This is a genomic window from Flavobacterium sp. TMP13 (assembly GCF_050847115.1).
Classification (GTDB): Bacteria; Bacteroidota; Bacteroidia; order Flavobacteriales; family Flavobacteriaceae; genus Flavobacterium.
On sequence record NZ_CP193656.1, the window covers coordinates 173014 to 230684 of the forward strand.

General features: G+C 33.3%; 46 protein-coding genes (2 of these 46 only partly in view). 26 read left to right on the forward strand and 20 right to left on the reverse strand.

From position 1 onward, the window contains the following. The 4 genes from ACRASX_RS00775 to ACRASX_RS00790 form a co-directional block, all read left to right on the forward strand. On the forward strand, nucleotides 1-772 hold the end of the coding sequence (locus ACRASX_RS00775) for a DNA topoisomerase 3 (RefSeq protein ID WP_432222093.1). The gene continues 1520 nt to the left of window position 1, outside the view; the window shows 772 of its 2292 coding nt (coding positions 1521-2292); its start codon lies beyond the left edge, outside the window; its stop codon occupies nucleotides 770-772. Between the two features lie 206 nt (nucleotides 773-978). Next, nucleotides 979-1458 (forward strand): DUF6265 family protein, encoded by a 480-nt coding sequence (locus ACRASX_RS00780; RefSeq protein ID WP_432222094.1) that lies wholly within the window; start codon nucleotides 979-981, stop codon nucleotides 1456-1458. A 293-nt stretch (nucleotides 1459-1751) separates the two neighbouring features. Continuing rightward, a complete protein-coding gene (locus tag ACRASX_RS00785; RefSeq protein ID WP_432222095.1) occupies nucleotides 1752-1979 on the forward strand; it encodes a hypothetical protein in 228 nt (75 codons plus the stop codon). Nucleotides 1980-2092: 113 nt separating this feature from the next. Beyond that, nucleotides 2093-3415: an APC family permease gene (locus tag ACRASX_RS00790; protein ID WP_432222096.1), complete on the forward strand. Its 1323-nt coding sequence runs from the start codon at nucleotides 2093-2095 to the stop codon at nucleotides 3413-3415. Between the two features lie 64 nt (nucleotides 3416-3479). Here ACRASX_RS00790 and ACRASX_RS00795 read toward each other — a convergent pair whose 3' ends face one another. Further along, on the reverse strand, nucleotides 3480-6113 hold the full coding sequence (locus ACRASX_RS00795; protein WP_432222097.1) for a valine--tRNA ligase: 2634 nt from the start codon (nucleotides 6111-6113) through the stop codon (nucleotides 3480-3482). Nucleotides 6114-6276: 163 nt separating this feature from the next. Here ACRASX_RS00795 and ACRASX_RS00800 point away from each other — a divergent pair, with 163 nt between their 5' ends. After that, a complete protein-coding gene (locus ACRASX_RS00800) occupies nucleotides 6277-6663 on the forward strand; it encodes a DUF1573 domain-containing protein (protein WP_066309849.1) in 387 nt (128 codons plus the stop codon). Between the two features lie 42 nt (nucleotides 6664-6705). On the opposite strand, the gene ACRASX_RS00805 is transcribed toward ACRASX_RS00800, so the two are convergent. Next, nucleotides 6706-8034 carry a PDZ domain-containing protein gene (locus ACRASX_RS00805; RefSeq protein WP_432222098.1) on the reverse strand — a complete coding sequence of 443 codons (1329 nt, stop codon included), beginning with the start codon at nucleotides 8032-8034 and terminating at the stop codon, nucleotides 6706-6708. 111 nt (nucleotides 8035-8145) lie between these two features. On the opposite strand from ACRASX_RS00805, the gene ACRASX_RS00810 reads away from it, so the two are divergent. From ACRASX_RS00810 to lgt, 5 genes are all read left to right on the forward strand, one after another. Next, entirely contained in the window at nucleotides 8146-9339 is a 1194-nt protein-coding gene (locus ACRASX_RS00810; RefSeq protein ID WP_432222099.1) for a pyridoxal phosphate-dependent aminotransferase, read from the forward strand. A 191-nt stretch (nucleotides 9340-9530) separates the two neighbouring features. After that, complete coding sequence (gene folE, locus ACRASX_RS00815) at nucleotides 9531-10202, forward strand: GTP cyclohydrolase I FolE (RefSeq protein ID WP_432222100.1); 672 nt, start codon at nucleotides 9531-9533, stop codon at nucleotides 10200-10202. 77 nt (nucleotides 10203-10279) lie between these two features. Next, a complete protein-coding gene (gene cysS / locus ACRASX_RS00820; protein WP_432222101.1) occupies nucleotides 10280-11761 on the forward strand; it encodes a cysteine--tRNA ligase in 1482 nt (493 codons plus the stop codon). Nucleotides 11762-11839: 78 nt separating this feature from the next. Beyond that, nucleotides 11840-12088: a membrane protein insertion efficiency factor YidD gene (gene yidD, locus ACRASX_RS00825; protein WP_432223103.1), complete on the forward strand. Its 249-nt coding sequence runs from the start codon at nucleotides 11840-11842 to the stop codon at nucleotides 12086-12088. A gap of 65 nt (nucleotides 12089-12153) precedes the next feature. Further along, on the forward strand, nucleotides 12154-13083 hold the full coding sequence (lgt, locus tag ACRASX_RS00830) for a prolipoprotein diacylglyceryl transferase (protein ID WP_432222102.1): 930 nt from the start codon (nucleotides 12154-12156) through the stop codon (nucleotides 13081-13083). Nucleotides 13084-13725: 642 nt separating this feature from the next. On the opposite strand, the gene secDF is transcribed toward lgt, so the two are convergent. The 4 genes from secDF to asnB all read right to left on the reverse strand — a co-directional run bounded on the left by secDF (nucleotide 13726) and on the right by asnB (nucleotide 21759). After that, nucleotides 13726-16701 carry a protein translocase subunit SecDF gene (gene secDF, locus ACRASX_RS00835; RefSeq protein WP_432222103.1) on the reverse strand — a complete coding sequence of 992 codons (2976 nt, stop codon included), beginning with the start codon at nucleotides 16699-16701 and terminating at the stop codon, nucleotides 13726-13728. 226 nt (nucleotides 16702-16927) lie between these two features. Further along, nucleotides 16928-17863, reverse strand: a complete 936-nt coding sequence (gene mdh / locus ACRASX_RS00840; protein WP_432222104.1) for a malate dehydrogenase — start codon at nucleotides 17861-17863, stop codon at nucleotides 16928-16930. Nucleotides 17864-17911: 48 nt separating this feature from the next. Continuing rightward, nucleotides 17912-19855, reverse strand: a complete 1944-nt coding sequence (gyrB, locus tag ACRASX_RS00845; RefSeq protein WP_066309867.1) for a DNA topoisomerase (ATP-hydrolyzing) subunit B — start codon at nucleotides 19853-19855, stop codon at nucleotides 17912-17914. 290 nt (nucleotides 19856-20145) lie between these two features. Further along, nucleotides 20146-21759, reverse strand: a complete 1614-nt coding sequence (gene asnB / locus ACRASX_RS00850) for an asparagine synthase B (protein WP_432222105.1) — start codon at nucleotides 21757-21759, stop codon at nucleotides 20146-20148. 473 nt (nucleotides 21760-22232) lie between these two features. Here asnB and ACRASX_RS00855 point away from each other — a divergent pair, with 473 nt between their 5' ends. Further along, a complete protein-coding gene (locus tag ACRASX_RS00855) occupies nucleotides 22233-22691 on the forward strand; it encodes an RNA methyltransferase (protein WP_432222106.1) in 459 nt (152 codons plus the stop codon). Between the two features lie 157 nt (nucleotides 22692-22848). Here the strand turns inward: ACRASX_RS00855 and gatB/aspS are convergent, their stop codons facing one another. The 4 genes from gatB/aspS to ACRASX_RS00875 form a co-directional block, all read right to left on the reverse strand. Further along, entirely contained in the window at nucleotides 22849-26178 is a 3330-nt protein-coding gene (gene gatB/aspS, locus ACRASX_RS00860) for a bifunctional amidotransferase subunit GatB/aspartate--tRNA ligase AspS (protein ID WP_432222107.1), read from the reverse strand. Continuing rightward, a complete protein-coding gene (locus ACRASX_RS00865; RefSeq protein WP_432222108.1) occupies nucleotides 26178-27575 on the reverse strand; it encodes an amidase in 1398 nt (465 codons plus the stop codon). Before ACRASX_RS00865 ends, gatB/aspS begins: the two co-directional genes overlap by 1 nt. A 4-nt stretch (nucleotides 27576-27579) precedes the next feature. Next, nucleotides 27580-27849, reverse strand: a complete 270-nt coding sequence (locus ACRASX_RS00870) for a hypothetical protein (RefSeq protein WP_066309891.1) — start codon at nucleotides 27847-27849, stop codon at nucleotides 27580-27582. A gap of 180 nt (nucleotides 27850-28029) precedes the next feature. Beyond that, nucleotides 28030-28479, reverse strand: a complete 450-nt coding sequence (locus tag ACRASX_RS00875; protein WP_432222109.1) for a hypothetical protein — start codon at nucleotides 28477-28479, stop codon at nucleotides 28030-28032. A 189-nt stretch (nucleotides 28480-28668) separates the two neighbouring features. On the opposite strand from ACRASX_RS00875, the gene ACRASX_RS00880 reads away from it, so the two are divergent. Beyond that, nucleotides 28669-29217: a DUF2911 domain-containing protein gene (locus ACRASX_RS00880; RefSeq protein WP_432222110.1), complete on the forward strand. Its 549-nt coding sequence runs from the start codon at nucleotides 28669-28671 to the stop codon at nucleotides 29215-29217. A 69-nt stretch (nucleotides 29218-29286) separates the two neighbouring features. Here ACRASX_RS00880 and ACRASX_RS00885 read toward each other — a convergent pair whose 3' ends face one another. From ACRASX_RS00885 to ACRASX_RS00895, 3 genes are all read right to left on the reverse strand, one after another. Next, complete coding sequence (locus ACRASX_RS00885) at nucleotides 29287-31038, reverse strand: TonB-dependent receptor (RefSeq protein WP_432222111.1); 1752 nt, start codon at nucleotides 31036-31038, stop codon at nucleotides 29287-29289. Nucleotides 31039-31103: 65 nt separating this feature from the next. Continuing rightward, nucleotides 31104-31967: a PhzF family phenazine biosynthesis protein gene (locus ACRASX_RS00890; RefSeq protein WP_432222112.1), complete on the reverse strand. Its 864-nt coding sequence runs from the start codon at nucleotides 31965-31967 to the stop codon at nucleotides 31104-31106. 32 nt (nucleotides 31968-31999) lie between these two features. Continuing rightward, entirely contained in the window at nucleotides 32000-35014 is a 3015-nt protein-coding gene (locus tag ACRASX_RS00895; protein ID WP_432222113.1) for a tetratricopeptide repeat protein, read from the reverse strand. Nucleotides 35015-35259: 245 nt separating this feature from the next. Between ACRASX_RS00895 and ACRASX_RS00900 the strand changes: the two genes are divergently transcribed. Genes ACRASX_RS00900 through ACRASX_RS00910 form a run of 3 tightly spaced genes read left to right on the forward strand, consistent with a single transcriptional unit; the run spans nucleotide 35260 to nucleotide 37770 of the window. Next, nucleotides 35260-35943, forward strand: a complete 684-nt coding sequence (locus tag ACRASX_RS00900; RefSeq protein ID WP_066309903.1) for a cell division ATP-binding protein FtsE — start codon at nucleotides 35260-35262, stop codon at nucleotides 35941-35943. Further along, nucleotides 35943-36824, forward strand: a complete 882-nt coding sequence (locus ACRASX_RS00905; RefSeq protein ID WP_066309905.1) for a glycosyltransferase family 2 protein — start codon at nucleotides 35943-35945, stop codon at nucleotides 36822-36824. Before ACRASX_RS00900 ends, ACRASX_RS00905 begins: the two co-directional genes overlap by 1 nt. Before the next feature lie 10 nt (nucleotides 36825-36834). Continuing rightward, nucleotides 36835-37770, forward strand: a complete 936-nt coding sequence (locus ACRASX_RS00910) for a glycosyltransferase family 2 protein (RefSeq protein WP_432222114.1) — start codon at nucleotides 36835-36837, stop codon at nucleotides 37768-37770. Here ACRASX_RS00910 and ACRASX_RS00915 read toward each other — a convergent pair. Together ACRASX_RS00915 and ACRASX_RS00920 are read right to left on the reverse strand one after the other, a co-directional pair. Further along, nucleotides 37757-38155, reverse strand: coding sequence for a sugar 3,4-ketoisomerase (locus tag ACRASX_RS00915; RefSeq protein ID WP_432222115.1), 399 nt, complete (start codon nucleotides 38153-38155; stop codon nucleotides 37757-37759). The genes ACRASX_RS00910 and ACRASX_RS00915 overlap by 14 nt on opposite strands. After that, nucleotides 38152-39105, reverse strand: a complete 954-nt coding sequence (locus ACRASX_RS00920) for a glycosyltransferase family 2 protein (protein ID WP_432222116.1) — start codon at nucleotides 39103-39105, stop codon at nucleotides 38152-38154. The genes ACRASX_RS00915 and ACRASX_RS00920 overlap by 4 nt, the downstream gene beginning before the upstream one ends. A gap of 63 nt (nucleotides 39106-39168) precedes the next feature. Between ACRASX_RS00920 and ACRASX_RS00925 the strand changes: the two genes are divergently transcribed. After that, complete coding sequence (locus ACRASX_RS00925) at nucleotides 39169-40056, forward strand: glycosyltransferase family 2 protein (RefSeq protein WP_066309916.1); 888 nt, start codon at nucleotides 39169-39171, stop codon at nucleotides 40054-40056. A gap of 140 nt (nucleotides 40057-40196) precedes the next feature. Here the strand turns inward: ACRASX_RS00925 and ACRASX_RS00930 are convergent, their stop codons facing one another. The 5 genes from ACRASX_RS00930 to ACRASX_RS00950 all read right to left on the reverse strand — a co-directional run bounded on the left by ACRASX_RS00930 (nucleotide 40197) and on the right by ACRASX_RS00950 (nucleotide 44966). Next, nucleotides 40197-41471, reverse strand: coding sequence for an O-antigen translocase (locus tag ACRASX_RS00930; protein ID WP_157492682.1), 1275 nt, complete (start codon nucleotides 41469-41471; stop codon nucleotides 40197-40199). Nucleotide 41472: 1 nt separating this feature from the next. Continuing rightward, complete coding sequence (locus ACRASX_RS00935) at nucleotides 41473-42570, reverse strand: DegT/DnrJ/EryC1/StrS family aminotransferase (RefSeq protein ID WP_432222117.1); 1098 nt, start codon at nucleotides 42568-42570, stop codon at nucleotides 41473-41475. Beyond that, complete coding sequence (locus ACRASX_RS00940) at nucleotides 42570-43544, reverse strand: GNAT family N-acetyltransferase (protein ID WP_432222118.1); 975 nt, start codon at nucleotides 43542-43544, stop codon at nucleotides 42570-42572. Before ACRASX_RS00940 ends, ACRASX_RS00935 begins: the two co-directional genes overlap by 1 nt. Continuing rightward, entirely contained in the window at nucleotides 43541-44149 is a 609-nt protein-coding gene (locus ACRASX_RS00945; protein ID WP_066309924.1) for a trimeric intracellular cation channel family protein, read from the reverse strand. Before ACRASX_RS00945 ends, ACRASX_RS00940 begins: the two co-directional genes overlap by 4 nt. A 73-nt stretch (nucleotides 44150-44222) precedes the next feature. Next, entirely contained in the window at nucleotides 44223-44966 is a 744-nt protein-coding gene (locus ACRASX_RS00950) for an RDD family protein (protein ID WP_432222119.1), read from the reverse strand. A 20-nt stretch (nucleotides 44967-44986) separates the two neighbouring features. Here ACRASX_RS00950 and ACRASX_RS00955 point away from each other — a divergent pair, with 20 nt between their 5' ends. From ACRASX_RS00955 to ACRASX_RS01000, 10 genes are all read left to right on the forward strand, one after another. Then, nucleotides 44987-45967 (forward strand): stage II sporulation protein M, encoded by a 981-nt coding sequence (locus tag ACRASX_RS00955; protein WP_432222120.1) that lies wholly within the window; start codon nucleotides 44987-44989, stop codon nucleotides 45965-45967. A 250-nt stretch (nucleotides 45968-46217) separates the two neighbouring features. Continuing rightward, a complete protein-coding gene (locus tag ACRASX_RS00960; RefSeq protein WP_432222121.1) occupies nucleotides 46218-46898 on the forward strand; it encodes a hypothetical protein in 681 nt (226 codons plus the stop codon). Beyond that, on the forward strand, nucleotides 46891-47664 hold the full coding sequence (locus ACRASX_RS00965) for a DUF4129 domain-containing protein (RefSeq protein ID WP_432222122.1): 774 nt from the start codon (nucleotides 46891-46893) through the stop codon (nucleotides 47662-47664). Before ACRASX_RS00960 ends, ACRASX_RS00965 begins: the two co-directional genes overlap by 8 nt. Then, the gene (locus ACRASX_RS00970) at nucleotides 47657-48856 is read left to right on the forward strand and encodes a DUF4350 domain-containing protein (protein ID WP_432222123.1); all 1200 of its coding nucleotides are present in this window, start codon (nucleotides 47657-47659) and stop codon (nucleotides 48854-48856) included. The genes ACRASX_RS00965 and ACRASX_RS00970 overlap by 8 nt, the downstream gene beginning before the upstream one ends. Nucleotides 48857-48876: 20 nt before the next feature. Then, entirely contained in the window at nucleotides 48877-49884 is a 1008-nt protein-coding gene (locus ACRASX_RS00975) for an AAA family ATPase (RefSeq protein ID WP_432222124.1), read from the forward strand. A gap of 132 nt (nucleotides 49885-50016) precedes the next feature. Beyond that, on the forward strand, nucleotides 50017-51348 hold the full coding sequence (locus ACRASX_RS00980) for a DUF58 domain-containing protein (protein WP_432222125.1): 1332 nt from the start codon (nucleotides 50017-50019) through the stop codon (nucleotides 51346-51348). Nucleotides 51349-51466: 118 nt separating this feature from the next. After that, entirely contained in the window at nucleotides 51467-52252 is a 786-nt protein-coding gene (locus ACRASX_RS00985; protein ID WP_432222126.1) for a TrmH family RNA methyltransferase, read from the forward strand. 1405 nt (nucleotides 52253-53657) lie between these two features. Continuing rightward, the gene (locus ACRASX_RS00990; RefSeq protein ID WP_432222127.1) at nucleotides 53658-55877 is read left to right on the forward strand and encodes a RelA/SpoT family protein; all 2220 of its coding nucleotides are present in this window, start codon (nucleotides 53658-53660) and stop codon (nucleotides 55875-55877) included. A gap of 87 nt (nucleotides 55878-55964) precedes the next feature. Continuing rightward, the gene (locus ACRASX_RS00995) at nucleotides 55965-56426 is read left to right on the forward strand and encodes a Fur family transcriptional regulator (RefSeq protein ID WP_066309956.1); all 462 of its coding nucleotides are present in this window, start codon (nucleotides 55965-55967) and stop codon (nucleotides 56424-56426) included. A 61-nt stretch (nucleotides 56427-56487) separates the two neighbouring features. After that, nucleotides 56488-57671 carry the 5' portion of an adenylosuccinate synthase gene (locus ACRASX_RS01000; RefSeq protein ID WP_066309958.1) on the forward strand. It continues 88 nt past the right edge of the window, so only the first 1184 of its 1272 coding nucleotides appear in the window; it begins with the start codon at nucleotides 56488-56490; its stop codon lies beyond the right edge, outside the window.

Below are 57671 nucleotides of genomic sequence, written 5' to 3' on the forward strand. Positions count from 1 at the left end.
ATTCAAACGGCAATATACCGTTCGAAACAAAAAACAAGTTCTACCAACGCCAACTGGAATTCAACTTATAGAAACCATTCAAAATGAATTGATCAAGTCGGCCGAACTTACAGGTTCTTGGGAGAAACAATTGAAAGATATCGAAAAGGGCACCTTTACCGCTGGCGCTTTCATTAAAAATATGAAAGCAATGATTGAAGCATTAGTTTTGGAAGTACGAAGCGAAACCAGACATGCTAATATTTCCCATGCCGGAACTAGTAAAAAAGAAGTTGCTAAAGTGGAGAAAAAGAAAGCAGCCGGAATTTTGGCCGAAGTTTGTCCCAAATGTCAAAAAAATACGCTGATCAAAGGCAAGGCTGCTTATGGTTGTGGCAATTACAAATTAGGTTGCACATTTGTACTTCCTTATACTTTTGCAGAAAAGAAAATATCCGAAAACCAATATTTGAGATTGCTTCAAAAAGGGTCGACGGTAAATTTAAAAGATTTTAAAACCAAAAATGGTGCTGTAGAAGGTCTGCTTCGATTTGATGAAAATTTTGAACTTGTACTAGAACCAAAAAAGTCTGTAGCTAAAGTAACGCCAGATCAATTGAGCTGTCCAAAGTGCAAAAAAGGAACAATTCTTAAAGGAAAAACGGCTTACGGCTGCAGCAACTACAAAACAGGCTGTGAATTTAAAGTGACTTTTGATGTCGTTCGCGCAAAAATAAAAGATCAAAAACCGACCAAAGAATTGGTGCACGCCATTTTGCTTGAAAGCCTTTAAATTCGACTTACAAATTCAATAATTTATATAAATTGAACTTATTCTACATCAGTAATTCTAATCGTAAAACCTCTAAATCACACCATAGATCGATCAAATTACTGACTGGTTTTATTTTTAATTTTTGGATAAACTAAAAAGAAACACTATTACTATTTTTTCTACATTTGCTCTGGTTTTCGTTATTGAATTAACTCCGAAAAAATATGAAAAAAACAGTTTCATGGCTTGCATTGTCAGTACTTGTCGTGGCTTGCCAAAAAGAAGTTTCATTTGATCAGAATGAAATAAAAAAAGTAGAATGGCTTATTGGAAACTGGGAAACTCAAACCGAATTTGGTGTGTTGTCTGAGTCTTGGAAAAAGATAAATGACAGTACCTTCAGCGGAAAATCGCATTTTATAAATAATACTAAAGACACGGTTCATCATGAAAGTATCGTATTGAGTGAAAAAAATGAAAAATTAATGTACCAAACGATAATTAAGGGAGAAAACGACGATGAGCCCATTTCATTTCCGTTGGTTTCTTTGACTGAAAATACGTTGGTTTTTGAAAATAAAAACAATGAATATCCTCAAAAAATAACGTACATCAAAAAAAGCCCAACTTCAATTGTTGCCTTAATTTCGGGTAAACAACAAGGAAAAGAAAGTAGTGAAGAATTTACTCTGATAAAAAAATAATTCAAACTTTCATAAAATATAACCTCAAATACAACCTGCATCCAAATAATTTGGTGCAGGTTTTTTTATTAAAATAATTCAAAAAAACTTTTTATTTCTATAGCGCATACAAGTCAAGCGTAAACGAAGATGAAAAAAAATTCGAAGTAGCTTTTTAAAATGGAAAAGATACCACGGGTTAAATTCTGTTTTAATTCATAAAACAGATTATCAAATAAAGGATTAAAAATATAAATCAATAAGCTTTAGATATTCTTACGAAAACTCTGAAAGTTTTAGAGATGTTGTTAAAAATGAACGATAGTACAATAATGCTTCCTTTTTGTTTGCTGTATCAGATAATTGCTGTTGATAACTACGTTACTCTAGATGTATCTGCTGGTTACGACTGGCAAAAATTCTCGCTTTTATGTAAATTATCTAACAGTACCAATGAGTTGAATTACACTATTCACGAAAATTACAGCGCAAACCCAATTGCGCCACGACAGATTATGGCAATACTGAGATATAAAATCTAAATTTTATTTTTTTTGAATTAAATAAGTCCAAAGCTTTTATTTTGCAAAAGAACGTAGAAGATAGTTACTTTTGCAAACTCAAATTTATAGCTTCATTAAAATAAAATCAAATAATGGCCATTACTAACAAGAACCAATTGCGCAAAACATTAGGGCTAAGTTTTAATATTGCGATGCTAATTGGCGGAACTATTGGAGTTGGAATTTTAAGAACTCCTGGAACAATAGCCGGTCTGTTAGAAAACTATTGGCTTATTATTGCTTCGTGGGTTTTTGGCGGAATATTTGTTTTAATTGGTGCTAACTCCTACGCAGAACTAGCGACCATGTTGCCTAAAGCCGGAGGTTCCTATAATTACATCAAAAGAGCTTTTGGTGAGTATGCTGGTTTTTTGTCTGGCTGGTTTGATTATATAACCAATGCAATTCCGCCAGCGTTTTATTGCATTGTCATTAGCGAATATCTTATTATTTTATTTCCTCAACTGTACAATTATTCGGCTGAAATCTCGATTGCGCTATTACTAATTTTTGTTCTAATACATTTGAGTGGTGTAAAAAATGGTAGCTCTATTCAAAAGATAACAAGTTTTATAAAAGTTATTTGTTTTGTCGCTTTGGTTATCGCTTGTTTCTTGTATTCTGGTGCTAAGCTTCCTCCTATCCAAAAAGACAATTCTTTTTTTCAAATTGGATTACTGTTTGGGTTATTTAAATCATTACAACTCATCATCGGCACCTACAATGGTTGGAATAATGTTTGCTTTTTTGCAGAAGAAAACGACAACCCAAGTAAAGATATTCCGCGTTCTTTATATAGTGGTATTATACTAGTAATCGCGATTTATACTTTATTAAATATTGCTTTTTTTTATGTTTTACCAGTAGAGACTTTAGCAGAATCAAACCTTGCTGCTGGAGACGTAGCTAATATTATATTTGGAAAAAAAGGGGCAATAATTGTCACTGTAATTTCTATTTTTTCTCTACTGAGTATCTTAAATGCTTTTATGATGATTCCTCCACGAATTTTATACGGATTAAGTAGAGATGGTTTTTTTACTACAAAAGGGACGTTAGTTAATAAAGGCGGAACGCCAATTGTGGCTCTTTTAGTTTCATCTTTATTTAGTTTGTGTCTGATTTTTATGGGTTCTTTTGAAGTTTTATTTTCATTTGCTGCCTTTACGTCTATAATTGTTTGGCTATTAGCTTACTTCTCTCTTTTGAAATTAAGAACTAAAGAACCCAATTTACCGAGACCCTATCGTTCTATTTGGTATCCATGGAGCACTATCATTGTAATTATTGTTTCTATCGCTTTATTACTCGGGTTTATTTATAGTGACACTAAAAGCTTTGTTATCATTCTAGCAATGGTGCTTATTTCCTATCCTTTGTTTTTGATCTTAAAATCAAGAAATAGAGGAAACTAAAAAAAGAAACCCGACCATTATAAAAGAGGTCGGGTTTTGTATTTAAACCAATATTTTAATTTGCTTATTTTAATCCGGCTAAACTTTGCTCAATTGTAGCAATTTTTGCTAAAGCATCCGATTCTTTTTGTCTTTCGTTGGCCAGCACTTTTTCTGGTGCACCGGCAACAAATTTTTCATTTGCTAATTTTGATTGAACCGCTTTTAAGAAACCTTGTGTGTAAATCAACTCAGCGTTCAACTTTGCAATTTCAGCCTCTACGTCAATACTTCCAGAAATCGGAATGAAATATTCGTTTGATTTTACTCTGAAAGAAAGTGCGCCATCAACTTTATCTGCAACATATTCAAAGTTCGAAATATTTCCTAATTTAGTTACAATAGTATCAAAATAAGTCGACACCTTATCGTTATTGATTGCTTTCAACTCGATTGCATCTTTAAAAGGTATGTTCTTGTCTTTACGAATGGTTCTAATTCCAGAAATTACTTCGATAGTCGACTCAAAATCAGCAATTAAACTGGCATTAAAAGGTTTTATTTCTGGCCAAGTAGAAACAATTAATGCTTCTTCAGCCGTTCTTACAGCAATGTGCTGCCAAATTTCTTCGGTTAAGAAAGGCATGAACGGATGCAATAATTTTAGATTGTTTTCGAGCATCTCAATCGCCTTATCAAAAGTGATTTTATCAATGGGTTGTTGGTAAGCCGGTTTAATCATTTCTAAAAACCAAGAGCAGAAATCGTCCCAAACCAATTTATAAATTCCCATTAAAGCTTCTGAAATTCTGTACTTTTCGAAGTTGTCTTCAATTTCAATTAAAGTTTGTTGCAATTTAGCTTCATACCATTCAACCGCTACTTTTGATGATTCTGGCTGCGGAATCGTTTCCGAAACTTCCCAGCCCTTTATCAATTTAAAGGCATTCCATATTTTATTGGTAAATCCTTTTCCTTGGTTGCATAGTTCTTCATCAAACATAATGTCGTTTCCTGCGGATGCGCTCAACAATAAACCAACACGAACTCCATCAGCTCCAAATTTTTCGATTAAATCTAATGGATCAGGAGAGTTACCTAATGATTTAGACATTTTACGACGCTGCTTGTCGCGAACCAAACCAGTTAAATACACATTAGTAAATGGTTTTTTATCAGTGTATTCGTATCCTGCAATAATCATTCGCGCTACCCAGAAAAATAAAATATCTGGACCAGTTACTAAATCATTTGTGGGATAATAGTATTTAAAATCTTCGCTTTCTGGATCCATTATTCCTCCAAAAACAGACATTGGCCACAACCAAGAAGAAAACCAAGTATCTAAAGCGTCCACATCTTGTCGTAAGTCTGCAGTGGTAAGATTTGAGTTTGCCGTTTTTTCTTTAGCTATAACCAAAGCGTCTTCTATATTTTCAGCCACGACAAAATCTTCTTTTCCATCGCCATAGAAATACGCAGGAATTTGTTGTCCCCACCACAATTGGCGAGAGATATTCCAATCGCGAATATTGTTCAGCCAGTGTGCATAGGTATTATTAAAACGTGCTGGATGTAATTTTATGGCACCATCTTCTAGTACCGATTTTATTGCAGGCTTAACTAAGTCTTCCATTTTCAAAAACCACTGATCTGATAATCTTGGCTCGATTACCGCTTTAGTTCTTTCTGAAGTCCCTACTTTGTTTAAGTGGATCTCGGTTTTTGCCAAAGCGCCAATTTCTTCTAACTCTTTGGCTATTTCGTCACGAACTACAAAACGGTCTTTTCCTTGATAATGCAAGCCAAAACTGTTTAATGTAGCATCTTCATTAAAAATATCAACGATTTCAAGATTGTGCTTTTCTCCTAGTGCTTTATCATTCATATCGTGTGCAGGGGTCACTTTCAAACAACCTGTACCAAATTCAATATCTACATACTCATCTTCGATAATCGGAATGATACGACCACAAATTGGCACAATTGCATTTTTGCCTTTCAAATGCACAAAACGCTCGTCGTTTGGATTGACACAAATAGCTGTGTCTCCAAAAATAGTTTCAGGACGTGTTGTTGCAATAGTTAAAAATTCTTCCGAACCTTCAATTCTATAATTCAGAAAATACAACTTCCCGTTTTGTTCTTCATATATAACCTCTTCATCAGACAAAGTTGTTTTTGCTTCTGGATCCCAGTTTACCATACGGTATCCACGGTAAATCAATCCTTTATTATACAAATCAACAAAAGATTTAATAACAGATGCCGACATGTCAGGATCCATAGTAAACTTTGTACGTTCCCAATCGCAAGAAGCGCCTAATTTTTTAAGTTGCTCTAAAATTACACCTCCATACTTATCGGTCCAATCCCAAGCGTGCTTCAGAAACTCTTCACGAGTTAAGTCATTCTTGTTAATTCCTTCCGATTTTAATTTCGCTACCACTTTGGCTTCGGTCGCAATAGAGGCATGATCGGTTCCTGGAACCCAACAAGCATTAAATCCTTTTAAACGTGCTCTGCGTATTAAAACATCTTGAATGGTATTGTTTAGCATGTGTCCCATGTGTAAAACTCCCGTAACGTTTGGCGGAGGAATTACAATGGTATATGGTGTTCTATGGTCCGGTTTTGAATGGAAATAATTATTTTTCATCCAATAGTCGTACCATTTATTCTCGATAGTTTTAGCGTCAAATTGTGCTGGAATACTCATAAAAAAGCAACGGTTTAGAACCAAAAAATATTTGGTTTGATTTTTGTAATTTATACTGTTAGCAAAAGTAAATAATTAAAGTACACTATAAAAAGAGAATTAATAAATTGTGTATTAATTAAAACAAAGTACATTTACTAAATAACCTACAAAATTAAAAATGATGAAAAAAGCAGTCACATTACTAACAATTTTACTTGTTAGCGCCATAGGATTTGCTCAAAATAATCCGAAGATTAGTTTTGCTGCCTCAGACAATACAATTGATTACGGAAAAGTGGAAAAAAGTAGAGACAACGGCATTCGTTCTTTTGAATTTACCAATACTGGAGATGCACCTTTAATGATTACATCGGTACAATCTACTAGTGGTATAACGATTGTTTCTCATCCGTCAGTTGGAATTATGCCAGGAAAATCAAGCAAAATTGAAATCAAGTACAATATGGCTCCCGGTCCCATTAGAAAAACTATTACGGTGGAGTCGAATGCTACAAACTGTCCCGAAGGCCGAGTAGCTTTAAAAATTAAAGGCGAAGTGGTTAACTAAAACTAAAAAAGCCTCTTGATAATCAAGAGGCTTTTTTTTATTTTAGAGCTCATCAATTAATTCAAATTTAAATTTCAGAGTTCTATTGTTCCGTTCTACTTCCATAACAATGTATTTACCCCCTTCAGATTTTAAAAGGTTGTTGATTTGTTGCAAATTAAAGCGATGAATACTTTGATTATTAATGCTTAAAATAATATCTCCTGATCGCAGTCCTACTTTCTCGGCAGAAGAATTTTTTCGAATAGAGGCTATTTCAAAAATTGGCTTTAATTTAAATTCATACTTAAAATTAATTGTTTTACTTTTTGATTCTTCTTCTGCAACATAAGCAGCTGCAGGAGCTTTTAAACCTACAGTCTCTTTGATCCACTGCAAACCGTTGTGTTGAACGGCAATCCCGCTATGGTTGTACTGAAATGGTTTTTTAAAATTACTGTTCTTTTTCAAATACAATAATTCTTTTTGATAATCTAGTATCACGGTAAAACGATATAAAATTTCTCCGCCGACAGAACCTACACGATCCAAAACCATATTAACATTTCGCACAGAAGCTGTGTCAGGAAATGCGGTTATGGGTTTATTGAACTCAAAATCTCCAATTTTAAACTGAGCAATTTTGGCGCGATATCCTAAAACATCACCACTAAAGCCTTTACCTAAAAAATCTTCAAACTTTTTAGCAGGCAATAGTAAACTGTCATTTTGAAACAACCAAATAGCATCACTGTTACCAATGTCTATTAATAATTTTGACTTCCGCTGCCTCTCATTTACCGAAATATCTGCAACTAAATACGGCTTCGATCTTTCAATCGTAATCGGAATTTTATCAAATTTCAAGAGTTTTCTAGCTTTAACTTTTGCATCGTTAGTATAGACATAAATCTTTCTTTTTTGATAATCGATTTCAACCACATTATCTTGAAACAATTTATAACCAATAATACCATTTACGGGAATGCCGATGTGTGCTGCCAAATTAAAAGATTGATCAAGAATGATAAAAATCGTGTGATTTTTAGACATTAAGCCGTGCGTTTCTAAAATATTGTTAGTCGATTTTAAACCCTCTATAGATTCGTCACTACCTAAACCTTTTAATTTTATTTTTTCAGAATTAAAAAAACTGACCTCTTTTTTATCTTCTAGGCTGAACAAAATTGTTTCAACTACACCCGAATCTAATAAGAAATTGAGCTCTACTCCGTTTACTTTTATCGGAATAAAAACCAGATTATTAATTAGCTTAAAAGGAATAATAGCTTTATCTTGCTGTTTAGGCAGGATAAAATTTTCTTGTGCAACTAAAGTTGTTGTTGCTGATAATAAAAAAAAGAGACAAAAAAACGTTTTGATTTTGGTCATTTCTTATAAAATTACTAAAAATATCACTAATTGACACAAAATTACACATATCAATAAAACTGGTGTTAATTTGGGAAAAAATACGCAAATTTGCACTTCAAAAATTCTAAAATGCTAACAATTTCAAAGAAAGGCAAAAACATGCCAGAGTCGCCGATACGAAAACTTGCTCCTTACGCTGATATTGCGATAGAAAAAGGTCTTAAAGTGTATCATTTAAATATAGGCCAACCCGATATTAAGACACCTGAAAAAGCGCTTGCTGCCATTAGAAATTTTGATGGAGATATTATTGAATACAGTCCTTCTGCAGGTTATGAAAGTTACAGACGGAAACTTGCAACTCTCTATCAATCACAAGATGTAAACGTAAATTTTGAAGATATTCTAATCACTACCGGCGGTTCAGAAGCATTGCTATTTGCATTAGCGGCTATTACAGACCCAGGCGACGAAATCATTATTCCGGAACCTTTCTACGCCAATTACAATGCTTTTGCTACATCCACAGGCGCTACCATAGTACCTTTGACTTCTTCAATTGAAAGTGGATTTGCTTTACCAAGTTTTGATACAATTGATGATTTAATTACACCGAAGACAAAAGCTATTTTAATTTGTAATCCGGGAAATCCAACTGGTTATTTGTATTCTGAAAAGGAAATGCTACAATTGGCTACTTTAGTCAAAAAATACAATTTGTTTTTAATTGCAGACGAAGTCTATCGTGAATTTACTTATGATGGTGATGTTCACCATTCTGTAATGAATTTAAAAGATGTAGAGCCCAATGTCATAATGATTGATTCCGTTTCGAAACGATACAGTATGTGTGGCGCACGTATTGGTTGTCTGGTTTCTAAAAATAAAGAAATAATTGCTACAGTTTTAAAGTTTGCGCAGGCTCGCCTAAGTCCTCCAACCATTGAGCAAATTGCTTGTGAGGCAGCGATAGACACTGCAGATGGATATTTTGAAAAAGTAGTTGATGAGTACAGACAAAGACGCAACACGTTAATAACTGAGTTGGATAAAATTGAAGGTTTAGTCGTTACCAAGCCAAAAGGAGCTTTTTACTGTATCGTACAATTGCCAATTGACGATGCAGAACATTTTGCAAAGTGGTTACTAGAAAGTTACGATTACAATGGAGAAACCGTGATGGTTGCTCCTGCGTCTGGATTTTATTCGACACCAGGGATGGGAATGAATCAAATTAGGATTGCCTACGTATTGGATAGAGAGGAATTAAAAAAAGCGGTTACTGTTTTAAAAGAAGCTTTATTAGTCTACACCAAAAAGTAGTAATTTCAAACTTATACAAAGGCAATAACACTTAAAAGTTATTGCCTTTTTTAGCTTAGATTAAATAATCACGCTAAAAAACTTATTTCAAAGCTTAAACAAGTATTAAAAGTAAATAGGGAGACTAATGTTTCCTATTAATTAATTACCTTTACACGCTTAAAATAGATACCCACAATAATTGATTTTTAATGATAAACGCTAACGATTTTTCAGATGAAATAGGTGACAATCACATTGCCACCAACGCACAAAACCCAGTTAGAGAAGACGCTTTTGACTTATCTGATGATGAAAAAATAGAAAAAATAAAAAAAGACGTCGAAAACATTCTGCAAACTCTAGGAATGGATTTGAACGATGACAGCATTAAAGGGACTCCCAATAGAGTAGCTAAAATGTTCGTTAAAGAAATATTTGGTGGATTAAATCCGCTTAAGAAACCAAGAGCTTCTACTTTTGAAAATAATTACAAATATGGTGAAATGTTGGTAGAAAAAAACATTACACTTTATTCAACTTGCGAGCACCATTTATTACCAATAATTGGTAGAGCTCACGTAGCTTATATCTCAAAAGGCCGAGTAATTGGACTTTCAAAAATGAACCGAATTGTTGAACATTATAGTAAAAGACCGCAAGTTCAAGAGCGTTTAACGATGCAAATTGTTCAGGAATTACAACAAGCATTAGGTACAGAAGATGTTGCTTGTGTCATTGATGCCAAACACCTATGCGTAAATTCTAGAGGAATTAAAGACATCGAAAGTAGTACTGTTACCTCTGAATTTGGTGGTAAATTTAAAGAGGCGCAAACTAGACGTGAATTTTTAGATTATATCAAATTAGAGACGAAGTTCTAAAAACCTACAAAACGATTATTTTTTATCCTTAGTAATCGAGTCTAAACATTCGATTTAAAGTCAAACAAAACATAAACATGCCATTATATACCACTCAACACTTAAAAATATACAATTCACTGTCGGGCGAAAAAGAAGTTTTTACTCCTGTACATGAAGGAAATATTGGAATGTATGTTTGTGGCCCCACTGTGTACAGCAATGTACACTTAGGAAATGTGCGTACGTTTATGTCTTTTGACGTAATTTTTAGATACTTCTTACATCTCGATTATAAAGTTCGTTATGTTCGCAACATTACCGACGTCGGCCACATTGTTGATGACGTAGACGAAGGTGAAGATAAGATCGCAAAAAAAGCGCGTTTAGAGCAGTTGGAACCTATGGAAGTGGTCCAGCGATATACCGTTGACTTTCATGAAATTTTAAAAGCTTTCAATTTTTTACCTCCAAGTATTGAACCTACGGCAACTGGACATATCATAGAACAAATTGAAATCATTAAAAAAATTATAGCTACAGGAATCGGGTACGAATCTAACGGTTCGGTTTATTTTGATGTAAAAAAATACAACGAAACCAAAAAATACGGTATTTTAAGTGGACGTAATCTTGAGGATATGTTAACGAATACGCGCGATTTGGACGGTCAATCGGATAAAAAAAATCCACAAGACTTTGCTTTATGGAAAAAAGCAGAGCCGCAACATATTATGCGCTGGCCTTCGCCTTGGAGTGATGGTTTTCCTGGTTGGCACTTAGAGTGTACTGCAATGAGCACCAAATATCTTGGAAACCACTTTGACATACACGGCGGTGGATTAGATTTAAAATTTCCGCACCACGAGTGCGAAATTGCACAAAATGAAGCTTGTACCGGTCAGACACCTGTAAATTACTGGATGCACGCTAATATGCTAACTTTAAACGGTAAAAAGATGGCGAAATCTACTGGAAATAATATTCTTCCAGGTGAGATTTTATCAGGAAAAAATTCTATTTTAAGTAAGCCATTTTCTGCCTCAGTTACTCGTTTTTTCATGCTACAAGCACATTATCGCAGCGTATTAGATTTTTCTGATGATGCGATTGTTGCAGCCGAAAAAGGATACAAACGTTTAATGGAAGCCCTTGCAACATTACCAACTATTTCTCCAACTACAGTTACCTCATTCCCATTAGCGGAATGGAAGCAAGCGTGTTACGATGCGATGAATGATGATTTTAATTCGCCGATCTTGATTGCGCAATTATTTGATGCCGTTAGATATATCAATTTACTAAATGAAGGCAAAGAAACGATAACTGCTGACGATTTAGCGGACTTCACCAAAACCATACATGCTTTTGTTTTTGATGTCTTGGGATTGAAAGATGAAAAAGCATCCGATGCAACAACTGACAAATTAGAAGGAATGGTTGACATGCTTATCGGGATGCGAAATCAAGCTCGATCAGATAAAAACTTTGCTCTTTCTGACCAAATTAGAGATCAATTGATTGGCTTAGGAATTCAATTAAAAGACGGTAAAGAAGGAACTACATTTAGCGTTAACTAATTTCGCTTTATTCAGTTAGACCAATAAAGTTTGATTGCATTAGCTATTGATAGAATGAAAACCAAACACTCTCCTTTTATGGTATCAAAAATTCTAATTTATCCCTTTGTACTATTGGTGCGTTTTTACCAAGTCGCTATTTCTCCTTTTACACCTTCGGTCTGTCGCTTCGAGCCTACTTGTTCTAGTTATATGATTGGCTCTTTACAAAACCACGGTTTGTTTTACGGTGGTTATTTAGGACTCAAACGAATTGTTCGCTGCAATCCTTGGGGCGGAAAAGGGTATGACCCCGTTCCAGAGAAAAAAGCAGATTCAAAACATTAACTTTATTTAACGATATACTTTATTTTAAAGTTCTATTTTTACAATACAACAAAATATTTTACTTAATGAATACAGCTTTACACATGGTTTGGAACCCTTCTGAAGGAATAGATTTAGGCTTTTTTATGATTCGCTACTACAGCCTAATGTTTGTAATCGCGTTTGGACTAGGGTGGTACATTATGAAGCAGATATTTGTTCGAGAAGGCGAATCGGTTGAAAAATTAGACTCGCTCTTCATTTGGTCTGTTCTAGCCACCTTAATTGGAGCTCGTTTGGGTCATGTCTTTTTTTATGACTGGGAATACTTTAGAAATAACATTGCGGAAATCTTCTTACCCTTCCGCTTCTCACCAAAGTTTGAATTTACTGGATACCAAGGATTAGCGAGCCATGGAGCTGCCATTTCTGTAATTGTTGCAATGTACTATTTTAGTAAAAAAATATTGAAACGCCCTTTACTGTGGATTCTAGATCGTATTGTAATCCCTGTTTCAAGTGGAGCTGTTTTTGTTCGTTTGGGAAATTTCTTCAACTCTGAAATTATAGGAAAACAAACAGATTCGGTATTTGGAATTCGATTTTTACACGATCAATTTAATCCAAGCGAAGCAGTCAATGCTACTCAAATTCCAAATCCTAAGGCGGCTTATAGTGCCATAGCTAATGATCCGAAATTCTTTTCGCTATTAGAACAAGTGCCAGCAAAACATCCGACACAATTGTATGAAGCATTTTGTTATATTTTTGTATTCGCTCTGTTATTTTTTCTATACTGGAAAACTAATATCAGACAAAAATCAGGATTTTTATTTGGTTTGTTTTTAGTGTTATTATTTGTCGTTCGATTCATAGTTGAATTTGTAAAAGAAAGTCAAGGCGGATTTGAGAATGAATTAGGCATATTCTCGACAGGACAATGGCTAAGCATCCCGTTTATTATTGTAGGTATCTACTTTATGATTCGCGCTAATAACATTCCTAGAGACCTTTAATGAAGCATTAAACACTACTATTAATACAGAAATCCGAAACCGTTTATAAGTGGTTTCGGATTTTTTACGTCTAATTGGCATTATATAATTATCGTTTTAAAGATTATAAAGTAAAAATGTTTCGGAACTACTTGTGAAAAGTTTAGCTTTACAGAACTAGCAAAGCATTAAAAATAAGGTGGTTAAACAAATAATCAAGATCAAATAGACGAAAAATTAACGGATATTTTCCCCGAGAATATTCTTTCATCAGAAGGACTAGGTTAATTAAGTAGACTTGAGATCGTACTGAATAGTAAAGCCAAGAAATAGAACTTTAAAGAAATACCATTGGAGATTGCGACTTCGTGATGATTATAATAAAAGAAATAGCTTATTTTACTTCATAGATGGATGGTAAAGCACCTTTGGTAGAGATGTGATAACTACAAAGAAACCAATCAACTCGTGCTTAAAAGTACCAAAAGAACTAACTTAACATTGATGGAAGTGAAATCCTTTTTTGACTGTTTTTGCAGGCATAAAAGATTCAGCAAACTGTTGGTCCTAACATATTATAAATTAGAAAATGGAAGTTGCAAAACAAAAAAAAGGGATTCAACTTACGCTGAATCCCTTTTGTATGCAATATATCTTTTGAAATTATGCTTTCAACTCGTTGTGATGATCTTCAACAACGTGTTTTGCGTCTTCTGAAATCGTGTCCACTAATACCGGCGTTGCAATAAATAATGAAGAGTAGGTTCCTACGACGATACCAATTAGCATCGCGAAAATAAATCCTCTAATTGATTCTCCACCGAAAACAAACATGATCAATAATACGATAATCATTGTTAATGACGTATTTATCGTTCTTGACATCGTTGTATTAATAGCCGAGTTCACGATATCAGCAAATGAACCTTTCATGTTTCCTGCTAAATATTCACGAACTCTGTCAAACACAATCACGGTATCATTCATCGAGTACCCAATAACAGTTAAAATTGCTGCAATAAAGTGTTGGTCAATCTCCATTCCGAATGGCATGAATTTGTAACAGAAAGAATAAATTCCTAATACAAAGATAACATCATGCGCAACTGCTGCGATAGCTCCCAAACTGTACTGCCATTTTCTAAAACTGATAACTAAGTATAGACCTACTATAATCATAGCTCCAAGGACTGCCCAATATGCATTGGTTTTAATATCTTCTGCAACTGTTGGTCCTACTTTAGATGCTTGTAAAATACCTACTTTTTTACCACTGTATGAGTTGATAAATTGATCGTAAGTTAAACCTGTAGCATAGTGATGTTTTAATGTTTCGTACATTAATTTATTAACTTCTTCGTCAGCTTCGATTCCGTGCTCTTCTACTTTGTATTTCGTAGTAATCTTTAACTGATTGTCGCTACCAAAAACTTTCGCTTCTACACTTCCAAAAACAGCAACTAGTTCATCTTTAATTTCTTCAGCTTTAACTGGTTTTTCAAAACGAACTTGGAAAGTTCTACCTCCAACAAAATCAACACCTTGGTCAAAACCATTAGTAAAAATAGAAACTAAACTTAAAATTACAATAATTACAGAGAAACTGTATGTCCATTTTTTAACTCCAAGGAAATCAAAATTGAAGTTTGTAAACCAATTTTTAGTTACTGACGTAACAAAAGTTAAATCGTTCTTTTTATTTATATTTCTATCAATGAAAATTCTAGCGATAAAAATAGAAGTAAATAAAGAGGTAATAATACCGATCAATAATGTTGTAGCAAAACCTTTAATTGGTCCAGATCCGAAGATAAATAAAACGGCTCCAGTTAAAATGTGCGTTACGTTGGCATCTGTAATAGATGACATTGCACCTCTCCAACTATAGGAGATTTTTACCGATTCGTCTAGTGTTTTACCAAGACGTAATTCTTCTTTTGCACGTTCAAATATAATAATATTTGCATCTACCGCAGTACCCATCGTTAATACGATACCAGCAATACCAGGCAAAGTAAGAACCGCACCTAAACTTGCTAAAATTCCGAATAAGAAAAGTAAGTTAACCGCTAATGCAATATTAGCATACCAACCTGCTTTACCGTAGTAAATCATCATCCAAAGGGATACTAAAAGCAACCCGATCAACGCTGAATTTGTTCCATTATCAATTGCTTCTTGACCCAAAGATGGTCCTACCACTTCTGATTGTACAATATCTGCTGCAGCTGGTAATTTACCTGCTCGTAAAACGTTTGCTAAATCTTTTGTTTCTGTTACATCAAACACTCCAGAAATTTCAGATCTACCTCCAGAAATTGGACCACTAGAAACTCCAGGCGCAGAATAAACGATATCATCTAAAACAATTGCGATATTGCTTTTTTGAGAATAAGCTCTACCGGTTAATTCTTCCCAAGATTTGGCACCTTGGCTGTTCATTTGCATTGACACAGCTGGTTTACCCATCTGATCAAAAGTATCTTTTGCATCTGTAACTACTCCACCGCTCATCGCAGCTTCATTGTTTCTGTTTCCTTTTAAAGCATATAATTCAACTGCTTCAATTTGTTTTCCTTTAGCATCGCTCAATTTTGTTGGTTTACCCCAAACAAATTTTGCATAATGTAAGTCTGCAGGCAATAAAACTTTAATGTCTGCTCTTTTTAAATAACCGTTGATTGTTGCTGTATCCTTAGGAGCAAATAATCCTAAAACAGGACCACCACCTTGACCAATTAATTTATCAAATAAAGGATTATTTCCTGTTGCAGCATTCGCTGAATCTTTTCCTCCAGTTAACAAATCACTCAAAGAATCTTTTGCAACAGTTTTAGTTTCTGTTTTTTTGATTTCGGTTTTCTTTAAGGCGTCGTTTGCAGCCATTAAGAAATTACCCATATCTTCAATTTTGTATGTTTCCCAAAATTCTAATTGAGCCGTACTTTGCAATAGTTTTTTAATTCTATCTACATCTTTTGCTCCCGGTAATTCAACCAAGATTCTACCTGTTTCTCCTAATTTTTGGATATTTGGTTGTGAAACACCAAATTTATCGATACGTTTTCTTAATACTCCAAAAGCACTTTCTACCGACTCATCAACTTTTCTTTTGATAACAACTTTAGCTTGTGCATCTGTCATTTGAAAATCGATTCCACCTTCACCTTGTAAACTTCTGTTTGCAAAGATATCTGGAGAAGCTAATTTTACTGTTCCTTTTGAATTGGCTTCAAAAGCATCGAAAAAAGCATCTAAATACGTTTGATTCCCTTTTAAATTAGTAGTAGCATCTGCTAATGACTTATTAAAAACTGGGTTTTTAGAATTATTTGATAATCCTTTTAAAACATCTTTTACAGAAATCTGAAGAATTACATTAATTCCTCCTTCTAAGTCAAGACCTTTGTTAATTTGCTTGTCTTTTACCTCGTCGTAAGTAAAATCAGTAAATCCAAGACTAAAAACTTTTTCTTTACTAATAGAATCTAAATATTTTAATTCTTTATCAGAGTTTCCTGCTGCGAAAGATTTTGCATCACCTTTGACTTTACTAGCCATAAAAGTGAAGGATAATTGGTAAATACTTACCAATGCAAATAGAATTGCGAAAAATTTAATAAGTCCTTTATTCTGCATTATTACTAAAAATTAATTATGTTTTGTGTTTGTTACTGTTTTTAATTCCTTTAGAACACTAGCCTTAAGCTAGTAAAATTTCTTAAAAAACAAGGCCGCTAATCTCATGATTTTTTTTGAACCGAGCAAATATATAATTAACGAAAATATTAACCAATTAATTTTTTAATTAATATCAAAAAAAAGACTGCTATTTTGCAGTCTTTTTAAATTAAGGCCTAAAATATTACGCCAATATGTCTTTTAATGCTTCATTCATGTTGCGAACTGCTACTGCACTTTTTGCGAAAAGCGCTTTTTCTTGTTCGTTTAATTCAATTTCAACGATCTCTTCCACTCCGTTTCTACCAATAATACATGGAACACCAATGCAAATATCGCTTTCGCCATACTCTCCATCTACCATTACTGAACAAGCAATCATTTTCTTTTGATCGTTCAAAATACTATCCACTAAAAATGCAACTGAAGCTCCTGGCGCATACCAAGCAGAAGTACCTAATAGTCCTGTTAATGTTGCTCCACCTACCATAGTATCAGCAGCTACTTTTTGCAAAACATCTTCTGATAAAAATTGTGTAACCGGAATACCGTTGTATGACGCCAGTCTAGTTAAAGGAATCATAGTTGTATCACCATGTCCACCAATAACCATAGCAGAAACATCATTTGATGGTTTATCTAAAGCTAAAGATAAGTAGGTTCTAAATCGAGAACTATCTAAAGCTCCACCCATACCAATTATTCTATTTTTTGGTAATCCTGTTGCTTTTAAAGCTAAATAAGTCATGGTATCCATTGGATTAGAAACTACCACTATAATAGCATCTGGTGAATGTTGTAAAACACTCTCCACTACCGACTTCACAATTCCTGCATTGATACCAATAAGCTCTTCACGAGTCATTCCTGGCTTTCTTGGAATTCCTGAAGTAATTACTACTACTGCACTTCCTGCGGTTTTGGTATAATCATTTGTAACTCCTGTAACTTTTGTATTAAAACCAGTATTTGTAGCACATTGCATGATATCTAAAGCTTTTCCTTGTGCAAAACCTTCTTTGATATCTAATAATACTACTTCACTTGCAATTCCTCTATACGAAATAACGTCTGCACAAGTTGCTCCTACGTTTCCTGCTCCAACAATGGTAACTTTCATATTATACTGTGTTTTTAGGTTTTTAATTATTAAAACTGAGTTCCTAATTTACGCATCTATTTTAGCATAAACTGCATTTTTTTCAATAAATTCTCTACGAGGCGGAACCTCATCTCCCATTAACATAGAGAACACACGATCCGCTTCTGCAAGACTGTCAATTGTTATTTTTCTCAACGTTCTAAAACTTGGATCCATGGTAGTTTCCCACAATTGTTCTGCGTTCATCTCCCCAAGACCTTTGTAGCGCTGAATTCCTGCGCTTCCGCCCATTCTTTCATTTGCTTGGTCGCGCTGTAAGTCATTCCAAGCATATTCTTTTTTATTTCCCTTTTTAACTAAATATAAAGGTGGAGCAGCAATATACACGTGTCCTTCTTCGATTAATTCTCTCATAAATCGGAAGAAGAATGTCAAAATTAAAGTAGAAATATGACTACCATCGACATCAGCATCACACATAATGATTACTTTATGGTATCGTAGCTTTGAAATATTTAGCGCCTTACTATCTTCTTCAGTACCTACTGTTACACCAAGTGCTGTAAAAATATTTCGAATCTCTTCATTTTCAAAAACTTTGTGATGCATTGCTTTCTCTACGTTCAAAATCTTACCACGTAAAGGCAAAATAGCTTGAAAGGCACGATCACGACCTTGCTTTGCCGTTCCACCTGCCGAATCTCCCTCGACAAGATATACTTCGCATTTTGCAGGATCTTGCTCAGAACAGTCCGATAATTTTCCTGGCAATCCACCGCCACCCATTACGGTTTTGCGTTGAACCATTTCACGCGCTTTTTTAGCTGCGTGGCGTGCTTGCGCTGCAAGAATTACTTTTTGAACAATAATTCGTGCATCATTAGGATTTTCTTCCAAATAAGCTTCAATCATATCTCCAACAGCTTGACTTACTGGCGACACAACTTCTCTATTTCCTAATTTCGTTTTGGTTTGCCCCTCAAATTGTGGCTCTTGAACTTTTACTGATATAATTGCCGTAAGGCCTTCACGGAAGTCATCTCCAGCAATATCAAACTTCAATTTATCTAGCATTCCAGACGAATCTGCATATTTCTTTAACGACCTCGTAAGACCCGTTCTAAAACCTTGCAAGTGCGTTCCTCCTTCGTGCGTATTGATATTATTTACATATGAGAAAATATTCTCTCCGTAACTGGTATTGTAAATCAAGGCTACCTCAACTGGAATCTCCCCTTTATCACTATCCATGCTTATTACATGCGCAATAATTGGTTCACGATTTCCGTCTAAGTATCTAATATATTCCTTTAATCCTTCTGTAGAATGAAATATTTCTTGTTTAAATTCACCTTTATCATCGACTTCTCTTTTGTCTGTAAACGTGATTACAATTCCTTTATTCAAGAAAGACAATTCGCGCATACGTCCTGATAATGTTTCATACGAAAACTCAACAGTTTGCGTAAAAATACTTGGATCAGGATAAAAAGTAACAATGGTTCCTCTTTTTGTAGTTTCACCAATTTGTTTTACCGGATATAGTGCTTTTCCTTTTTCGTATTCTTGTTCGTAGACTTTTCCGTTGCTACTATGAACCGTAGCTCGCAAATGAATAGAAAGTGCATTTACAACAGAAACTCCAACTCCGTGTAATCCTCCAGAAACTTTATACGAATCTTTGTCAAATTTACCTCCAGCTCCAATTTTGGTCATTACAACCTCAAGTGCAGAAACGCCTTCTTTTTTATGTATATCTACTGGAATACCACGACCGTTGTCTTCAACACTTACTGATCCATCTTCATTGATTGTAACACTTATCGTATCACAATGTCCTCCCATCGCCTCATCAATCGAGTTATCGACTACTTCATAAACCAAATGATGGAGTCCACGAACACCTACGTCTCCAATATACATCGACGGTCGCATTCTTACGTGCTCCATCCCTTCAAGTGCCTGAATACTATCTGCTGAATAATTGTTGTTCTTGATTTCTTCGCTCATATGTTTTATTCTAAAAAATGTAATATTTGTCTAACACGCAAATATATAAAATCGTAGCCTATATACCCATTAAAATCTGTTTATAACTATTTAAGTTATTAACACATTATCCAAAAAATGAAGGTATTTTGAACACAAAAAATAGTATTAACAGTAATTCCTATCGGTTTAAAATAAAATCTTCTTTTTTTTGGTTAAAAGCAATAATTGAAAGTATCAACTTCACACAAAAAATCCGAAACAAGATTTTACGCTCATTTCGGATTTTATATTTATTTCGACAGTCATTTTTAAATAGTCGCTTCATTTTTAGTTAATAACGAAGTCTTAATATGCGCTTTATTGGCTCTTCCACTCGGATCTAAGCTTTCTTGCCATTTCGGAATCCATTTTCGAACGGTTTGTGCCGCACTAATTTGAGGGAAAAAATCATGAAAAATAGATCGATACAAATATGCTTCTTTAGTTGTAGGTACATTGTAATGAAATTTAGCCGCCGCAGCTTCCAACTGCTCATCAGTCACTTGTGTAGCACAGTAAGCTACCAACTCGTCGATCCAATTGTAACCTACTCCATCCGAAAATTGTTCTTTTTGACGCCATAAAACTTCTTGTGGCAAGTATGGATCTTCGGGCGTATCAAAAGCTTTTCTTAAAATATATTTTTCTTTTCCATCATAGGTTTTGGGTTGTTTTTCAAACGATTTAATGCGCATGGCGACATCTAGAAAACCTTTGTCCAAAAACGGAACTCTAGCTTCTAATCCATTTGCCATTGTTGCTTTATCAGAACGCAGCAAATCTGCCGTAAATAATTTTTGAACTCTCTCGATTGTTTCCTTTTGAAATTCTTCTGCCGAAGGTGCATTTCTAAAATACAAATAACCTCCAAAAATCTCGTCTGCTCCTTCTCCCGAAAGCACCACCTTCACTCCTGATTGTGCAATACATTTTGATAAAAAATAAAGTGGTACACTGGCCCTAATCGAAGTGATATCGTAAGTTTCTAAATGCCATATTAATTCTTTCAAAATAGCAATTCCTTGTTCAACAGTAAAGTAAAATTCATGATGATCGGTATCTAAAAATTTAGCAACTTGCTTCGCCGCCACTATATCAGGCGCATTGGCATCTAAACCAATTGCAAATGATTTTAGCTTTTTGCCTTGCTGCTTCATTAGTCGAGAGGCAATAGAAGATGTAATGGAAGAATCTAAACCTCCCGAAAGTAAAACGCCTACTGGTGTATCGCTAATTAACCGTTTGCGAGTCGACTCGATCAACATATCTCGAAGTAATTTTAAATCTAAATTTTGGTCTGCTGCTTCAAAATCTTCGTATTCTGGCAAATAATATTTTACAAATCCCGTTTTTGGTGTGTAATAGTGGCCAGGCGGAAAAGTAGAAAAAGTTTTACATTGATCTGCAATAGCCTTCATTTCGGAGGAAAAGTAAATGCGGCCTCTCTCGTCTAAACCGTAATACAATGGCTTAACTCCAAGTGGATCACGCGCCGCAATAAAATCTTCGCCGTCAATAACAATAAAAGCAAATGAGCCGTCTAATTTATTGCAGAAATCATAGCCGAATTTTTCATATAAATGAACAATTACCTCCGAATCGGTTTGCGTTCTAAACACACAATCTTTCAAAAGGCAGTCTTTGAGTTCTTGATGGTTGTAAATGATACCATCTTTAACCATCCAAGCAGTACTTGTTCCTTGAATGGGTTGCTGACCCGTTTCTAGATCTATGGTTGAAAGCCTTTCATGACTTAAAATATATCCTTTCTCGGTAACTTTTAAACCACTTTCGTCAGGTCCGCGGTGTGACATTCTCTTAGAAAGTTCTTTCACTACTTGCGGATCTTTTCCTTTTCCAATAATGGCTAAAACTGCACCCATATCAATTTAAATTTTACTACTTTGTTTGGTATTTTTTTACAACTTATTACTATAAAACTCAAATTTAAAAATAAATTATAACTTCACACCATTATTTTCAAATAGTTAAAACTAAAATAAATGGCCGTACTTATCTACTTCTCGATAGCAAATACATTACCTAATTTTATATCAGACATTAATTTTAATCTGCATGTCTTTTGAGATTATTTCCCCCATTGAATTGCTCCATTTTCGCAAACTTCAATTTACTTTTAGTCATCTACTTGCCAGAATTTAAAAAGATTAACTATTTGTTTGTAGCTCCGATCGCAGTGCTATCCTTTTGCGTTTTTGCTTTAAAAAGATAAAGATATAATGAATAGCAGAAACTCAAGTTCTTGAAAACACCTACTCTTCTTGCTCCTAAAAAAAAAATATTTTAAATAAATCAAAAAATTGACAATGCTACTAACAGTTTGTATTTTTGCAGTATGAATGATAATTTTATAACTGAATATTTTGGTATTGGGATTCAAAATGGCAAAACTCCTGAAAATTTAGGCGTTTTGTGGCGCTCTGCACAAAATTTAGGCGCCAGCTTTATTTTTACCATCGGAAATCGGTATGCCAAACAAGCTTGCGACACGCACAATGCCGTAAAGTCTATTCCTTACTTTCACTACGAGTCTTTTGACGAATTCTATAAAAATTTACCCAAAGGAGCACGTTTGGTTGGCGTTGAATTGGATGAAAATGCGGAGGACTTAGAAAATTTTGAACATCCAAGACGTTGTGTTTACTTATTAGGCGCTGAAGACAATGGACTTACTAAACAGGCTATTGAAAAATGTCATTTTTTAGTAAAATTCAAATCACACTTTAGCTTGAATGTGTCGGTTGCAGGATCGATCGTTCTTTACGATAGAGGACTTAGTAAGCCGAGGTCTTAGTGCAATGGCAATTTAAAAGATCAACATAAATCTAAAACCTTTTTAAAAAACAAATTTTCAAAACAAACACCGAAATGCTCACTTTGAAAATTTGAAAATTGTTCTACTATTTTTTATTATATTTTGAAATTAAAATTGATTGTTGCAATTCAAATCCTTATTTCCTCATTATCTTAACATTCATTTCTTCTACTTTTTTATCTGATAAAAGCGATGGCGCTCCAAATAATAAATCTTCACTACTTCCTGTTTTTGGAAAAGCCATTACCTCTCTAATCGAAGCTTTTTTCTCTAAAATCATCATTAATCGGTCAATTCCCCAAGCGATTCCTCCGTGCGGTGGCGCTCCGTATTGGAAAGCTTTGTACATGGTTCCTACACTCTTCATCATTTCTTCTTTGTTGTAACCCATATTTTTATAAGTTGCTTCTAAAATTTCCGATTTGTGTGCACGAACAGAACCTCCTCCAATTTCGTACCCATTCAAGATGATATCGTATTGTTGCGCGATAATCGTTCCGATTTCTTCTTCTTTACCATTCATGTGTTTTTGCAAATCATAAATTGCAGGCATAGAAAACGGATTGTGCGTAAACGTCCATCTTCCTTCCTCTGTTTTTTCAAACATAGGGAAATCAACTACCCACGCCGGACGCAATTCCTTCGGATTAATCAAATTCAACATTCTACCCATTTCTTGACGAACCGCATCCAAAGCTTTATTTGCCGTAGCATAATCTGCTGCCGAGAAGAATACAATATCCCCAACTTGTGCATTCGTTGCTTTGATGATTCCTGCTGCAATTTCCTCTCCTAAAAATTTAATAATAGGGGATTGCAACTCTCCTTCATTTACAATAATATAAGCCAAACCACCTAGACCATGTTGTTGTGCCACAGCTGTCAAAGTTTCGATCTGACCTTTAGACATACGTTTGTTTCCTTGCTCTTGCGCCGAAACTTTAATACATTTTACGATTCCAGCTTCATCAATTGGTTTGCTGAATACTTGAAAAGTCGTTTCTTTAACAATCTCCGTGATGTCTTGCATTTTTAAACCATAGCGTAAATCAGGTCTGTCGCAACCGTAAAAATCCATGGCGTTTTTATAGGTAATCACTTCAAACGGATGTAAGATCCATTTTTTACCGTATATCTTAGTCACTATCTCATTAAACATTTTACTATTTAAATCAATAATTTGTTGCATACTTGCATACGCCATTTCAATATCCAATTGGGTAAACTCAGGCTGACGGTCTCCACGAGAATCCTCATCTCTAAAACAACGTGCAATCTGAAAATATTTCTCATAACCACTCACCATCAACATTTGCTTGAACTGTTGCGGCGCTTGAGGCAACGTATAAAACAAGCCTGAACCTTTACGAGTTGGAACAATGAATTCGCGTGCGCCTTCATCAGTTCCTGCACTTAAAATTGGTGTTTCAATTTCTAAAAATTCTTCTATATCTAAAATGTCACGTAATAATTTAATTACTTTATGACGGTTTACTATTGCTCTACGAACCTCTTCATTTCTATGGTCCAAAAATTTGTACTGAAAACGAATTGCTTCGTTTGTTTTTGCTGCTCTCTTTATTTCAAAAGGCAATGTTTTAGACAAATTCAATATTTCTAAAACAGAAGTTTCCATTTCAATTTTACCTGTACGCAAACCTGCATTGTAATCGTCTTCATTACGACCAACTATAGTTCCTTTTACCGAAATTACAGATTCTGATTTTATCTTCACTAAGTCATCAATATTTGGGAATGACTCTCTGCTAATACGCACTTGGAAAATCTCATAACTTGAATCACGTAAGTCAATAAACATCAACTCACCATGATCACGAACACTCGCTACCCAACCTGACAACTCTACTACTTCGCCAATATTGGTTTCCGACAATTGCGAAATTTTATGTGTTCTGTAGCTGTCTTTTATAATAATAGGAACTTCCGGAAGGGATTCTTCTTGACTTTCTTTATTTTCAACAACTGATACTTCTGAAACCGATTCTGATTGATTTTTTTCTAAAGTCGCAACTGCACCTAATTGATCTAAAATAATTTTACGAATTACTTTTCCATCGGCACCTTTACCAACTATACCTAAAACTTTACCAACTAAAATACCCGCTTTTCCTTCATTACCTCCTTTTATATCATTGGCAACAGCCTCATTTTCAGAAAGCACTTTGTCAATTACTTCTTGAATTTTTTCTTCAGAAATGGTATTGTCTGCGAAGTACTTTTGATAATCAAAATTTTGATCTTTCAAATATCCTGCAATCGCATTTTGAACTAAAACTGCCGTTATTTTTTCTGCTTTAAACAGAACAAAAATGGTAATTAAATGTTCAATATTATGAATGTTAACGTAGTCCTCTGCTTTTACATTATTAGCCAAAGTTTTGGCAACAAATGAAGCGTCGTTAAGGGAATTATTTAAAGTTACAAAGGTTCTAGAACGCAACGCATCCGCAGTAAAGAATTTTGCATCTTGTGGCAACACACCTCCGTTAATCAAAATAGATTCAACTGCATAAGGCAAAGCTGCAATATCAACCGATATTGCGTCAATTTCCTTTTTGATGTTTACAAAAGGCAAATCAGGTTCTGAGATAAAACGATAATCGGCCTCAAACTCTTTTTTACGCATTACTTTGGTTTGCTTTAAATCAGCATCCCATAAAACAGTCGTTTGATCAGGTCTAAACGCTTTATTTTCGATGAAATAATTGAATTGTTTCTCTACTTCTTCTTTCAAAGCTTCAATCATAAACTTAAACGAGTTCAAGTTTTTGATTTCTGTTCTTGGATTTAACTCCGTAGAATTTTTTTTACGCAAAGAAACCGAAACATCCGATTTGAATTCTCCTTTCTCCAAATTCGCTTCTGAAATTCCTAAATTCTGAACAATACGTTGAATGTATTGCGCATACGTGGAAGCATCTTCGATGTTGCGAAGACAAGGTTCTGTTACAATCTCAATTAACGGTACTCCCGCTTTGTTAAAATCGACTAAAGAGACCTTCTTTTCGTGCATCAATTTTGCTGCATCTTCCTCAATATGAACTTGAGTTAGATTGACCGTAAATTGAGAACCATCATTTCTATAACAAGAAACGTGTCCGTCAGGAATTATCGGATTATGAAATTGTGTTATCTGAATGTTTTTTGGGTTATCTGGATACTCGTAATGTTTTCTATCCCAAGAGATCACTTCATTACTAAAAGTAGATTCTACCGCTTTTCCAAAATAAATTGCTTTTGTAATTGCTTCTTTATTTAAGGCAGGTAAAACTCCCATTTGTCCCGTACAAACCGAACATATATTTTGGTTAGGTGTTTCTATTTCTTGATTTGGACAAGAACAAAACAACTTGGTTTTGGTGTTTAATCGGACGTGAGTTTCAATCCCAATTACCAATTCTAAATCGTGGGCTATTATCGCCGCATTTAATTGCTCCAATTCCATTATATTGTATCTTTTAAGAAGTTAGCAAATTGCATCACTGCTTCATCATTATTTTTTGCTGCCGTAATTTGCAGTCCCGTTGCAGTTCCTTGTGGCACAGTCATTGTTGGCAATTGTCCTAAACTAAAACCAACAGTGTAAGCATCTGACAAATACATCGCCAAAGGATCCTTTAAACTGTCTCCAATTTTAGGTGGCGTGCTTGGTGTAACTGGCGATAAAATAATATCAACTTCTTCGAAATCCTTACGAAAATTCTCAGAAATCTGATCTCTTACTGCCAATGCTTTCAAATAAATAGCATCTGAGAAACCTTGAGACAATACTTGATTTCCACCAACAATTCTGCGTTTTGTTTCTTCAGAAAAGTTTTCAGAACGCGTTACTGCATACGTTTCTATTAGGTTTTCTGCTTCAATACGGTTTCCGTAATTTGTACCATCTAAGCGAGATAAATTCGAAGCTGTTTCTGCCATTGCTAAAGTATAGTAAGTAGAAACTAAAATATCTGATGGAAAGAAATCCAATTCTTTTACTGTAATTCCTTTTGCTTTTATTTTATCGATAGTTGCTAAGAAGTCCGCTTTTACTGCAGCATCAATTGCTTCACTTTCGATGAAGTTCTTAAAATATCCTATTGTTTTTACAGTCGAAGCTGTAAGCGCTTCTTCGCTAATTGCAGATGATGTGATTGAAGTTTGATCTTTAGGATCTTTTCCACTCATTACATTCAACACAATTCGGATATCTTCAATTGATTTTGCCAAAGGACCAACACAATCCGTAGACGAAGCATAAGCCATTAGTCCAAATCTTGAAATTCTTCCGTACGTTGGTTTAAAACCATATATTTTGTTGTACCCAGCAGGCTGACGAGTCGAACCTCCTGTATCTCCACCTATAGAAAATACCGTATATTCTTTGGCAACATTCACCGCAGAACCACCGCTAGAACCTCCTGCTACTAATTCAGGATTAACAGCGTTTTTCACAGCACCAAAAATGGTGTTTTCACTTGATGAACCATGACCAAAGCTATCGCAGTTTTCTTTAACCAACGGAATTGCACCAGCATCCAATAATTTCTGAATGGCAGTTGCTGTATAGGGTGATTTGTAATTTTTTAATAAATCAGAACTTGCTGTTGTATAGGTTCCTTGTACCATGTAGACATCTTTAATTCCAAAGGGAATTCCCTCTAACAAACCGATTGTTTCACCGTTTGCAATTTTAGTATCCACTTTTGCTGCTAAATCTAGCGCTAAAGTGTCTAAAACTGAATTTACCGAATTGTAGTCGTTTTGTTTAAGTAAGTCTAATTTTTCTTGTACCAAAGCAGTACAAGTTATTTGTTTAGACACCAATTGCTGGTGTATTTTTTTTATCTGAGAATCCATTTTTTTATCCTTCTATAACTTTAGCAACTACTAAAAATCCATTTTTACTGTTTGGGAAATTTTCTATAATAATTTGTTTCTCGATAGCCGAGCTCTCAATTACAACATCATCCCTTAAATCACTTACAGAAACACAATTATGATTGACATTATTTGCAGCATTACTATTTGAGGGAATTGCATTTTTAATTACATCAAACAATTGGTTCACCGACTCTGAAGGCTGTGCTCCTTTAATACTCGACAAAACGTCGACTGTCATTATTTTATTCATAATTTATTTAGTTTTAAAATCAAACTTGTAGGTTGGCGAATTTACAAAAGTTTCATGAAGGAATCGTGCTTTTTTAAGAATTTAACCCCTCGAAAAACCACAGGATTTAACAAAAAAAGCAGTGTTTGTTCATTCTTTGTGTTTTTTCCTCAGAACTTAATTTTTAGCAAAAAAAAGAATTTACATAATACTTTCAATTAAATACGTTGTACCGTTAATCTCAAAAGTAAAACCTACAGCATTTCCCATTAATTTATTTCCCAACGGAGATTGTGGAGAAAGCGCAATAACATTTACATCATCAATTTTAATTTTTGGAAGCGCTCCACTTAAGTATAAATAAATGCCATTGGCTTTGACCAAACTACCTAAAATAATAGTTTTTGCAACTGTACTACTATCAATTTTATCTAAAATCGCTTTTTGAGTCAACGATTCTTTGAGCTTCATGGTCAATTTTTCTTGTTCAATATGCATCATTGATAGGGCCGTCTCGTGTTTATCTCCCGCAGAACCTTTTGCATCATTTTTAGAGTCCTCAGTTAATGCCGAAATCATGTCTTTGAAAACATCTATTCGGTCTTGAACTAATTGTAAATAGTACGAATGTGTTTTTTGTTTGAATGTCATTTCTTTAAGGTGCTAGGACGCAAATATACAAAGGTTAAACAGTTTTGCGAAGAGTAGCGTTTTAAATTGATGCTTTAAATTTAAATGCTACAAACATTAAAATGAGGTTTCATAAATTTAACATCCTTATGTAGAATATCACACAAACAATTGATAATTTTATCTTTTTAATCCATTATCAAAACAATTATGAAAAAAGCTTCTCTTATTACTACGGCTGCATTCGGAATACTGATGGTATTTTCGAGCAACGTAAATGCGCAAAAATTTCCGGCCTTAGACAAAAGTCCGATGGACATTGCCTCTTATCCAAACGATTACAAAGATGCTAATAAAACAGCACGAATCATTTACGGCAGGCCACAACTTAAAGGTCGTGGTTTAGAAGAATTGGCTCCTCTTGGAAAAGTGTGGCGCACTGGCGCTAATGAAGCACCAGAAATTACCTTTTATAAAGATGTAAAATTTGGAAATACTAAAATCAAAGCGGGATCTTATGCATTATTTATACTTCCCGACACTATTGATTCGTGTACTATTATTTTAAACAAAGATTTAAATGTTTGGGGATCATATACATATGATCAAAAGAATGACGTCGCTCGTTTAAAAACTCCAATAACACAAGATGAAGAATCTTTGGAAGCTTTTTCTATGGTTTTCACCAAAGCCGACAAAGGAATCATTTTAAATATAGGATGGGATAAAGTTCGTATTGCAGTTCCTTTTATGGAGTAACTTTTTACTTCTTGAAACAAAAAAAGCTTCCCACATTTAGGAAGCTTTTTTTATACAGCACTGTTTCTTTTAAAAATCGAATTTATAATTTGCTCCTGCTACCACTTGAAAACCTTGAACCGAATAATTTAACCATCTTTCGTATTGTTGATTAGCAATGTTATTTAGTCTTAAAAAAGCAGTTAATCTTTCACTGTATTTGTAACCAACGTGCGCATTAGCGTCAAAATATCCTTTTAAAGTAATTGGTGTTGGATCGACAATATAATTGATAGACGTGTTTAGTTGTCCGTCTTTACGCTCTCCGACATAAAAAACATTAAAGCCTGCAAACCATTGTTTGGTTATACTTGCCTCTAAACTAGACCCCACTTTAATGGTTGGTAAGTTCCAAGCTTCTTGTTTCGAATCGGTACTGTAACTATTAAATCTTGCGTTAATGCCAAAAGTTACATTTTCAGAAAAGTCTGCTTTTAACTCTCCATAAAAACTTGTCGTAGTCACACCATCGTATACCACAGCCAAAGAATTTCCAAAAGCATAGTCTTTATTTGTAGCAACCTCACTATAATTATTGCTTTTAAAGAGCGCTTTATTTTCTTCGTTCACATACGAGGCGTTGATATTATAATTTACATTATTCGCTAATTTTCCTTTTAAACCTGCAAAAACATCGTATTGTTTGCTTGTTGGCTTAATATCTAAAGTTGGTGACAGAAATGAATTTTGTCCTACCAGATCAGCATATGAATTTTGTTCTAAACTTCCTTCTGCACCGACATAAAAAATCATCAAATCATTCACTACATTATAGGAGGCGTTAAATTGCGGATATAAATAAATTTTATTTTTAGAACGTTCATTGTCTAAACTGTAAAATAAACCAGCTCCCAATTGCAAGGTCCAGTCGTCTTCGGTTACTACAAAACTTGGCACAATTCCAAAATTAGTAAACCCGTATTTTATAGCTTGTGTATTGGCATAATTAGCAGCAAAACTTCCGCCCACATAATCCACTATTACATCAGTATGTATAGTTTGGTCCATCACACTAACTTTAAAAGAAGGCTTGAATGAAAATCTGTTTTCAGCTGAATCCAATCCGTCCATGAAACGCGTATAATTTAAACTTACTTTATCAAAAATACTTTCTGTAAATTCCATTTTACCACCCAAAGTAATGGTGTTGTAGGAATGTTTTGGTGCAATAGCACCTACCAATAAAGCCCGATCGCTTTGCGAAAGATTAGCGCCAAATTCTGAAGGCAAACCGTACCAGTTGTATACTTGATTTTGATAGCCTAAATCTACATTCCATGACATGTAACGATCGTTCATTCCGTATGCTAAATCCAAAGAAGTATCGTAAAATTTATCATTTAACTCCACGTCTTTAATGCCACCTTGAGACGAATGATGACGAAACATCCCTGCTAGATAGTCATTATTACCTAACTCTTGCGTGACAAATAACTCTGCATTTAATGTTCCGTAATTACCCACACCAAGCGTTGCATAATTACCAAATGAATATTCTTTTTTTGCTTTTTCAACTCCTTCTGCTTTCCCTTTAGAAGGCGTAAAAGTAGAAGCTACTGGAAATGAAAAAATAGTATACTTGATCGTTTCTTTAGCTTTATTTCCTTCATCATCAGTTGGAGGCGTATCTTTTACTTTATACGCATCTGAAATAGTTGGCGTGTACGGTTTAACCACATTAACTACTTGCGAACCAATCGTTTCTTCTTTCTTTTGTCCAAAAGACAACTGAAAAGTAAATAGCACCGCGATAACAACAATTTTATTTTGAATTTGAATCATTCCTTTTTATTTTATTTTGCTAAAAGTCTCCTTTTAATATATTTATTTTACTTAAATTATTTTACTTATAAGCTCCATTCGCCTTGCGCGATGAATTGCGTTTTTCCGCCAATTTTAATATCAAAGTTATCTTGTACCACTTTCCCATCAAATTCTATTTGCGACGGCCTTCCCATCATTTCTCCTTGATGATTCGTGATTTTCAAATCAGTTCTAAAATAATGCAATAAAAACGCTTGCAGACACGTGCTCGCACTTCCTGTAGCTGCATCTTCCATTAACTGATTGTCTTGCAAATACAACATTCTAGAAGTTAAATTACCCTCTTCCAAACAAAAAAAATAGAGTGCTTTATGCTCAGTTGTGCAATTCTTATCTAACCAAGTATTCACCTTCTCAACATCTAACTTTATCGCATCTAATGCTTTTTTTGTTGCAATAGGAACTAGTATAAATGCACTTCCTGTAGTGACTTCTTGAATTGGAAATCTCAAATCAAAATCGGCACTCTTCAAATTTGAGAAATTAAAAAATTCATCTTTGGAGCGTGTATTGAAAAATTGTGGTTGCGCTGCTTTTAGCCAGACCAAGTTGTTTCTTTCTGTTACTGGAATTGCTCCAATTTTTACTGTCAACTCAATTTCCTTCGGATTATTTTTAAAAATTTTATTCATCAAAATCCAAGAGGTTCCAATAATAGGATGCCCAGCAAACTGCATTTCTTGCGACGGAGTAAAAATTCGAATTTCAGCCGAATTTGATTCCACATTTAATTTAGTTACAAAAGTACTTTCTGCAAAATTAATTTCTCTCGCAATTTTCTTCATGTCTGTCGTACTCAAATTTTCCGCATTCATAAAAACAGCCAGTTGATTTCCTGCATATTTTTCTTTGGCAAAAACATCAACGATATAAAACGGTAATTTCATTACTTTCAAATTTTAGGTACAAAAGCTCTCTATTACTTTGTAATCGATGAGTTTGTTTTCGACTCTTCCGCTTTTATCAGTGCTAATTCTTTTTTTGCTTCTGAAACTACATCTGGATAATCTGTAAAATTCTGAATCACATTATCCAAAATATAAGTCGCTTGGTAACTGTCTTTTAATCCGTAGAAATTTTTTGCCATGATAACTAAACCTTTGGCTCCAAAATATTTATATCCCGAATAATTTTTAGCTAATTTTTGAACCGTCGTATTCGAACTTTCAAATTTCCCCTCTTTATTTTTAAAATAAGCATCGTAATACAATGATTCAGCCGCTAGTTCTCCTTTTGATGTCGTTGCTAACTTTGCATACGCTTCTTTTGCTTTGTCTTCCTCTCCAGTTTGCATCGCTGCTCGTGCCACAATAATTTGCGCATCACTTTTAATGCTTTCATCTGCTTTTGGATTTGCTAAAACTTTATCTGCATAGGTAACCGAATTAGTATAATCTTTTTTATCATAATACACTTTCATTAAATTAGATTGTGCGTAGGTTTTATTTTGAGGAAATTCGGCTTCATTTTCTAAACGCAATAAAACAGGAACTGCTTTATCATTATTTTTTGCTTTCAGATAAATTGAAGATAAACGAGACAAAGATTGCTCTGTAAACTCATTGCGCGATTGATTCACTACATACTCATAATTGGCAATTGATTTACTTTCAGAACCTTCTGCAAATAACAATTGCCCTAATTTAAAATTAGCATCCAAGGCATGCATTCCGTTCGGAAACTTACTTACATAACTACTAAATCCAGTAATGGCTTGTTTGCTATTATTTTGCTCAAACTGTTTGCTCGCTGCCTCGTACGTGTCATTTTCTAAATCGGCATTACTAACATCTACAAAATCCAATGTACGCACCCACGAAGCGTAATCGTCAATTTTTCCGCTATCTACATAAATCAATCGTGCTGTTGCCACTGCCTCTAATGCTTCTGGTGTTTTTGGAAAATCGGCAGCTACTTTTTTAAATTTCACTAACGCTTGATCATTACGGTCTGAATTGTAATAAATCAATCCTTCTTTTAAAATTGCTTTTGCTGTAAATGAACCCCCTTTATATTCTGAAATTAATTGATTGTATGTTTTAATTCCTAACTCTTCTTTTTGAGCTGCAACGTATGTATTTCCTAATTCATATAAAGCATCGTCACGGTACTGCGATTTTTTGTACGATTGAATGAATGTATTCAATTCCTCTATTTTACGATCATTCTTTGCCACAAATCCGTAGCTGATTGCTTTTTGAAAAAAGGCATAATCAGAATCGACACTTTTTAAATCGATTGCTTTATTATACGCTTCCATCGCTGGCCAGTATTTTGTTAAAACAAACTGACAATCGCCCAAACGCAAATACGAATCTGCTAAACGAACGCTATCGCCTTTTGAAGAATCAATTTGATCTTGAAATGACTTTGCTGCTGAATCATATTCTTTTAATTTAAAATACGAATATGCAATTTGATAGTTAATGTTTTTAGCTTCTGATACGGTTTTACCACTTGCCATTCCAGCAAACTGTTTGTAACTTAACAGTGCTTCTTTAAAATTGTTGGTCGTGTATTCTGACTCTGCTTTCCAATAGGTTGCACGAGCAGTAAACTCTGGACTTTTATTTTCGCTAATTGATTTCTTAAACATGTTCAAGGCTTCCTCATACGTTCCTTCAGCGTACAACTCTAAACCTCTGTAAAACAAAACTTTTTGATACGCCAAACGATTTTCGGGAGATTTATTTCTCTCTAATAAAGTCAATGCTTCGGTATAATTTTTAGAAGAAATATACGAGTCAATCAATAATTTTTCAACTTCTGATTTATTCGCATTATTTGGATATTTATTTAGAAATCCTAATAAAACCGAAGGAACAGGTTGGTAGGAATTTCCAATATCATAACTGATTTTAGCGTAATTTAAACTAGCATCTTCTTGAATTGCGGCGTCAAAAGACATTTCTGAAGCATTTTTAAACGCATTCAAAGCTTGCGGTTTCTTATCACTGTTCAAATAACTTTGGCCCAAATGGTAATAGGCATTTTGTGCTACAAAATCATTTCCATCAATAATTTTATTGAATTGAGAAATGGCATTCTCATACTCTTTTTGCTGGTAGTAAGCATATCCCAATTGGTAGTAATCAGTATTATTCCACTTTCCTTTTTTACCTCTATAATTTACTAAATTCGGAATTGCTTTGTCGTATTGTTTTAAGTTGAAATAACTTTCTCCAATAATTTTACTCAATTCTGATTTTTCAATCGCATTCGATTTGGCCATCGCCTTAGTTCCTAATTCGATTGCTTTGTCAAAATTACCCAGTTTAAAGTTCATGTCTGCTTGGTAATAAGACAACTTCTCTTTATATTTTTCTTCGCCAGAAACCGCATCAAAATATTTGGTTGCTTCTTTATAATCATCGCCTTCATAAGCCATAAATCCTAAGTAATACTTAGCTTGAGAACCGAATTCTTTAGAGTTAACTACTTTAGTTAAATACGTTGTAGCTTCTTTTTTTCGCTTAGCGTTAAAATAACTGTATCCTTTTTGGAAATTAAAACGTTCCAAGTCAGATTGGCTCATATACCCTTCATCTACGCGGTCAAACCATTGCAATGCTTTTGGATAATTTCCTTGATTAAAATAAAAATGCGCAACTTCAACATACGCTTGATTTTTTTTGGTACTTGTTGGATATTCCGCAACAAAACGCTCCATCAATGCATCTGCATTGGGCTCGTTGGCGCGAATCGCACAATTGGCAATGTAGTAGGCACAATCCGATTTGACTTCTTCACTCACCTCTTTGTCTTGAACTTTTTCAAACATAAGCTGAGCCGACTTGTACTGATTGTCGTTATATAAGGAAAGTGCTCGATCAAAATTTTTAAGATCGTAGGTATAAATAGTTGATTTTTGAGCTGAAATTAACCCCGAAAAAACTAGGGTTGGCAATAAAAAGAATTTCGAAAGTTTATGCATTTTAATTTTTCTTTAATAGTCAAATATATCAATTTCTAAGCTCTATAACGGAATGATTTAAGCTTTTATTATGAATTACAAACGAAAGATTTATTCAGTTTCAATTGATTTTGTTGAAAATCACAGCCTTTAGAAATAGAATGCAACTGCATTTTTTCTAGCTTTAAATCTTTTCTAAAACGGTTGCATTTTATTTTGAATACAGTCATTAACTTAGTACTTTTACCATTCAAATCAATTTTATTATGTCGGAAACCGTACTGTCTTTAAAAGATGTAACTATATACCAGGAAGGAAGAGAAGTTTTAGCTCACGTAAATTTGGACGTAAAACATGGTGAGTTTTTATACATCATTGGTAAAACAGGTTCTGGAAAAAGTAGTTTCATGAAAACACTTTATGGTGATTTACCGCTAACTCAAGGTGAAGGACATATTGTTGAATTTGATTTGGCGACTTTAAAAGAAAGTGAAATTCCGTATTTGAGACGTAAAATTGGAATTGTGTTTCAAGACTTTAAGCTTCTTCCAGACAGATCGATCAAAGAAAATATGATGTTTGTGCTTAAAGCAACCGGTTGGACGGTTAAAGTAGATATGGAACATCAAATTGATGAAGTCCTTGATAAAGTAGGAATGAAAGGGTACGCACATAAAATGCCACATCAAATTTCTGGTGGAGAGCAGCAACGTGTAGCCATTGCAAGAGCTTTATTAAATGATCCCGAATTTATTCTTGCCGATGAACCCACTGGAAATTTGGATCCGCAAACTAGTGCTGAAGTATTAGAATTGCTGAGAAAAATTAATGCCAACGGAAAAACTATTATTATGGCAACGCATGATTATGCTTTGTTGATGAAGTTCCCCTCTAAAACTTTAAAATGTGAAGATGCTCGTATTTTTGAAGTAGTTCAGAAAACCGTGTAATGCTCTCCATTTTAATTCCAGTTTACAATTACGATGTTTACCCGCTTGTTCGAGAATTAAAAAAGCAAGCTGACAGTTTAGGAATTGTTTATGAAATAATAGTTCAAGATGATGTAAGTCAGAAATTTATTTCGGAAAATACAGCAATAAATTTGTTACCAAATTGTACTTTTTCCGTTAATAGCGAGAATTTAGGTCGTGGAAAAAACATTAATTTACTATGTTCATCATCAAAACATGACTATGTACTAATTATGGAAGCGGACGCGCTACCAGAAAGTGAGTTCTACCTTAAAAATTACATTTCTTTATTATCGGAATTTTCTACAATAATCTTTGGAGGAGTTAAATATTCTAATATTATTCCACCAAAAGAAAAAATACTTCGTTGGAAATATGGAATAAGTCGAGAATCGAAAACTTTGGATTATAGACTTCAAAATAAGTACGATTTTGTATTCACATGGAATTTACTCCTAAGAAAAGAAATTCTTTTAAAAAATCCTTTTCCTGAATTCATCCGTGAATATGGTTATGAAGATGCTGTTTTTATGAAAACACTACGTGTAAATTCCATTCCAGTACTTCACATTGAAAATCCTCTAATCCATTATAATGATGAAAACAGTATTGATTTTATAAAAAAATCGGAAAGCGCAGTGAATACTTTACACCAATTAATTAGCAATAAAAAAACAGAATATAAAGACATTAAATTGAGTTCTATTTATTCCATTTTAAAAAAGTTTTATCTAATTGGTGTCGTGAAAGTAATTTATACTAAAAACAAACAACGTATTTTAAATAACTTAACGTCTGAAAATCCAAATTTATATTTGTTTGATTTTTATAAATTGGGATATTACAGTATCTTAAAATAAAATCTAACCTATGACATTTTTTTCGGTAATCGTTCCGCTCTATAACAAAGCAGCGTATATTGAAAACACATTAAAAAGTGTTCTAAATCAAACTTTCAAAGATTATGAAATTATTGTAATTAATGATGAATCTACCGATGAAAGTAAAACTAAGGTACTCGAGTTCAATGATGAAAAAATTCAACTTTACACTCAAAAAAATCAAGGCGTTTCTGTAGCTAGAAATCTGGGAATTGAGAAATCTCAAGGAAAACTTATTGCATTTTTAGACGCCGATGATTTTTGGTTTCCGAATCATTTACAGGAATTAGCTGACTTATACCATAATTTTCCAAATTCTGGAATGTACTGCTCTCGCTATAAAATTAAAACTACCAAACATCATTTTCAATTTCCTTATTTTAATGGAATTGAAAATTCTTATCGTGGAATTATAGACAATTACTTTTTTTCAAACTTTCCATATAGAATTTCGTGGACTTCTTCTTTGGCCATTCCAAAAAAGACTTTAGAAAAAATAGGAGCATTTACACCTGGAGTTACAAATGGTCAAGATTTAGAGTTATGGACTAAAATTGGAATTAATTATCCCGTTGCAATTACCAATAAAATAACAGCTATTTACCATTTCGATATTCCAAATAGCTTGGCGAAAAACAAGATTGGTTTAATGAAATTAATGGACTTTGAACAATTTGAAATTGCGGAACAACACGATTCTAATTTAAAAAAAAATTTAGATCAATACCGAATCGAATATGGACTTCGTTATCACATTTTTGGTTATACCGATAAAGCAAACTTCTATATCAAAGATATTGACCTCAAAAAAAGTTATTTTAAAATTTGGGCTTTATTCCAAATACCACCATTTTGTTTACGTATTTTATTTAACTTTAAAAATTATATAAAAAAAATAGGTATTGATTTTTCTATTTATGACTAGCATAGCTTTTAAACTCCTCAAAATCTCTAATATAATCTTCTTCAATATAAACTTCTGAAGCAATTACCAAACAAACAGATCCTGAAGAAAAATTATTTAATTCTCGCCAAATTCCGGAATTGATAAGCAAGCCATGATTGGGTTTGTTTAGACAGATTGTTTTTTTTTCTTTTCCATCATTTACAATAACGTCAAAACTTCCGCTTAATGCAATAAGGAATTGTTTCAAATTTTTATGAGCATGACCACCTCGTTCAGAGCCGCTTGGAACATCGTATAAGTAATAAACACGCTTTATTTCATAAGGAACAATATCGTTTTCTATTACAGAAATATTCCCTCTTGGTTCTTTTATTTTTGGAATTTCAATGATTTGAATATTCATAATAAATTATTTTTTTCTTTTTCTAAAGAATTTAATTTTCGTATTCCATGTTTAGCATTTCGAACAACAGTAACTAGGTTTTTTAATTTAATTTTTTTTTGTTTCAAATCAAATGTAATTTTTAGAACTAACCAAACAAAATACAAATCAGGAAATATCCTTTTGTAAAAAGCTCCTAAATTATAATATTTCTTGGATAGTATAATTTTGTCTGCTGTAGATTTATCACTATGAGTAACAATTGTTTCATTATAAAAAATCAACTTTTTTTCATCTCTCTTCATTTCCATTAAAAAAAGAGGTTCATCTCCTAAATCAAAAAAAGAATTTAAACCAAACCATTCATTAAACTTTGCTTTTTGAATTGATAAATTGGGGTTTTTCAACGTAATTTCGATAGTTCCACAATTAAGAATTGTAAATATAGAAATAGGATTTTGGATGTTTTTGGGATATTTCTTAAATAAAACAGTATCATTTTTTTGGATTTGGAATAAAATCGCGTCAGCATTATGAAATAAATTGTATGCTTTAAGAATTGTTTCTTTTGTTGTAGTTAAATAATTTACATCATCATCTGTAAAAACCAACAACTTTTTCTTCGCATTTTCGAGAGCTATATTTCTACTTTTTGCTACTCCAATTTCAAAAGAATTTACAACTCTTACTCCTTCATCATTAGATATTAAAATATTATCTTTAGTTGTTTGATTAACTATCAATAGGTTGTTTAGAAGATAACCGTTGGGAAAAATTGACTCCAAAAAGTCAAGAGAATTTCTATTTTGGGTCGAAATTAAAAACTCAATGTCGTTAATAGTATAAATCTCTTCCAAGTATTTTTTATCTTTGGGCAAATGTATAAATATTATACAAAATCCATAATTATTTGTTTTATAAAAAATTAATATTAAAACAAATACACGTCTACTTGAAATAAATCTATTCAATTATCCCTATTTTTGATTTTTTTCAAACACTAATTTAATTCCAGAAACAACCTTTTTAATTTTATGCAAAACCATCCATTAGTTAGTGTTATTTGTTTGTGTTATAATCATGAGGAATTCGTAGTAGAGTCATTAAATTCAGTTTTAAACCAAACCTATAAAAACATAGAATTAATTATTATCGATGATAACAGCAATGATAATTCTAAAGAAACCATCGAAATTTGGCTTAAAAAATATCCTAACGTTGTATTTATTTCAAATGAAACCAACCTAGGGAACACTAAAACTTTCAATAAAGCATTACAGCTAGCAAAAGGTGATTACATAATAGATTTAGCAGCCGATGATGTTTTACTTCCCATTTGCGTTGAAAAACAACTAAATACTTTTTTAAATTCTAAATCAAAAAATTTAGGAATTGTTTACGGCAACGCTGAATTAATATCCGATACCAATACTCATCTTAGATACTATTATGATGTAAATACTGAAAAAAAAGCAATACAAAAACCTTCTTCAGGAGATATTTATTTAGCCATGTTAAACCAAAGCAGCATGATTTGTTCGGTTTCTTCAATGATAAAAAGAGAAGTTTTAAATCAACTAAATGGCTATGACGAAAATTTAGCTTATGAAGACTTAGATCTATGGATTAGAACTTCGAGAAGTTTTAATTTTGATTTTATTGATTCTATATTAATTCAAAAAAGAGAAATCCAAGGCTCGCTTGGTTCACAATTTTACACGAAATTAAATTCAAAAACTCGAAAATTAAATTATTCCTCTTACCTCGTTATTAAGAAAGCCATTGCGCTAAACAAAACTAGAGCAGAGAACAAGGCGCTCTTAAAACGGCTTCATTATGAAATGACAAAAGCCTACCAATCTCTTGATATTTGGCTTTTTATAAAATACATCCCTTTAGAACTAAAATTAAGGTTTTGCTAAAAAATTATCTACTTTCACTCTTCCCTATCAAAAGTATTTTCCCGTTTTATTGTTTTTATAATTTCTAATCGAAAAGAACTGTAATCTAAGCTTTTCATTTTTTTTATATACTTGTAATATAAATATTCAATTTAAAAAATTTAAAATAAACTTTTCCTAAAATAGATTGCCAACACTAGTAAATAAACAAAATTATCAAAAGTTTGAGACATGACAACTCCTTTTACTCCAAATAAAGGAACTAAATAATTACTCAAAAAATAAAATACCGCAAGTGAGGCAATTTCTGAAATAATAAAAGCCATTGTCATTTTTTTAGCAAAGAATTGATAACCCAAAATCAAAGCTGCAGCTTTTAAAAAATCACCCATTAATTGCCATAAAAACAAACTTGTAACTGGAAGAAATTGACTAGTGAAAAGTAATTTAATAATAAAAAAACGAGCAAAATAAATAACAATTAAAACCACTATAAATAAGGTTAAAATGTTTTTATAAAAACTCCAAAAAACGGTTTTAGTCTCTTCTCTATTTTTGGCTACAGCTAATTTAGGAAAAAAATAAACCGATAATATTGTGGTAATAAACATCATGTAATAAGTCGAAATCCGAGTTATGGTTTCCCAAAAACCTGCTTGTTCCAATCCTACAACAACGATCACATTTTTTCGTATCGCTAAAAAAACTAAAGGTCCTAAAACCGAAGAAACCAAAGCCATTAGTGAATACGACGATAAATTTTTTATAATTCGAAAATCAAAATTGCGAACTCGAATCATTTCAAAAAAACGAAATTCTTTATTGATAAAATAAAAGATTACAAAAAACAACAAGGCGGGTGAAATCACAATTGAGAGTAAAGCACCCAATGTTTTTAAATGCAAAATCATATAAAGAGAAACTAATAACCCTATCAAATTCCCTATTATGTTTACCCAAATAACCTGCTTGAATTTACCCAAACCATTCAATAACGAAAGTAAAAAAACAGAAATAGCATACCAAGGTAAAGCCAATGCAATTGCTTTAAAAATGATTTGATAGTCAAAATGATTACCGAAAATTTCTTGGTTCCAAAAGTCAGCCAAAAAATATAAAACAAAACTAAAAATGACTGCAACAACTACTAAACTGACAAACACGGTGGCAATTATTTTTTGAAGTTTATTCAGATTTTCTTTCTCTTCAGCAACATATTTTACAATTCCATTTTGGAATCCTAAACTAGAAATACTTTCTAAAGACGATGAAAAATTTCGAAGATTTCCTACCAAAGCCATTCCGCTTGGGCCAACAAAAACAGCCAATAACTTTGAAGTAATTAGTCCTATTCCTATTTTTAATAGTACACTCAAACTATTTAAAGAAGTGATTTTAAATAAATTTGTTTGCAGTATCTTTTTAATGAAATCCAATTTAATAGTTATTTAAAATTGAAATCACAAAACCTACCTCATCTACTGTCATTACAGGATTAATCGGCAAACTCAAAACTTCCTTATGAATTTTCTCCGTAATAGGGAAAGATAGATTATTCCAGTCTAAAAATGCTTTTTGTTTGTGAGGCGGAATAGGATAATGAATCATCGCTTGAATTCCATTTTCTAATAAATAGTGTTTTAATTCATCTCTTTTTTCGGTTCGAATGACAAACAAATGAAACACGTGATTGTTTGACAAATCCCAAAAAGGCAAACTAATTTTATCATTTTTAATTTCAGACAAATAGCGTTTTGCAATGGTTCGACGATGTTTGTTATCAGCATCTAAATTGGTTAGTTTTACATTCAAAAAAGCCGCTTGTAATTCGTCTAATCTTGAATTCATACCAATATATTCATTCTTATATTTGGTTTCAGAACCATAATTCCGAAGGGATTGAATTGTTTTTGCTAATGCAGAATCATTAGTCGTAACCGCTCCGCCATCACCTAAAGCACCTAAATTTTTCCCAGGGTAAAAACTAAAAGCAGCAGCATCAGATAGATTTCCTGATTTTCCAAAATCGTAAACTGCCCCGTGTGCTTGAGCTGCATCTTCGATTACTAATAAGTTATTTTGACTCGCAATGGCGTTAATTTGATTCATTTCAGCCAATTGTCCGTACAAATGAACCGCAAGAATTGCCCTTGTTTTTGCTGTTATTTTCTCTTGAATTAAATCGGGATTAATGTTGTAAGTTTCTAATTTTGGCTCGACCAGAACTGGAACCAAATCGGCTTGCAAAATAGCCAAAATACTCGCAATATAAGTATTCGCTGATACAATTACTTCGTCTCCTTTATGCAATTCACCTAATTGAATATATCCTTTGAAAATTAAAACCAACGCATCTAAACCATTGCCGACGCCAATGCAATATTTTATTCCGCAATAGTTAGCAAAATTTTTTTCAAAAGCAGCAACTTCATTACCCAAAATGTACCAACCATTTTCTAAAACTGATTTCAATTTTTCTTGAAAACCAGTTTCATAAGTCGCATTTACTTTTTTTAAGTCGAGAAATTGTATCATTACAAAATCGTATCTAATGCATTAAAATTTGACGTTTCTACTTCGGAAAAATCTTGAACAATCGTACTTGCGCCGAAACTTTCTTTCCAATATGATAACCCTTGATTTAGTTTTCTGCCTTGATTTTCATTGGAAATTCCAAAATCAAAAAAGTGCTTCTCTTTAAAAACAACTGTAATTAAATGATGAAACAATAGATCCAATCCGCCTAGTTCATTTTTTCCTTCTTTACCCGAAATATATTGACAATGCGCTACGTTCTCGCTTTCAAAAATTGTAGTTCCCGCAATAATACTTCCATTTTCATAAACGTTAAACTGCCTTATTTTATTTGGAAAAAAAGATTTTAATCTAGTAATTTCTTCCAAAGTATGAACTGGCTTAGCTTGGTATTTATCCGCTAAATTTGGAATTAATATTTCATTCCAATACTCATCAAAATAAGAAACTTCTTTTACTAGTAAACTATTTTTGATACCGTTATCGACGCCTCTTTTTCGAAGTTTGGAAAACGAATAGGGCTTGGTTAAATCAGTAACAGCCAAAGTATCTCTTCGAATCAACTGCGCATCGGCTAAAAACAAAGCATAATTTAATTCCTCAGCGGGCTTTTGATGATAAATAGATGGAAGTAATTTGAGTTGTAATTTTTGAATCTTATTGTCATTCAAAAAAGACAAAACGCATTTAAAAACTTCAATGAACGAAGCTAATTTCAGTTTCTCATTATAAACCAACCCACCATAGGTTAATCCTTGATGCGAATACACATCTGAATTTACAATATTTGCAGGTAAAACGGCTATTAATTTTTTGTTTTCATAAATTAATAACGAGAAGTCTTCAAAGCGATCGCTATGATATTCCATAAAATTACGATTGAATAAAAAAGTAGCATTTGTAGCTTTTGCTATAAATTCATTCCAAACCGTACGATTTTCTTTCGTATAGCGTTTTACTGTAAAGTCTTTCATTCTGATTTAACTTCTAAAGACGGCAAATACCATTTAAATTTCACAGCCATTAATCGAAGTACAATAATTACAATGGAAGTAATCAAGTATAAAATATCGTTATTGAGATTAAATTCTTTCAAAGCAAAAAACACAATTCCGCCAATAATACAAATAGTTGCATAGATTTCTTTATGAAAAATTACTGGAATATCATTACACAAAATATCGCGAGTCACACCTCCAAAACATGCCGTCATCGTACCAATGGCAATGCAAATTACGGGATGCAAACCTACATTTATCCCTTTTTCGAGTCCGATCAATGTAAAAACACCTAATCCGATGGTATCAAATAAAAACAAAGAAGTTCTCAGCTTATCAAATTTTTTTCGAAAAAGAATAGAGAGAAAAAAAGCTAAAATTATGATGTAAACGTATTCCAAATTGAGCATCCAGCCTACCGGAGTTCTACCAATCAACACGTCACGCAATGTTCCGCCACCAACCGCCGTTACAAATGCAATAATAAAAACTCCAAACGGATCTAGTTTTTTGTTCATAGCCGTTAAAGCGCCAGACATCGCAAACGCCATTGTCCCAATAAGATCTAATAATTCGAACATTGATTTTTTTTAAGTAATTCTAAGTTTTGAAGTTCTTCGTGTTTGTAAAGAACGAATTTGCAGCAGTACTTTACTACATGTTTTGAGTATAAAAATTATAATCTTTTAAAATTACCCGAACAAAATCGGCTTTAGAATCCGTTTGATTTTTAATTCCAGTAACACTTTCAATTTTTGTCACTAGCTTTTCAACTGTTTCAAAATCATGTTTAAGTTGTGCACGCTCAAAAGTTTCCTTGATAATGCGCACATCATTGTCGGATAATTTTATCACTAAAGGATACGTTGGTATATACGCTTCTCCAATTTCCTCCAAAATAGTATGACTAATATTAACGTCATTTTTTAATGAAATTACTGCTGTTCCTGCGACCATATCGCCCAATCTTTGATTGTTTTTACTTGTCACTACGGTAGTAATTGCAATAATTCCGTTCATTATCGAAATATCAATAATTCTAAAAAACCAACGCATTAGATAATCACCAAAACCTGCTTGATATCCATCGAGTTTCACGACTTTTATTTTACTTAATTTTTTTCCAAACGTTTGTCCTTCAAAAATACTTTCTAATGTAATCGTGTAAATTATAACTGGAAAATAAAAAAATAAAATAATGGCAAAAATAGACCACTGATCTAATTCCTTAAATAAATCTTTTATTCCGAAATAATAAAAAAATACCGTAAAAACTACGATTCCGTAAGCAATCTTAATAATTAAATCTATAAAATAGGCCAACATTCGATCTCCCACTGAAGCCGCTTTGAAATTTATTACTACATTTTGTGTAGTTGTTATAGATAATTCTGACATATTTTATATTTTAGCCTCTAATGAGAGAAATTGCTTTTATAAAACAAAATAAAGAAAAATGGCTAGACTTTGAATTAGCTATTTTTGGTAAAGCTAAAAAAAATCCTGATGAGTTAGCTAATTTATACATTCAAATGATGAATGACTTGGCTTACGCCCAAACCTATTACCCTAAAAGTAAAACGGTTATCTATCTAAATTATTTAGCGTCACAGATCTATCAAAAAATTTATAAAACTAAAAGGACTGAAAAAAATAGACTTGTCTACTTTTTCAAGACTGAAGTTCCGCTTTTGCTTTACGAGTATAGACGCTATTTATTGTATGCTTTTGTACTGTTTTTTGCTACTGTTGCGATGGGCGTAGTTTCGGCAAAATTCGACGCTAATTTTGTTCGTCTTATTCTCGGCGATAGCTATGTAAACATGACGTTAGAGAACATTAAAAAAGGAAATCCTGTTGCCGTCTATAGCTCTGGTAGCAATTGGGGTAGTTTTATTGGTATTACGCTCAACAATATTTACGTAGGTGCAAAATGCTATCTCTACGGTGTTTTTGGTGGCATTGGCACGTTTTATATTTTTTTACAAAACTGCATCATGATCGGTTCTTTTCAGTATTTTTTTTATCAAGAAAATGTGTTTTGGGAAAGTGTTCGTGGGATTTGGATACACGGTTCTATGGAAATTTTTGCGATTGTAATTGAGGCTGCAGCTGGTTTTATATTAGGTGCTGCTATTTTATTTCCACGAACTTATTCTCGTTTTAATTCGTTAAAAATAGGTTTTAAAACTAGTTTTAAAATCTTTATAAGCACTTTCCCGTTTACGATTTCAGCTGGATTTTTAGAAGGGTTTATCACTCGCTATTCTGCTGACATGCCTAATTGGCTGAGTGTTGGAATCATCCTAATTACCCTCGTAATTATTTCATTTTACTATTTAATTTACCCTCATATTATTCACAAAAAAAACAGCCAAATAAATGTTCCAACTTTATAAAAAAAGAAATTTTAGCGATTTTATTTCCGACACCATTACTTTCTTTAAAATCTACGGAAAACATTTTTTCAAAAACTATCTTTTAATCAATGGCGGTTTTTTACTCGTACTCTGTTTCCTAATGTACTTTATTTTCAAGGTATATTTTGAAGTAGTGTTTTCTTCTATTGGAACCACTAACTCAGACTATTTTTCGCAATATTTTAATTCGAATTCAATTCTTTTTATTGGCACTTTAATCTTGTTCTTTTTGCTCATTATCATTATTTCGATGCTGAATTTTGCGTATCCCGTTTTATATTTACAATTCATATCTAAAAATCCTGAAGCTAATTTTACGATTAAAGATATTACTACCGCATTGACCAAAAATACAGGACGATTGCTGGTTTTTATTCTTGGTCTAGTTTTTATTATCTTTCCTTTGTTAATGCTTCTTTTTGCACTTTTATTTTTAATGATCTTTATTATAATCGGTTTGCCGTTACTTTTAATTGCTATGCCAGCTGTTTTGGCTTGGATTAATTTAAGTTTTTACGATTATCTAACCGAAAAAACAGGCTTTTTTAGAGCGTTTAAAAATGGATTTCTACTACTCAAGCAACAGTTTTGGACAATTGTAGGTACCACCTTTGTTATGCTAATGTTGATTCAAATTGTGCAAGGTATCATTACGATGGTCCCTTATTTCATCGGAATTATTTACTTTTTTAGTTCGGGTCAAACGAATATGAGTGATCCCGAAAGTGAAGGACTGGCAACCATGGGCATATTTGCAGCTGTAATTATGATCTTGGCTGTTTTACTGAGCTATTTTTTCAATAATTTAGTTTTAATCAACCAAGGTTTAATTTACTACAGCTTACGTGAAGAAAATGAAAGCACTTCATTAATTAGTAATATTGATTTAATAGGAGCTGATAATGAATAAATGTTTTATTTTTATAATACTTTTTTTTACTTCTTTTTTGACCCAAGCGCAAGAAAGTTCGCTAATTGAAGAGACGGGAACAGCATTGCATACTACCGATTCTTCGCGAATAATTCAGTTGGACTCGAGCACTATTTCGAAAAAGTCATTTGTAAAAAACTTTAAAGACAGTTACAAAGAGGCTGATTTTATGTACGAATTTAAAACGCCCGAAAAAAATGCTTGGGATCGTTTTAAAGATTGGCTGGCACAACTATTTCAAAAATTATTTCAATTTAGCAGTAACGAAACCTCAGTAAATTTGGTGAAAATTGTTTTGAAAGTCATTGCTGCCGCTGTAGTTATTTTTGTAATTTATTTAATTGTAAAAGCGATAATTAATAAAGAAGGGCAGTGGATTTTCGGTAAAGATTCGCACAAAAAAAACATCAATTATTCTGATATTGAAAAAAATATCCATCTGGTTGATTTTGAAAAACTGATTCAAGAAAGTTTACAGTCGGGTCACAAGAGAATAAGCATTCGTTATTACTATTTATGGCTGCTTAAAACAATGGCTCAGCACCATCATATTAAATGGGACATCGAGAAAACCAATACCGATTATTTGTATGAATTAAAAAATCAAGCGCATAAAGAAGAGTTTGGTTACCTTTCGTATGTCTACAATTATATTTGGTATGGTGAATTTGAAATCGACGAAAATACTTTTGTAAAAGCAGAACAACGCTTTAAAAAAGCCCTAAAAACTTTCAGCAATGTCTAAAACTATAAAAATATATATTGCCATTTTAGTACTGTTGTTAGTTCTTATTTTGGTGATCGATTACAACCGCCCTAAACCAATTGACTGGCGCCCAACTTATGGTATAAATGATAAAATTCCGTTCGGAATGTACGTTTTCAATAAGGAATCTCAAAAACTTTTAAAGAATGATTCTATCGAAAAAATTAACGAAACTCCGTATGAATTTCTAGACAGTAATTACGTTCCTGATAGCATTGTAGGAACTTACCAATTACAAGGAACACTACTTTCTATTGCTAAAAACGCACCAATTGATGACGAATCTTGGAAAGAAATCTTTTACTTTGTAAGTCACGGTAATACGGCATTTATAAGTACTACCTCAGTGCCTAAAATTTTTAAAGACAGTCTTAAAATAGAACTAGATGTCGACTACAGTTATCAGTCTAACAGTTACAACTGGATTCAAAATCCAAAATTAGGATCTCAAAAATACAAGGTAATAGAAGAAGGCAGTGCAAGCTATTTTAAATCTTTTGACACCATAAACACAACTATTTTAGGCTATCAAGAAACCGACTCTATTCGTGCGAATTTTATAAAAACTAAATTTAAAAACGGCCAATTTATTGTGCATTTACAACCTGCTGCTTTTACTAATTTTCATTTATTAAAAAGCAATACATATCAATATACAGAAAAAGTAGTCTCGTATATTCCTGCCGGAAAGGTGTTTTGGTTTTTAAAGTCGAATGCGAATGATTCTATATCGAACTCACCTTTGCGTTACATTTTTAGTCAGCCCGCACTAAAATGGGCTTGGTATCTGTTCTTAATCGGAATGGTAATTTTTATGCTTTTTAATGCAAAACGCAAGCAACGTATAGTTCCTATAATTGAACCACTGCCCAATTTGACAGTCGATTTTACCAAAACCATCGGTAATTTGTATTACCAAGAAGGTGATCACGACAATATAATCGAAAAAAAAATTATTTACTTTTTAGAAAAAATCAGAAATGAATATTTACTGGACACTCAAAAACTAGACGAATCTTTTATTCTGAAATTGCATCAAAAATCAGGAAAAGAAGAAAGCACTATTCGAGAAGTTGTGCTGCTAATTACTGATTATAGACAAAACAAACATCAAAGTGTGGAGGAAGATTTGATCAAAATCAACAATGCCATCGAAAAAATTTTAAATTAAATAAAAAATAACCCAAATATATGGACGATAATACACCACAAGAAATAACCAATCAGAATCTGAATTTCGAAAATCGCTTGGATCTTGCGCCACTTTTAGCGCACATCAACGCCATCAAAAAAGAACTAGGCACGGTAATAGTCGGACAATCTAAAATGATCGACCAGCTATTAGTTGCTATTTTGGCTAACGGTCACGTTTTACTAGAAGGAGTTCCAGGTGTTGCAAAAACCATTACTGCCAAATTATTGGCAAAAACTTTAAATATTGGTTTTAGTCGCATTCAGTTCACGCCCGATTTAATGCCTTCGGATATTTTAGGAACGTCTGTTTTTAGCATTAAAAACTCTGAATTTGAATTTAAAAAAGGCCCAATTTTCTCTAACTTAATTTTAATTGATGAAATCAATCGTGCGCCAGCCAAAACGCAAGCCGCTTTGTTTGAAGTGATGGAGGAACGACAAATTACAATTGATGGTTCTCAATATATTTTAGAAACTCCGTTTTTGGTAATTGCCACTCAAAACCCAATTGAACAAGAAGGAACGTACCGTTTGCCAGAAGCACAACTAGATAGATTTTTATTTAAAATCACGATTGACTATCCAAAATTAGACGAAGAAATTGCCATCATTCAGCGCGAGCATACCTTACAAAATCACGGCAAACTCGAAGCCATACAAACTGTTCTTTCGGACATTGAAATAAAGAACTATCAAGATCTAGTAAAATCGATTGTGGTGGAGCAAAATTTATTAGAATACATTGCTCGCATTGTAGTGAACACACGTGAAAATGCTTTTTTATATTTAGGTGCATCGCCTAGAGCGTCTATTGCAATTTTGAATGCAGCCAAAGGTTTTGCGGCCATAAATGGTCGTGATTTTGTAACGCCAGAAGACATAAAAGAAGCGGCAATTCCGGTATTGCAACACCGTGTAATTGTGACTCCAGAACGTGAAATGGAAGGAATAAGCAGTCATGAAATCATCAAACAAATACTAGAAAGCGTAGAAATTCCGAGATAAGAAGAACTATTAATTGTTAATTATTAATGGTAAATTGTTAAGTTCAGAATTTTGAACCTCAGAATATTTGAACTTTTCAACCTCTGAACTTATCAAACTCAGGAACTCGAAAAATTAAATAAAGAAAAAAATTTGAAACTACTTAAAAACTTATACATCAACAACCTATTTTTCTATGTGCTTTTAGGCATGATTGGTTTGTTTATTTGTGCTTTTATTTTTCCGAATTTATACAATGCCGTTTGGTATTTGGTGCTCGTATTAGTTAGTTTTTTACTGTTGGATTTGGTACTGCTATTTTTGAGTAAAAATGGTATTGAAGCACACCGAATTACACCCGAAAAACTATCCAATGGAGATAATAACCCAATTCGCGTTACGATCGAAAATCACTACACTTTTCCTATTGATATCAGCATTATTGATGAAATTCCGTTTCAGTTTCAAATTCGAAACTTCAAAATTAACCGCAACATAAAAGCTTCCGCGAAAGACGAACTGCAATACGAATTGCGTCCAACGGAAAGAGGCGAGTATTTTTTCGGAAACTTGAATGTATATGTTTCATCGCCATTGAAACTCGTTTCCAGACGTTTTACTTTTGATAAAAACGCAATGGTTCCAACTTATCCTTCGTACATTCAGTTGCGTAAATACGATTTAATTGCTTTTTCTAATACACTATTTCAATACGGAATAAAGAAGATTCGTCGACTTGGACATACAATGGAATTTGAACAAATTAAAGAATATGTTGCTGGCGATGACGTTCGAACCATAAACTGGAAAGCAACGGCCAAGAAAAACGGACTGATGATTAACCAGTTTCAAGACGAAAAATCACAATCGGTTTATATGATTATTGACAAAGGACGTGTCATGAAAATGCCTTTTAACGGTTTGAGTTTACTTGATTATGCCATTAATGCAACCTTAGTTTTATCGAATGTAATTTTAAAAAAACAAGATAAAGCGGGTTTATTTGCTTTTTCTAAAAAAGTAGAGAATCGTGTTTTTGCCGAAAAAAGAGGTTCACAAATGCAGAAGATTCTCGAAACTTTATACAATATTAAAACTGACTTTTTTGAAAGTGATTACAGTAGATTGTATGTTGATATTAAGAAAAATATCAACCAACGCAGTTTGCTAATTTTATATACCAATTTTGAAACTTTGGATGGTTTGCACAGACAATTACCGTATTTAAAAGCCATTGCTAAAAGTCATTTGTTAGTAGTAGTCTTTTTTAGCAACACCGAATTAAATGCGATTATCAATAAAAAAAGCGAAACCATTCAGGAAGTCTATGATAAAGTGATTGCGGAAAAATTTGTTTTCGAAAAGCGTTTAATTGTTGCGGAACTTAAAAAATACGGAATTCATTCCGTTCTCACCCAACCCGAAAATCTTACACTAGACACCATCAATAAATATTTAGAGATTAAAGCCCGAGGAATTTTATAGTGGTTCATTTCAAATCATTACTTTTTTAAAAATGCTGTTAGAATTAACAATAGATATTTAATCATTTCTTAAAATCCTCAGTACCTTTGAAACTTAGCACCTCAGAACCTCTAAAAAAATGAAACAAATTACTTCTGTACAAAATCCTTTTATAAAATCATTAGTATTACTTCAAGAAAAAGCAAAAGCCCGCAAAGAGTCAGGCACTTTTTTGATTGAAGGATTACGCGAAATATCGATTGCCATACAAGGTGGTTACGCCATAGAAACCGTACTTTTTGTACCCGAAATATGCAGCGAACAAGAAGTAAAGCAAGTCGTTGTGTATGCTGAATTAATTGAAATTTCGAAAGAAGTCTATCACAAATTAGCGTACCGCGATACTACTGAAGGAATTTTAGCGATTGCAAAGACTAAATCACTGCAATTAAAAAATTTACAATTATCTGACAATCCACTTATATTGGTTGCCGAAGCACCTGAAAAACCAGGAAACATTGGTGCTTTGTTGCGTACGGCCGATGCTGCCAATTTAGATGCTGTGATTATTGCTAACCCAAAAAGTGACTTATACAGTCCGAATATTGTGCGTTCTAGTGTGGGCTGCTTATTTACGCGCCAAATTGCTACAGGAACTACTACCGAAATTATTGCCTTTTTAAAAGAAAAGAACATTAATTTTTATTGTGCGACTTTGCAAAATTCGACTTCCTACGATACGCAAAACTTTACCAAACCAACTGCGTTAGTAGTCGGAACAGAAGCTACAGGATTGACGAAAGAATGGCGTGATGCCGCAACTCAAAATATTATTATTCCGATGCAAGGCGAAATAGACAGTATGAATGTTTCGGTTGCTGCAGCCATTTTAATTTTTGAGGCCAAACGACAACGTGGTTTTTAGACGAACTCCATTTAAAATTCTATAGCTATGAAATAATATATTTTTATATTGTTGCTAATGGCTACAACTAATGTATTTTGTGCCCAACATATTATAGATGAATAATATATTGTACTCAATCAAGTAATGCCTGACATACTTCGTGATAAAAACAATTTAAAAGAAGATTCTCTCGCTTTGTATGTAGAAAGTTTACTTTTTAGTAATCAACAACTTTTTTTTCTGAGAAAGCTTTTGATTCTTTATAATTAGAGCCCTATAAGTAATTCGGACAAAAAAGATAAATAGATTAGCTAAAAAAATAGATTTTAAATATTTGGTTGGTCAAAAAAGAGATATTTTAGTTTGGGATTTTAATAGGTTAAATTATTCGTTCAAAAAATACAATCACAAAGAACAATCACCGAGCCAATTTAGAGTAGTTATTGCTTTACCTATTTGTAGTACAGATAAAAAAACTGTTTTTATCTTCCACATCAAACCTAGTGACTATATGAATTGTGGAGCCACGGATGTTACAGTATATAAAAAAGGCTGCAATGGTCTTTGGAAAAGATAGGTCGATTTTCAAGTCGGTTTTGATTAGTATGCTTAATTACAAATAATGGCAAAACAATGATATTGTTATTTTATCGATCTCTTAATTTGTGTATACGTACCTATAGTGTAATACTGTAAATATTTTGCAATATTTTGTAAATTCTAAACTAACCTTACACTATACCTTTACCAAATAGATTTCTAAATCATAGCAATACGTTTTTATTGAAAAAGCCATTGTAATATAAAATGATTTTGTGAATGAAGTTAGCCATTGCGGCTTACATACACCAACTTGTACCGGCCGCTTGATTGAAATTAATTTCAATCAAGCGGCCGGTTATTTTTTTATAGAATGTAAATTCCCTTAAAGATCATCTCAATTGAGATCCGTTTAAGATATAGAATTTCTCTTTTTTCTTCGGATCTATCATTTTGTTCAACAGCAAAAAATTAATAATCCCCACGATCGTAATTTTCAATGAGTGTTTTAAAAGACTTTACATCGAGGAAATATTAAAGAACACGATTTAAATCAACGCCTTAATTCATTTTTATTAGCCAATTTGCTCAATAAAATTTTCAATATTTTCGGCAGTAAGCATAATCGATTTTTATTGAACAGCTAAAATATAAAAAAAATATAGGTAGACAATTCTGCACAATGTACTGCCTATCTAAATAGATCTCGCAGTAAAATAATTTCGCGAGTTATGGCGCGAACAATCTACTTAATTACTAAATTTTCATAAAAATACAGCTCTCTTTTAACACAAATCAACCTAATTTTCATACTTTAAAACAGTTCAAAAATATTGCATACTTGCTTTCAAATACTTATTTTTAGTGATTCAACCCCGCTGTTATGACTGAGATAGATATTGAGAAAGAAAATAAAGCAATTGCACAAGAATACAAGGAGTTACTTCGAATTAGTTATCAAACCTTAACCGATGATGATAAAAAATTAATTCGAAAAGCTTTTGATGTTTCTGTTGAGGCACACAAAGATCAGCGCAGAAAATCGGGCGAAGCATACATCTTCCATCCTATTGCTGTGGCCAAAATTGTAGCTTCAGAAATTGGATTAGGAGCAACATCTATTGCAGCAGCTTTACTGCACGATGTAGTTGAAGATACTCCAATTACAGTAGAAGATATCGAACGATTGTTTAATCCGAAAGTAGCGCAGCTAGTTGATGGATTGACGAAGATAGCACAAGTTCAAAAGGATTTAAACGCGTCGTTGCAAGCAGAAAATTTCAGAAAAATGATTCTGACTTTAAACGATGATGTGCGTGTAATTTTAATCAAATTGGCCGATCGTTTGCACAACATGCAAACAATGGACTCGATGGTAGAATACAAACAGACCAAAATTGCATCCGAAACCCTTTATATTTACGCACCTCTCGCCCACCGTTTAGGATTGTACAACATTAAAACTAAACTGGAAGACTTAGGGTTAAAATATACGGAGCCTGACGTTTACAAAGATATTGTTAGCAAAATAAGAGAAACGGAAGAAGAGCAAGATGCCTACATTAAAAATATTACTGATGTCTTAAAAAAATCTTTAGACGCAGAAAGTGTTGATTACTCTATAAAGGGACGTCCAAAATCAATTTATTCTATCCGTCGAAAAATGCGCGCTCAAAATGTAACTTTTGACGAAGTGTACGATAAATTCGCTCTCCGAATTGTTTATAAATCCAATCCACATGATGAGAAATTCTTGGCTTGGAAGATCTACTCCATTGTAACGGATCACTACAGACCGAGTCCGAGTCGTTTGCGTGACTGGATTTCTTCGCCAAAATCTACAGGATATGAAGCGTTGCACATTACCGTTATGGGACCAAAAGGACGCTGGGTAGAAATACAAGTCCGAAGTGAACGAATGGACGAAATTGCCGAAAAAGGATATGCTGCACATTACAAATACAAAAACGGTGCAACCGAAGAAAGCGGCTTGGATTTATGGTTAAATTTACTGCGTGAAGCATTGGAAAATGCAGAAGCAAATGCGGTTGATTTTGTAGAAGATTTTAAAATGAATCTCTATTCACAAGAAATCTTTGTCTTCACGCCAAAAGGAGAAATAAAATCATTGCCAAAAGGGGCTACATCACTGGATTTTGCATTTAGCATTCACTCTGAAATTGGAATAAAAACATTAGGAACTCGTGTCAACGGTAAATTAGTGCCGTTGAATTATATTTTAAAAAGTGGTGATCAAGTCGAAGTAATTACCTCGCAACACCAAAAACCAACGGCAAACTGGTTGGACTATGTAACTACTTCTCGTGCCAAAACTAAAATTAAAAATGTCTTAAACGAAAATACCAAGCGCATTGCTGAAGAGGGTAAAGAATTGTTAAGACGTAAATTAAAACATCTTAAAATAACCGTTAACGAGCAAGTAATCAACGAGCTGGTTAATTTTTTTAAACTTAAAACGAGTTTGGATTTATTTTACCGTGTTGGAATGGGCTCGATTGACAATCAGAAATTAAAAGATTATGCTGCTCAAAAAAGCAATAGTTTTATTAATTTCTTTAAAAATAAAATTAAAAGATCACCAAGTACTGCAGATGTTGATATACATAAACCTGTTATTAACAGTAATTACGACACGTTGGTTTTTGGTAGCGACCATGATAAATTAGATTATAAATTATCGCCGTGTTGCAATCCAATTCCGGGTGATGAAGTTTTTGGTTTTGTAACCATCAATGAAGGAATTAAAGTTCATAAAAAAGATTGTCCTAATGCTATTACGATGCAATCAAATTACGCGTACCGCATAATGTCTGCTAAGTGGATCGATTCATCGCAAGAAGAATTTAAAGCCATTATTAACATTACTGGTATGGATGTTTTAGGTTTAACAAATCAGCTCACAAAAGTGATTTCTAATAACATGAGTGTAAACATACAGAGTATCTCATTGACTACAGATGCGGGAATTTTTCATGGACAAATAGCTGTTATTGTTCGAAATAACAGTATTTTGAAGAAAATGATTCAGAATATTATAAAAATTGATGGAGTAGAAAAAGTTACCCGCGAATACAGCAATTAATATTTAGATATTCATTTCCAAAGTGGAGCGTAAAAGTTTAAACGGGAAACTTTTATTCATTGAAATAATAAATTATCTTTGCCAGATATGACACTCATCTCAACTGACAATTCGAAAAATCAAGAAATTGTAAAAAATGTTTTTACATTGTATCTTGAGAACAAAGGACATCGTAAAACGCCTGAGCGTTATGCAATACTTCAGGAAATATACGATAGTGAAGAGCATTTTGATATCGAAAATTTATACATCAAAATGAAAAATAAAAACTATCGTGTCAGTAGAGCTACGCTTTACAATACGATTGAACTTTTATTGGATTGCGCATTAGTTCGAAAACATCAATTTGGCCAAAATCAGGCTTATTATGAAAAATCATATTTCGACAAGCAGCACGATCACATAATTATGACTGACTCTGGTGAAGTAATTGAATTTTGTGATCCACGAATTCAGATCATCAAGCAAACAATCGAAGAGATATTCAACATTCAAATCAACAGTCACTCGTTGTATTTTTATGGTACAAAGAAAGTAGAAGAACAATAAAACACAACATAACTAAAAGTACAGACATTTAAACCTGTCTCGAAAATAAATTATAAAGAGAATGACCGTAGATTTATTATTAGGCTTACAGTGGGGAGATGAAGGAAAAGGGAAAATTGTTGATGTTTTAACATCCAATTACGACATTATTGCTCGTTTTCAAGGTGGTCCCAATGCTGGGCATACTTTAGAATTTGATGGAATAAAACACGTTTTACGAACAATTCCTTCTGGAATTTTTCATAAAAATTCTATTAATATCATCGGGAACGGAGTTGTAATTGACCCGGTTGTTTTTCAAAAAGAAATTGAAGGTTTAGAAAAATTTAATTTAGACATTAAAAGCAAATTAATTATTTCTAGAAAAGCACATTTAATTTTACCAACGCACCGCTTGTTAGATGCTGCATCTGAAGCATCTAAAGGAAAGGCTAAAATTGGTTCTACTTTAAAAGGTATTGGTCCAACTTATATGGACAAAACTGGTAGAAACGGTTTACGTGTTGGTGACATCGAATTAGTAGATTTTAAAGAAAGATACAGAGCATTGGCAGACAAACACCAAGCAATGATCGCTTTTTATGATGTGGCTATCCAATACAACTTAGAAGAACTTGAAAAAGAATTCTTTGAAGCGATTGAAGAATTAAAGAAATTAGATTTTATTGATAGTGAAGAATACATTCACCAAGCGCAAAAAGCAGGTAAAACTATTTTATGTGAAGGTGCTCAAGGTTCTTTATTAGATGTTGATTTCGGAACCTATCCGTTTGTAACCTCATCAAACACTACTGCTGCTGGAGCTTGCACTGGATTAGGAATTGCGCCGAACAAAATTAAAGAAGTATACGGAATTTTTAAAGCATACGTTACTCGTGTAGGTAGCGGTCCTTTTCCAACTGAACTTTTTGACGAAGTTGGAAGTACGATGGCAAAAGTAGGAAACGAATTTGGTTCGGTAACCGGAAGACAAAGACGTTGCGGATGGTTGGATTTAGTTGCATTAAAGTACGCTGTTCAAGTGAATGGTGTAACGCAATTAATGATGATGAAAGGCGATGTATTGTCTGGCTTTGAAACTCTGAAAATTTGTACAGAGTACAACTATAAAGGACAAAATATTTCACACTTCCCTTACAACATCGAACCAGAAAATGTAACTCCAATTTACAAAGAATTTAAAGGTTGGAAACAAGATCTAACAGGAATGACTACTTACGAGCAGTTGCCTGTTGAATTAAAAGA

Coding starts and splice junctions, on each gene's coding strand:
- ACRASX_RS00800 (WP_066309849.1), top strand. CDS start 6,277: ATGAAAAAAGCAGTCACATTACTAACAATTTTACTTGTTAGCGCCATA.
- ACRASX_RS00810 (WP_432222099.1), top strand. CDS start 8,146: ATGCTAACAATTTCAAAGAAAGGCAAAAACATGCCAGAGTCGCCGATA.
- ACRASX_RS00900 (WP_066309903.1), top strand. CDS start 35,260: ATGTCGGAAACCGTACTGTCTTTAAAAGATGTAACTATATACCAGGAA.
- ACRASX_RS00915 (WP_432222115.1), bottom strand. CDS start 38,155: ATGAATATTCAAATCATTGAAATTCCAAAAATAAAAGAACCAAGAGGG.
- lgt (WP_432222102.1), top strand. CDS start 12,154: ATGAATACAGCTTTACACATGGTTTGGAACCCTTCTGAAGGAATAGAT.
- gatB/aspS (WP_432222107.1), bottom strand. CDS start 26,178: ATGGAATTGGAGCAATTAAATGCGGCGATAATAGCCCACGATTTAGAA.
- ACRASX_RS00805 (WP_432222098.1), bottom strand. CDS start 8,034: ATGACCAAAATCAAAACGTTTTTTTGTCTCTTTTTTTTATTATCAGCA.
- ACRASX_RS00905 (WP_066309905.1), top strand. CDS start 35,943: ATGCTCTCCATTTTAATTCCAGTTTACAATTACGATGTTTACCCGCTT.
- ACRASX_RS00935 (WP_432222117.1), bottom strand. CDS start 42,570: ATGATACAATTTCTCGACTTAAAAAAAGTAAATGCGACTTATGAAACT.
- ACRASX_RS00885 (WP_432222111.1), bottom strand. CDS start 31,038: ATGATTCAAATTCAAAATAAAATTGTTGTTATCGCGGTGCTATTTACT.
- ACRASX_RS00870 (WP_066309891.1), bottom strand. CDS start 27,849: ATGAATAAAATAATGACAGTCGACGTTTTGTCGAGTATTAAAGGAGCA.
- ACRASX_RS00940 (WP_432222118.1), bottom strand. CDS start 43,544: ATGAAAGACTTTACAGTAAAACGCTATACGAAAGAAAATCGTACGGTT.
- asnB (WP_432222105.1), bottom strand. CDS start 21,759: ATGGGTGCAGTTTTAGCCATTATTGGAAAAGGAAAAGATCCGCAAGTA.
- ACRASX_RS00785 (WP_432222095.1), top strand. CDS start 1,752: ATGAACGATAGTACAATAATGCTTCCTTTTTGTTTGCTGTATCAGATA.
- ACRASX_RS00945 (WP_066309924.1), bottom strand. CDS start 44,149: ATGTTCGAATTATTAGATCTTATTGGGACAATGGCGTTTGCGATGTCT.
- ACRASX_RS00795 (WP_432222097.1), bottom strand. CDS start 6,113: ATGAGTATTCCAGCACAATTTGACGCTAAAACTATCGAGAATAAATGG.
- yidD (WP_432223103.1), top strand. CDS start 11,840: ATGGTATCAAAAATTCTAATTTATCCCTTTGTACTATTGGTGCGTTTT.
- ACRASX_RS00855 (WP_432222106.1), top strand. CDS start 22,233: ATGAATGATAATTTTATAACTGAATATTTTGGTATTGGGATTCAAAAT.
- ACRASX_RS00780 (WP_432222094.1), top strand. CDS start 979: ATGAAAAAAACAGTTTCATGGCTTGCATTGTCAGTACTTGTCGTGGCT.
- ACRASX_RS00880 (WP_432222110.1), top strand. CDS start 28,669: ATGAAAAAAGCTTCTCTTATTACTACGGCTGCATTCGGAATACTGATG.
- ACRASX_RS00995 (WP_066309956.1), top strand. CDS start 55,965: ATGACACTCATCTCAACTGACAATTCGAAAAATCAAGAAATTGTAAAA.
- ACRASX_RS00990 (WP_432222127.1), top strand. CDS start 53,658: ATGACTGAGATAGATATTGAGAAAGAAAATAAAGCAATTGCACAAGAA.
- ACRASX_RS00970 (WP_432222123.1), top strand. CDS start 47,657: ATGTCTAAAACTATAAAAATATATATTGCCATTTTAGTACTGTTGTTA.
- ACRASX_RS00925 (WP_066309916.1), top strand. CDS start 39,169: ATGCAAAACCATCCATTAGTTAGTGTTATTTGTTTGTGTTATAATCAT.
- ACRASX_RS00895 (WP_432222113.1), bottom strand. CDS start 35,014: ATGCATAAACTTTCGAAATTCTTTTTATTGCCAACCCTAGTTTTTTCG.
- ACRASX_RS00955 (WP_432222120.1), top strand. CDS start 44,987: ATGAGAGAAATTGCTTTTATAAAACAAAATAAAGAAAAATGGCTAGAC.
- gyrB (WP_066309867.1), bottom strand. CDS start 19,855: ATGAGCGAAGAAATCAAGAACAACAATTATTCAGCAGATAGTATTCAG.
- ACRASX_RS00875 (WP_432222109.1), bottom strand. CDS start 28,479: ATGACATTCAAACAAAAAACACATTCGTACTATTTACAATTAGTTCAA.
- ACRASX_RS00890 (WP_432222112.1), bottom strand. CDS start 31,967: ATGAAATTACCGTTTTATATCGTTGATGTTTTTGCCAAAGAAAAATAT.
- cysS (WP_432222101.1), top strand. CDS start 10,280: ATGCCATTATATACCACTCAACACTTAAAAATATACAATTCACTGTCG.
- mdh (WP_432222104.1), bottom strand. CDS start 17,863: ATGAAAGTTACCATTGTTGGAGCAGGAAACGTAGGAGCAACTTGTGCA.
- ACRASX_RS00965 (WP_432222122.1), top strand. CDS start 46,891: ATGAATAAATGTTTTATTTTTATAATACTTTTTTTTACTTCTTTTTTG.
- ACRASX_RS00950 (WP_432222119.1), bottom strand. CDS start 44,966: ATGTCAGAATTATCTATAACAACTACACAAAATGTAGTAATAAATTTC.
- ACRASX_RS00865 (WP_432222108.1), bottom strand. CDS start 27,575: ATGGATTCTCAGATAAAAAAAATACACCAGCAATTGGTGTCTAAACAA.
- ACRASX_RS00985 (WP_432222126.1), top strand. CDS start 51,467: ATGAAACAAATTACTTCTGTACAAAATCCTTTTATAAAATCATTAGTA.
- folE (WP_432222100.1), top strand. CDS start 9,531: ATGATAAACGCTAACGATTTTTCAGATGAAATAGGTGACAATCACATT.
- secDF (WP_432222103.1), bottom strand. CDS start 16,701: ATGCAGAATAAAGGACTTATTAAATTTTTCGCAATTCTATTTGCATTG.
- ACRASX_RS00975 (WP_432222124.1), top strand. CDS start 48,877: ATGGACGATAATACACCACAAGAAATAACCAATCAGAATCTGAATTTC.
- ACRASX_RS00910 (WP_432222114.1), top strand. CDS start 36,835: ATGACATTTTTTTCGGTAATCGTTCCGCTCTATAACAAAGCAGCGTAT.
- ACRASX_RS00790 (WP_432222096.1), top strand. CDS start 2,093: ATGGCCATTACTAACAAGAACCAATTGCGCAAAACATTAGGGCTAAGT.